Raw genomic sequence first — 57671 nt, 5'->3', positions numbered from 1 at the left:
TTGGTGCCCACCAATCGTCGCTCCGGTGACAGATCCGCATCCGCCACAACGAAATCGCGATCCATGGCATAGTTACGAATCATTTGCAAAAGAAAGCTTTTACCACTGCCGTAACGGCCGGTGATGAGCTTGAACGCTGCGCCGCCCTCGGCGATATTGTCCATATCTCGCAAGATCGCGTCTACTTCAGGCTTACGACCAACAGCAATTTGCTCCAGTCCTATGCGCGGGACAACACCCGCTGTTAATGAATTTACAAGTGCGGTGGTCAACCGCTTCGGTATTTTAAGTTCTGTCACTGCGTATCACCTCTTCACATGTTCGAACACATCTATATAATCAGGAACAATCCGGTCCCCATCAATCAGAAGATCACCGATCGTGTCCATAGCCACATCATTAATTTCATCCAGCAGAAGCGTAGGCATCGTTCCATATTGCTCAGCTAGACGCATCAGATCCGTATCCGGGTTTGCGCCAAGAAGGGCATGGATTGCTTGCACCTGCTGAGCAGACAGCTCTTTGGCAAAATGCAGCCACTCTTCATCCAGATCAGCCTCAACAGACTCGTCCCACTGCAACCTAATGGATTCTGCTGACGCTCCTGCTGCAATCTCTTCTGCAGATGGGTCCGGCTCCAATGAACCTTCAGTTGGAGTTATCTCGTCCGATGCTCCCAGTGCATCTAATCGATTACTCCCAACATTTGCATCGTTAACCTCTTCATCCTTCACTTCAGAAGAGTGATCATCCTCAATCGTAAGTGCCATTCGCACGTACTCACTTTCCTGCTGTAACGACGCCAGTTTCTCTGTATCAATACGGATCACCGGTTGTTCCACAGACTCCGCCTGCTCGGTCGCATATGCTTTGTCCAGGTAACGCTCAATCAGATTCGCAAGTTCAGGCTCTAGGGTCTGTCCACGCAATCGGCCTCTGAATCCGAGCAGTTCACGAAGTTTATTTTCAGTACATCGATAGATCCGGGTCACCATCTGCACAAAATTAGCCTGTTCACCTATGGGCATATATCTGTACGATACCGATCTTCCATAGATCGAATCATCATAGACTGCTTTGCGAAACAGGATGCGCTCCACCTTACGTTCATCTTTGGGTTCAAACTCAGGCAACAGTCCAACTTGTCGCGTACGTTCCAGGTACGAATGAACCAATGCCATGACTCTTGGAATGTACTGCTCCATCACTTCTTTGCCGCCATCTCTATAGAACTTACTAAGTGTAATATCGTAATCATAGTATCTTAGCAGCATATTCAGCGAAATATCCGATAACTTCCCTTGTAAAATACGCTGTAGCTCCATATCCAGCATCTCCGCTGGCAGATATCCGCCCGAAAGGTCCATGACTTCGGATAATGACGTCTCCATCTGATGGATCAGTACATAATCAACCATCCATTCTTTCATATATATATTTAGTTGAGGAAGTCGTTCACGGTAGTTCACCCATAACTGTTTTAATTGATCATACCCATCCAGAGGATTCTGCCAGCCAATGCCGTTAATTAGCTCGTAGATATGAATGAATAGATAGGACAGATCGGTATCCGGGTATCTCCCCTCGCGTACTTCCTTCCTCCAATACATATACCACTTACGCTGGGCTTCATTCATCACGCCATACGTTGGCCAGTAACTCATGAAGGGTACCCACGGGGATATGTCTCCCTCCATCTCTGCCCATTGCCTTGCTTCCTCTACAAAACGTTTCTCTGAGGACAATATGCCTCCACGATGCTGCATCCCATCATATGCACTCTGCACAATGGTTGAACGATCAGGAATCGAAACAGCCGCTGTCTCCGGTTCTTCACTCAGATCTATCTCCATAAATTCCAATTGTCTTGAATCGTCTTTCATAGAACGTTATCTCACCCTCCTCCAAGACGGAATACGAACAAGTGTATCCATAGGGATCATTATATCACTTGTCCTGTGTCTGCGGTGACGAAATTAAGACATTCTTGGACACAAAAAAAGAAGGCATTTCTGCCCTCTTTTCTTCATGGTCAAAATGAACGTTGTATAGGCAAAAATCACACAACGATTGCCCGATTCTTCCCTTCACTTTTCGCTTTGCGCCAGCGTGATTAGTTCAACTTATATAGATTCTTTCTAAAATATGAAAAAAAGTCCGCCCTACGTATTAATCCACTGATCAAGCAGTCGGAAAGTCTCTGATGCACTGTGCACCATGTTATCATGATCTTCCGGAGTTGTGATGGACTGCTGCAGCAAACCCATGAATTCGCTCCATCTTGTTCTTGTCTCAGTACCATAGGCATTGAAATATTCCAATCCACGATCAGCTTCAATCGGCAGGAACTGCGACAATCGTTTGGTCATGATCTGTCCACCGTTCGTAGATCCTTCAATCACATACAGATATCCAAACAAACGGGCAGGTGTTGAAATATCCGGCAATTCTTCACAGAGCGGAAGTTGGCGGATCTCCTCTTCACTCGCACCAAGATTGTGCAGATCTTTCTCCAGTAATCCAGCCTTGCCTCTAATCTCAATATCCAGTCCCGTACTTCCCCAGAAAGGCCGCTGTACAGCCTGATCCTCCAGCGGTTTCAGAAATCCATAGAATTTCTCTAAATATGTTCTATATTCTTCTATCGTCACCGTTTGATTCATAATGGCTTTCGCATAAGGGTTCTGTTCGACTTGTCTGTGATAATGAGCGGTCTCGCTCTTCAGACGTTCCATAATATTCGTTGCTGTCATCGTAGTTATCCCCTTTCACAATCTGTTCTGATATTGCAAATTCATGCTTATCCTCAATTCAATCTCGTTGTATCTCTAAAACAGAAACTACTTGCGCTCCAATCAGATCCACTTAACGCAGACAAAGACTCTATGTAAGTATACTTATTCTGGTTAGAGAACACTATATGAATCCAACATCAGTACGTACTCCATACCTTCCTTCGTTGTTATCTTAACTGACCTGAGGTTTCTATGCCACAACAACTTACTCCCCAACATGGTACACTAGCTTTATATCCTGTCATTGGAGGAATACGCCATATGGACTTTACTGTTCAAGACATTGTACTTCATCTTACAGATAACATTGAACTGCCGGAAAACACGGTGGATCAGCTCATTACAGGCTCCCTTGCTCAAAGGGTCACAGGTATTATCATTGCTTTTATGCCGACGCAACATGTCATTGAACAAGCCATTAAGCATGGTGCCAACCTGATCATTGCGCACGAGTCTCCCTTTTATAACCATCATAGTCATACGGATTGGCTCGCAAGCGATCCTGTTTATGTACACAAAAGGAAAATGATCGACGAAGCGAGTATTTCCATCTATCGATGTCATGATATCATCCATCGATTTCAACCCGATGGCATTACGGAAGGATTGATTAAGGCACTGCGATGGTCCCCTTATGTGGAGCAACGACTACCGGAAGCAGATATCCTTTCTTTGCCGGAAGGTCAGACTGTCCAGGCTGTTGCACAACATGTAAAAAGCTCCCTGGGGATCGATTATGTACGTGTTGCTGGCGATGTGAAAACGGTCTGTCAACGCGTAGGGGTATTGGTTGGTTTTCGCGGCAATGGTCATGTGACAATTCCCCTGATTAAGCACAACCAATTGGATCTCATCATCGCTGGAGAAGGGTTCGAATGGGAGACTCCAGAGTATATTCGTGATGCTGTGCAACAAGGACAGTCCAAAGCACTGATCATGATGGGGCATGCCGAAAGCGAGGCTTCAGGGATGAAGCTTTTGTCAGACAGGTTGGCAGCACACTTTCCCGAATTGACTGTTCGTTTTGCTGGTGAGAAACCTGTTTACACTGTGATCTAATGTTTTTTTTGTACGGAAGGACTTAGCTGACTGGTTCTAATCTCATTGCCAACCGTCCCCCGGGGCTTTACATTCTTTCAACGCCCGGGATCAAATCTAACGAGTTATAGTCACCCTATTCCTCAATTCCCCCTGTTTTACCGCCCCTTTTCTTCATGCCCCATCTGGATTTTCAGGGTTCTTTATTGTACTCTAAATGCTGTGACTTCAGATCTCAGGACATTTGTCCTTGGCGTTCGGGGTGAATTTATCATTAAATAGAAGTCGAAGTGATTTTGATAAGGAGAGTACATATGAGAGGAATTATTTTTGCATTACTGGGCGGTGCGTGTATCACGTTGCAAGGGGTTGCCAATACTCGGATTAGCACCGACATGGGTACATGGCAGGCTGCTACGATTACACAACTGACGGGATTCATACTAGCGGCGCTAATCCTGATGTTCGTTCGTGATACCAATCTTCAAGGACTCAAACAAGTAAAACCCATGTACATGGCTGGAGGCGCTTTTGGGGCTGTCATTATTTTCAGCGAAGTAACGGCCATTCAGCAAATCGGGGTTACATTCACGATCTCTGCTCTGTTGATCGCTCAGCTGTTCCTGACCTTCCTGGTTGATAGTAACGGATGGTTTGGCGTTGTGAAACAGAAGATGAAACTGCCACAATTTCTGGGCATTGCCTTAATGGTGACTGGCGTCATTATTATGAAACTATAGTTTATGAGAATAATTGGAACATATCGTCGGGGGTGAATAACAGCGTGCAAGAGATTCATGATGAGCAGCAATTAACTCAATACCTGAAGCAATATCAACTCGAAACGGTATTTCACGAGCCCTTGCGTCGCCATATGACGATATGCCACTTCGAGAAGTGTGAACTGATCTGCCGTGAAGGTGAAGCTTCCGAATACCTATACGTCCTGGTGGAAGGTAAAATCAAGATTTTCACAACCTCCGCACAGGACAAAACGCTGGTACTTTGTTTCAAAACACCGCTTGAAGTCGTTGGCGACGTGGAGTACGTCCGAGAGAGCAACATTGTCAATACGGTTCAGGTCGTATCGCCTGTTGTGATGCTTCGCATTCATTATCAATGGCTCGCTGAGCTCGCCAGCGATTACGCACCTTTACTGAAATTTTTGCTCAAGATCATCTCACATAAGTTCTATATCGACTCGAACTTTTCCAATTTCAACCTGATGTATCCCGTTGAGGTTCGTCTAGCCAGCTACCTGCTCTCCATCTCGACAGAAGAAGCTGGCAACGTGGTTCATGAAGAGCTGGACGCGTTCAATCTGACCGACATCGCGAATCTGATCGGCACCAGCTATCGACATCTCAATCGGGTGATCCAGAAGCTCTGTGCAGACGAATTGATTGAACGACATCAGGGATTGATTATGATTAAGGACCGTGCAGGTCTACGCGAAATAGCAGGTCACAATATTTATGAATAAGGAGTTCGACAACCATGTTAATCACAGGTATTTCGCTTGCACTGCTGGCAGGTGCACTTGTCAGTCTGCAGACGATTTTTAATAGCAAAGTCAATGAACGCACTGGTTCATGGTCCACCACAACAATGGTGCTTTTCACCGGATTCATTGCTTCATTCCTCATCTCCCTGCTAGTGGAGGGTAAAAATACATTCAGCTTCCAGCATATGGAGCCCTGGTACTGGCTCAGTGGAGCTATAGGTGTTGGTGTAGTCTTCTGTCTGGTGCAAGGGATGAAGTTGCTTGGCCCTACGTATGCGATCTCCATTGTGCTCACTTCTCAGCTGAGCTTCGCCCTGCTCTTTGATTCCATGGGGTGGCTCGGTCTGGAGCAAATTCCGTTTTCGTGGAATCAACTGCTCGGTGTACTTGTCATTGTGGGCGGAATTGTGTTATTCAAGTTCGGTGGGCATAAATCGGAAAAATCGGATCAGTCCCCTGGAACATTGCAGTCCGACTCGTAAAAGAACAAAAAAAGAGTGTCCATCCAATCAGCGGGATTGGATGGACACTCTTTTTAATCATTATAATGCGGTAAGAGTCATTCTCTTATACGAACTCTACGTTATGGTACACTTGCTGAACATCTTCAAGATCCTCAAGCGCATCGATCAGCTTCTCGAACTGAGCTTGTGCATCCTCTGGAAGTTCAATATGGTTTTGAGCCAACATCGTCAGCTCGGCTACTGTGAATTCAGTAACACCCGCAGCTTTGAATGCTTCCTGTACAGCGTGGAATTGATCCGGTTCTGCATATACAATCACAGCTTCGTCTTCGTCCACGATATCACGTACATCTACATCTGCTTCAAGCAGAAGTTCAAGCACTTCTTCGGAATTCTTGCCTTCTACACCGATAACAGCTGTTGGATCAAACATGTAAGCAACAGAACCACTGACACCCATGTTGCCCGCATTTTTGTTAAACGCAGAGCGCACTTCTGGCGCTGTACGATTCACGTTGTTGGTGAGTGCATCAACGATGACCATCGCACCATTCGGTCCGAAGCCTTCATAACGCAGCTCTTCATAATTCTCATCCCCGCTGCCTTTTGCTTTTTCCATCGCACGGTCAATGATGGCTTTGGGTACATTGTACGTCTTGGCACGTTCCAGCACGACTTTCAGTGCACGGTTCGCTTCCGGGTCCGGTTCGCCCTTCTTGGCAGCTACATAGATCTCAACACCGAATTTGGCGTAGACCCGGCTCGTGTTTGCATCTTTTGAAGCTTTCTTTTCCTTAATATTATTCCACTTACGACCCATATCGTTTCCGCTCACTTTCAACATGTAATCTGCTTTCTACTATGTCATTATATCTTGTTGAACGTACTTCAACAAGTTAATACACACGAAAAAATGGGAATACCTGCGGCGATTATCCATCTCCGTATGAAGTGTAGTCACCGTTTATCCTCTGATTTATCTCTCTGCAGCAACTATGGGTACCTCTATTCCAGCCTGTATAGAACACAAGAAGCACCCCATAAGGAATGCTTCTGTCCTAAAATAAGTCTTAACATTAATTCTTAACACCCGATCATTCAGGCATGAAATTGACGACCATCCAGCACTTCAGGAACATAACCCGCACGAATGACAAAGTCTCCGAAATGCTCTCCTTCAATGCGCTCTTTGGCATATTGATTAACCATTGGTGTCAACGTCTCCAGAATTTCGGTTTCGCCGATGTTTTCTTTGTACAGCTTATTCAAGCGATGTCCGGTGAAGCTGCCACCGAGATACAGATTGTATTTCCCCGGCGCTTTACCGATAAACGAAATCTCCGCCAGCATCGGTCTTGCGCATCCGTTCGGGCAGCCGGTCATACGAATGACAATCTCCTCGTCTCTCAGCCCAGCTTCGTCCAGTACAGGCTCCAGTTTATCGATCAGGGACGGCAAGTAACGTTCGGACTCAGCCATCGCGAGACCGCATGTCGGAAGCGCAACACAAGCCATCGAACTTCTGCGCAGCGCAGAGTAATGCGCACCATCGGTCAGATTGTATTGTTGAATCAGCGCTTCGATCTTTTTCTTCTTCTGGCTGCTGATATTACCGATGATCAGATTCTGGTTCGCCGTCAGACGGAAATCACCCGTGTGCACTTTGGCAATTTCACGCAGACCCGTCATGAGCGGATAGCCATCTACATCTTTTACCCGGCCATTCTGAATGAACAGCGTGTAGTGCCATCTGCCATTATTACCTTTTACCCAACCATATCGATCTCCGTTCGTCTCAAAATGATAAGGACGTGCTGCATCCAGTTTCCAACCCAAACGGGTAGTCAACTCTTCAATGAACCACTCCACACCACGGTCATCCAGCGTATATTTGAAACGAGCATGTTTACGAACGGCACGATCTCCATGATCGCGCTGAATCATGACTGTTTTCTCCGCAACATCAATCATTTGCTCCGGCGTACAGAACCCAATGACTTTGGACACCTGAGGATAGGTCTTTGAGTCACCATGAGACATGCCCATGCCACCGCCAACCGAAACGTTGAAGCCTTGCAGCTTACCGTTCTCCACAATAGCAATAAAGCCGAGATCCTGTGAAAAGACGTCCACATCATTGGATGGTGGTACAGCAATGCCGATTTTGAACTTACGTGGCAAATACACTTTGCCATAGATCGGTTCAACCTCTTCGTCAGAATCCTGGGAATCAATCACTTTCTCTCCGTCCAGCCACAGCTCATGATAAGCCCGCGTGCGAGGATCCAGATGATTACTCACCTGACAAGCCCACTCATACACTTCAGCATGCACATCGGATTGATTCGGATTCGGGTTACACATCACGTTACGGTTCACATCACCGCATGCAGCGAGTGTGCTTAGCAACGAATCGTTCACTTCACGGATCGTGTTCTTAAGATCCCACTTGAGTACGCCATGCAGCTGAAAAGACTGCCGTGTGGTCAGACGAATCGTCTCATTCGCATATTTATGTGCCACACGGTCCATCATCAACCATTGCTCTGGAGTCACAATACCACCGGAAGCACGTACACGTAGCATGAATTGATAGGCAGGCTCCAGCTTGGATTTGTGACGCTCATTACGCAGATCACGATCGTCCTGCATGTAACTGCCGTGATGCTTCATCAGTCGGTTATCGTCCTCTGGAATCGCACCCGTGATGCGATCAGCCAACGTTTCGGTCAGACTTCCGCGCAAGTAATCACTCTTGATCTTTATATCTTCCACATCACTATTCGTGCGCTGCGGGTTAAGTAAGTTATTATAAGCCATACTGCTTTCTCCTCTCGTCTCTGCGGGATGATGCAATCCGGCTGGGCCGGTAATTAATAGACGTCCCGCTGATAACGTTTATCCTGTTGCAACCGTGTCAGATATTCCGATGCCTGTTCAGGCGATAAGCCGCCTTCTTGTTCAAGAATCGTGGTAAGTGCAGCATGCACATCATGTGCCATTTTTTTCTCGTCACCACAGATATATACGCTTGCCCCTTCCTGGAGCCATTGGTACAACTCTTTGCTGTGCTCCAGCATGCGATGTTGTACATATACTTTCTGTTCCGTATCACGGGAGAAGGCTACATCCATCTTCGTGAGTACACCATCTTTGAGCCAACGCTGCCATTCGGTCTGGTACAGGAAGTCGGTGGAGAAATGCTGATCCCCGTAGAACAGCCATGTCTTGCCTTCTGCTCCTGTTTCTTCACGCTCACCAAGGAAAGATCTGAATGGCGCAACGCCTGTACCTGGGCCAACCATGATGATCGGCGTGTCCGGGTTCTCAGGCAGTTTGAAATTCGGGTTATGCTGTATATATACAGGCAAGGTGTCGCCAGCTTCGATTCGTTCAGCCAGATGTACCGAGCATACACCGTAACGCTCTCTGCCGCGCGCTTCATAACGTACCGTACGAACGGTCAGATGAACTTCATCCGGGAAAGACTTCGAACTACTCGCTATGGAGTACAGGCGTGCCGGAATTTTGCGAAGAGCAGCTACGAATTCTCCGGCAGGAATGCCTTTCAGATTATAATCCTGAACCAGATCCAGCAGATCACAGCTATTCATGACCTTGCGGAATTCGGAATCATCTGCGAGTAACGCTGTCAGGCCACTCCCAGGGTTCAGTTTCGCCAGTTGTTCCACAACCGGTTTCGTTACGGCTGTAATCTCAAAATAACGCAGCAATGCTTCGTGCACAGAAGCCTGATCCCCGTTTTTATTCACGGTAACACGCTCGTCGGCATTCCATCCCATGGCTGCAATGACTTCATCCACGAGGCGTGGGTGATTCTCAGGGAATACACCAAGGCTGTCACCTGGCTCATAATCCAGGTTGGAGCCTTCCAAAGACAACTCAATGTGGCGTGTTTCACGGTCTGATCCTCTGCCATTCAGATTGAGATTTTCCAGTACCTCTGCCTTGAATGGATTCGTGCGATCATATTCGGAGTCCCCGCCGCTCACCACAGCGGTAACAGCTTCAGTGGTTACTGTACCTGCAGCAGCCGATGTGCTGCTTAATGAGGCCAGTACTTCATTCATCCATTCCGCCGCTGCTTCATCAAAGTCTACATCACAGTCCACGCGTGGTACAAGGGCTGTAGCACCCAGCTCCTGCAAACGCTTGTCGAAGTCTTTACCCGTTTGACAAAAGAACTCATAAGAGGTGTCCCCTAGGGCCAAAACTGAGTAACGAAGTCCTTCAAGCTTCGGAGCCCGTTTACTGTTCAGGAATTCATGCAGCGGAATCGCATTATCGGGTGGTTCACCCTCGCCGTGGGTACTGACGATGATGAGGAGATTTTCAATTTTCTTAAGTCCGTTCGGTTTGAAATCTCCCATCGATGATAATGTGACCTGAAGGCCTTGCTCTTCAAGCTTCTTGGCCAGCTTCTTCGACAGGCCACTTGAATTGCCGGTTTGTGAACCAAAGAGTACGGTGACTTCCCGGGAAACTGGAGGAGCACTTACAGGCGCAATACCTGTAGTTGGTGCAGCCTGTACCAGGTTTGCCGGAGCCGCCATTGTAGCGCTTGCCTGGATTGCTGCAATATATCCACTCAACCAAGTCCGTTGTCCATCGGTCAATGTAGGAATAAGACGATTAAGCAGTTCAACTTGTTCTTGATTAAAAGGGCTGTTTGTCACTTGAAGTTCCACTATTTTCCACCTCGCGCATTGCTTCGATTTTAATTCCGACTAAAATGATCACATTAATTTAATTTCCTCTCTCTAAAACCTAACACACCGGGTGTTTAGGGTCAATTTCAATGATTTTATGACATTTATCAGTTTCGCTGATAAAGGAACAATATGTGCGAATCCATCTCTGTTAAGGTAACGCAAGAAGGCTTACTCCGACCTGCGTTTCAGGTCAAAGTAAGCCTTCTTTTTCACACTCCACAATTCTTGTATATCGTCAGTTATTCCATACCAGTTTGCTCATCATCGCATATAACATCGTAGCCGCTTCAGCTCGATTTGCTTCGGCAAGAGGTTTCACCTCGCCGTTATACCCCCGGGCAATAGCCAGATTTACAAGCAATGCCACGCTCTCCCGGGCGTAAGGACCAATCGTAGAAGCGTCGCGGAAAAGGGTAAGACTATCCGATGCAGCCGACTCAGCGTCAACCAGTCCAGCCGCTGCAAGGGCCCTCACAGTCAACGTCATCATTTCCTGACGAGTAATTGTTGACTCTGGCAAGAAGCGTCCGTCACCGGTACCACTGGTGATGCCTAGTGAACGAGCAGCTGTAACCGCTTCGTAGTATGAAGACGTTTCGCTCACATCAGAGAACGCATTACCAGATGCAGCATTCAAGCCCAGTGCAGTCATCAGCCACTGTACGTATTGGCCGCGGGTCATCTCTTCTTTTGGATGCAACTGGCTGGAATCACCGCTTGCCTTGGCATCAATCACACCTCGGACAGCCAGCGCCTCCATCGCTTTCTTGGCCCACTGCACTTCTGTAAGGTCAGTGAAGGTCTGTCCGACAGACACAACAGCATAATTTCCTGCAAGTGACGTCACGGAAAATACAATCTCCCCGCTGTTTGGATCGTAATGACTTTGCGGCAATGGAGTTGCCACACCGTTCGCGCCAATGACAAACGCTATAATTCGATCCTGTTGCGTATCGTCTGATGATTGGTAAGGCAGACGCAGCATCAACTCGCTTCCCGATGGCCATGGATGACCATCCAGTTGGAGTTCCAGCTGGACTCCATGCTGGGTACCAAGCTGATCTGCGACTGTTTTTGGCAGCTCCGTTCTAACCAATCGGACTGATGCGATCTCGTCACCCACCATATCCTTCGGTATCAGCTGTGCAGGAAGCTTCAACGTCCCCAGTTCCGTAACGATGTTAAGCATGTGTGATTCGTCTTGATCCAACAACGCAGAGACAGGCAGGGACAGTTCATATGCGGTTGCTCCTGAGACCGGCTTCAGCCGAAGTTCGACCAAGCGCTGACCCGCATCCATTGAAGGGGCAACTTTAAAAGCATCTTTAATCGTTGAAACATCCACTTTGGACTGCACTACACCCTTCTGGTCAGTCTGCCCCTGCAGCTCCAGAACGGAGCGGTCTTTCTGCGGTTCAGGTTGTGGCACAGGATTTTCTGTATTGACACTGCCACTCCCTGATTGACCGCCATTGTTGGCAGAACCAGAACCATTTCCTTGATTACCACCGGAATTGCCGCCTGGACTACCGCCCGAACCAGGGTCCGTGCCTCCGGGGGAAGGAACAGATGCGAGCACCTTCACCGTCAACGGCACAGTCAGAGCTTTACTGTCATCAGAAGTTCGAGTAATTTCCAACTCCAGTGTTACTGTTATTTCCTTGGATGGCGGGACAATCGTTCCATCGGTTTGAATGACGGACGGTACCGAACTGGAAGCAATCGTCACCGTGAAACCTTGCGGCACTACCGGTAACTTCAGTTTCTTCGCACCTGCGGAAGGCTGTTCCAGTGCCGTAATGCCTGTAGCTATATCGGCAGCGGTCTGCTGAACCGTATGCACCTGATAAGCGGAAGATAAACCGCTCACGGATTGCCCCGACGCATCAAAAGCTTCCACTTTGTAAAAGTAATCTGTGCCGGGGGTCAGTTCATTATCGGTGTACTCCCGACCATTGCCGCTATAGACCACCTTATACTCACCTTGATCACGATCTGAGCCGTAGAGCTTATAGCTTGCTGCACCAAGACGAGCATCCCAGTGAAGCGTCACACTCGTTGAATCCACCGCATCAGCATTGAGACCAGCACTCTCATTGACAGGTGGCGTGGCATCTGGCTTAACGATCATAATCCAACTAATCATCGGGTCCTGTGATGCCGTGTTGCGTACGGTCAGCTCCAGCTTATTGTCCGACACACTAATGCCTTGATGTGCTCTCACACTGGCAGGTGTAAAAGTGACTGCACCAGTGTTGGTGCCATTGATAAGGAAATTCGCTCTGCGCGATGCATTTGTCCACGGATCGTTGAATCCGGCGTACACATCGTATGTCCCGTTCGGCACATCAAATGTATAGGTTAAGTCCGTGCCTTTAGGAGAATTGCTGACATTGCCACCGTTCAGATAACGTACGGTCGAGAATATATCCCCGCCATTCGAACCGGATGCCAGTGCATCTGCGCTGACATAACCCCAATTGCGTCCCTCGGCCGGAGCGTACATCTGATCCGCCGTTCCGGGGTTGGCAAGCGTTCCTTTCATATAGGCGCCCATGAGACTATAATCAGCCGTTTCGTAACCTCCGCTGTTCACGAAATAAAGTGTATTCTCCGGAATAACGTTTACACGAACCGCCTGCTTTTTGTTGTTATATTCCGGTGTAGTGACCTGTAACGTGAGCGGTCCTGGTTTAGCAAAATCTTCTGCTGTCATGGCCCGGTTATCAATTGTCCATACTGCTGGCGTTGACACCAGTTCACCACCGTCGCGCACATTCAATGTTGTTGGCAGGGATGGTACTTTGCCTAGCGCCACGGCTTCTGGCAACGGATCAGCGATATCCACCTTACCCATCGAATTCAGCAGATCAGGTGTCCAACTGTTATACCACTTGATGGCAATGTCGGAGCCTATTCCAAACTCAATTGGCAAGAAAACGTATTTTGCAGCGTCATTCGAGAAATTGCCACCGTTCCACGTATCGCCCACGTAAATAAACTTGCCTTTTTCCGGATCGACCGGAATAACCGATGTGGTCTGCGTACCGAATGCCTTGCCTGGATCGGGATCGCTCGGTAACGTGCGCACAAACGGATTGGTCTGCGTTGACCACGGGCCAAAAATGCTGTCCGCCACCGTCACTTTGTTTTCGTTAGGGGCCCAGCCGGAAGCTCCAGAGGTCAAAATATAATATTTCCCCTGATACTTGAACATCGCCGGCGCTTCGCGCTGTCCTCCCGGGAACACCCGCACGTAATCGACGCCGTATTGTGCCTGATAGGTGGAATCCCGTACCGGGTTTCCTTTGTCATCCGTTCGTCCTTCCTTATGCCACCCTGTTACGTCACTGTAGTCTTCTGTCAGTTTGGAGATATACAGCGTCAGGTTTTCCTCACTGGAGTAGATCAGATATCCGGTACCATCGTCGTCCTTGAACAACGTCATATCCCGTGCCATCCCCCGGTCGCTTGGGAAGAAATCTTTTTCTCCTTCGGGCGCTCTGTCCATCCGGTAACTCTTCTGATACACGAAAGGCCCTGTCGGAGAGTCACTGATCGCGTAACCGGCCCGCGCTTTACCGTAGTTCGCATTATCGTTATAGGGGTCCTTGTCGCCGTCCATGTGGGCCCACATCACGTATTTTTTCGTTTTGTCGTTGTAGATGACCTTCGGCCGTTCAATGATCCGCCCTCTGCGGATATCTGCCCAGATATCCACGCGATCCTCACGCCCCGCATACAATTCGGAGATCAACGGATCATTATCAAAATCATCCATCGATTGAAGCGTCGTTAAAGCCATGCCTCCGTCCGTCCAGTTCAACAGATCCTTGGATGAGTACACACGCACACCAACAGCTGGCCATCCGCCCTTATGATACTCGCCATACCAGTAATAAGTCTCTGTCTGTTCATCATAGAAAAAGCCTGCCCCATGCGCATCAATCGGCTTGCCCTCCAGATCCGGCCACAATTGTCCCGGTGTAATGCTTGTGCGGATTGTGGCAACACCCAACGGCGCAGATGCTGGGGAATCAACTCCATCCACCATAGCTTGGATCATGTAGAAATATCCCGTGCCCATTGTCAGACTACTATCGGTAAACGTGCTTTCATTGCCACTGTACACCTGCTGATACGTACCCGTTGCACTGGTTGCACGGGACACGGTATACGTTACATCAGATCCAGGCAGGACATTCCACCCCAGAGAGATTGAAGTATCCGTCACAGCTGTGGCAGTAAACGCTGCAGGAGAGTCAATGGCGTACGTCGTGACTTCTACAACAGTGACTGCTGATTCTCCAGCTGCATTCAAGGCCGTTACGTGATAGCTATAGCTGTTGCCCGGCTCAAGTGCCTGATCCGTGAATGTGAGCCCTTTACCTTCGTAAACCTGCTCGTATTGGTCGCTGCCAACCTCGGCACGAACCACGCGATAACCAGTCGCCTTATCCACAGCGGGCCAAGACAGCTGAACGCTGGTCGCGTTAAGTGCTATAGCCTTCAATTCAGCCGGAGCCTGCGGTGCAGCTGCTGTCGTTCGGACTTCAATCGGCGCAGACCACAAGGACTCAGTTAGACCCCCGTATTCATAAGCCAGCTTGTAATAATACACCGTATCCGCGCTTAATCCTTCATCTGTATAAGTCAGAGACCCGGTGTTGTTAACCAGGGCATAACCGCCTTCGGAGCTAGTCGAACGATAGAGGCGATAGCTTGTTGCACCTGAGATTTCAGACCATTGCAGGGAAACCGAAGATCCCGTCTGCTCTGCAATGATGATCCCAATATCGTTCTCTGGAGGCTGCTCGGCGATGGTCACGTCATCTACATGTACCGATTGCCATTTATTTCGAATGCCAACGCTACCTGACCCGTATGTAGTATCGACCAGATCGAATACCAACCGATCGGAGCCACTTTCGGCGATATACCCGCGAATCGTTGTACCCGATAGCACTATTTTGAGTGTGTACCACGAATCTTTGGCAAACGCATAGTCCACCGTTTTCAAAGGTGTATCTGTCCCGTTAACCCGTTTGGAGAAAACGAGTTTATTGTTAGGAACTTGCATCTGAAAATAGTAAAAGTTGCTCTTATCCTGAAACCGCGGCAATATTCCCGGATACCCCTGACCTTCTCCCGTGTAAAAGCGCATGGACACGGTCATATCCGTCATGGGGTCTTCAGTGGAGATGATGCCTTCGTTGGTATCGCTCTGGAAAAGCGTGGAGTTGGACGCATCTGTCGGGTCCGCGATCACTTCCCAATTGCCTAAGCTTACGTTCCACATAGGGGATGATGTGTAATCGCCATCTGAAAAATCGTCCTGCAGCAACGTAGCCGGGATTCTGTTCAGATCGGCATATGCCTTACTCGGCAGCATCAATGGTCCGTAGGATAGCGCAAGTGTCGCAGATAACATGAAAATCATGGGTTTCCTGAGTTTATCCAATGTTCATTCTCTCCTTTGGCTTGGAAGATGAAAGCATCGTTCTTGAAGGCGCGGTGTTGTTGTCCGGCCTGTCCTCAGCAGCCAGCGGTCAGTAACGAGCTTTTGTCCACCTCCTCATTTCAATGAAACCGGTTTCATTGAAGGGCAAAAAAAGACCCGTCTTCCCTTCTAAGTGCAATGATACCCATGCGGAATACCGTGTCTTCCTTGCCCCTATACAGTAAAACAGGTTTCTACTATGCAAATGTAATCGTTTTCCTGAATTATATTATTGGCTTATTAACGCTGTCAACCACGAATTCAACTTGGACATTTTTCGTTAGAACCATACAAAAAAGGCGCGAGTTCTGCCTGTTTTGCAAGCAAAATTCGCGCCTTTTCTCACCGTTCGAGCTTGTTCGCAAGCTCCCTCGAATTACCTTAAAATACTTTCGTTGTCCACGACTCACAGTTCCAAGTCTCCGTAACCACATCACGGTAGAATTCGGGTTCGTGGGAAATCAGAAGAATACTGCCTTTGTAAGCCTTGAGCGCACGTTTCAACTCTTCCTTGGCATCTACGTCCAGATGGTTCGTCGGCTCATCGAGCACAAGCAGGTTGGTTTCATTATTGATCAGCTTACAGAGACGAACTTTGGCTTTCTCGCCACCACTTAGTACAGCTACCTTGCTCTCAATGTGTTTTGTAGTCAAACCACATTTTGCAAGTGCAGCACGCACCTCGAATTGGGTATACGAAGGGAACTCCTGCCAGATCTCCTCGATACAGGTATTGTAGTTCGCTTCCTTCATCTCCTGTTGGAAGTAACCGATCTCCAGATGTTCGCCGCGTTGAACGGTTCCTTCCAGAGCCTGAATTTCACCCAAAATACTGCGCATCAGAGTTGTTTTACCGATTCCGTTCGCACCAACGAGGGCAATCTTCTGTCCACGCTCCATACGCAGATCCAGTGGTCTGGACAACGGTTCGTTGTATCCAATCACAAGACCTTTGGTTTCGAAAATGAGCTTGCCGGATGTTCTTGCATCACGGAAGTTGAACTGCGGTTTCGGTTTCTCCTTGGCGATTTCGATGACATCCATCTTGTCGAGTTTCTTCTGTCTGGACATCGCCATATTGCGTGTAGCAACACTTGCTTTGTTACGCGCTACAAAATCCTTGAGGTCAGCAATCTCTTGTTGTTGGCGTTTGTACGCCGACTCAAGCTGCTGTTTTCTCATCTCATGCACTTCCTGGAAATGATCATAATCGCCCACATAGCGGGTTAGATTCTGGTTCTCCATGTGATAGATCAAGTTGATTACACTGTTCAGGAACGGAATATCGTGAGAAATGAGGATAAATGCATTCTCATATTCCTGCAAATAGCGTTTCAGCCATTCGATATGCAATTCATCCAGATAGTTCGTAGGCTCATCGAGCAGCAAAATATCGGGTTTTTCCAGCAGCAGCTTGGCAAGCAGTACTTTGGTACGCTGTCCACCACTCAGGTCATTGACGTCTTTATCCAGACCGATATCTGTCAGACCCAGACCACGTGCGGTTTCATCCACTTTGGCATCGATCATGTAGAAATCCTGGTTCGTCAGCGTGTCCTGAATCGTACCCACGTCTTCAAGCAGTTGTTCAAGTTCCTCCGGCGTTACATCGCCCATTTTGCCATACATATCATTCATTTCCTGTTCCATGTCAAACAAATACTGGAACGCGCCGCGAAGTACGTCACGGATCGATTGGCCTTTATTCAATACAGCATGCTGGTCCAGATAACCAACACGCATCCGTTTGGACCATTCCACCTTGCCTTCATCCGGCTGAAGTTTTCCTGTAATAATGTTCATGAAGGTGGATTTACCTTCACCATTGGCCCCGATCAGACCAATATGTTCGCCCTTCAACAGGCGGAATGAAACGTCGTTAAAGATAGCACGGTCACCAAAACCGTGACTTAATTTTTCTACATTTAATATGCTCATTCATGACACCTTTTCTATATAGACTTAATTCTTTGTATATTATAAGCGTTATATCCTGCACAACTCAACGCCATATTAAAAATTATTCCACCTTTTTGGCTGAAATTTGCCTTATATGAAAGTATGGGGTAAAATTTTGCCTTAACGAATGACTACTATATAGAACGGAGCTCCCACAGGAGCATCAGGTGAAGATTATGATCGAAGTAAAACAATCCAAGTTGGGTGATGGCGGTGAATTTAATCGCGGAGTATTTGCTACCGTTGATATTGCCAAGGGAACGCTGATCCATCAGGCACCCGTTGTGCCTTACCCGAATGAAGACCATGAGCATGTCGAGAAAACGATTCTGGAAGATTACGTGTTCGAATATGGGGCGAATCACACCGCGATTCTGCTCGGCTACGGCAGTCTGATCAACCACTCCTATGAACCTAACGCAACGTATGATATCAACTTTGAAAACCATACTTTTGACTTCTATGCGTATACAGACATCAAGGCTGGCGATGAAATCGTGATTAATTACAACGGTGAAGAAGATAACATGGACCCGTTATGGTTCCTGGATGATTACGAGGAGCGTATGCGTGAGTTGAATGAGTCGACGGATGATGAGAGTGAGAAAGAGAATGAACCCCAGTCTCTGGATACGGACTCAAGCAAGTAAACGTTAATCTCAATAACGTTCGCAAGGAACCTTCGCTGTAAACTCAAAAGAACTTGATGAATCCGGTCCAGGTTGTTCAAAATTCAATGTTCAATACACAAATAGGCAAATCCTCTACTCGTGGAAGACTTGCCTATTTGTGTTGTTTTACTTTCTAAGGTAGATACACTAGTTGTTAATCAGTTATTGGTGGATCTGTATGCAAGTCTTCATCAGGTGCCGTGGAACTCCACTTGGTAAAGGCTACCTCGAAACCTGCCCGCTTGGGTGAACACAGAAATGGACCCGCGTGCTTGTTGTTTGGATGGGCAAATCGTGCAACTCGTATTGTTCGCCAAGGATGCTCATCTGTCCGAGCACGAATGACGACTGCTTCGTTACTGTAAGAGGCTCTAATCGTTACGATTCGTCCACCCCATTCTGGTACAGGCGAGAGTGACCAATCCGAATACGTATTGGTCACGACGGCTCCAACATGAACTACGCCATCATTGACCTCAACACCAGCCTTGATCCATTGATCGTCTCCATGCCATAACATTAATCCAGCCTGATCATATAATTCGGTGAATGAGCTTAGATCAAACGATACTTCAATCGCTTCACTTCCATCCCATGGAGCAAGCATAGCGTGTCCATTCCGATGACAGAATCCATAGAATGTGTTCTCCCAGAAGTCACTGCCTTCCTGAGCTTCCACAACGAAACGATCCCTGTCCATCCGTGCAGTAACGGGTTCCGTAGTCCACTTGCCTGTATGAAATCCGATAAACTCCGATGACATCGTTATTCTCATCCTTCCTTTAGTCCCAAAGGGGGGCTCATCATCACTTCTATATTAGAGAACTCAGGTCCGAAGCAGCCGTAGGATACGCAAAATTCATGCTGTTTAACTGGTCTGTAGTCAGATTGAACTGAATCGCCATCGCAAAAAGGTTAATCAATTCTTCTGTTTTGCTTCCGAGCACATGCGCACCTAGAATGCGGCCCGTTGGTTTGTCGATCACCACTTTGGCCATAGCCATTTTTTCATGAGTTCGCTTGTAAGTATACCATTTCGACATATCATTTACCTGCACATCATAGCCTTCTTTCTTGGCTTGTTCCGTGCTCATCCCTACAGCTCCAAGTGCAGGGACAGTAAACACAATGGAAGGCATTACTTTATAATTCGGTTTGTGTTGATTGCCCTGCAACAAATTGAACGATACGGCCCGCGATTCCTGACCTGCTAATGGAGTCAAAGGCAACCCTTTTGTGTCGGTCACATCGCCAGCAGCATACACTCTTGGATTACTTTCACTTTGTAAATACTCGTTCACTGCAATCCCCTTTTTGCTGTACCTGACGTTACCTTTCTCCAATTCAAGTCCATCCACATTGGGAATGCGCCCTGCTCCATGAACGACAAGTCCGCACTGCCACTGGTGGTCTGCACCATTGCGTGTGCCATGAACGACGTAAGCATCCCCCACTTGTCGTATGGACTTCACCTCCGCGTTCAGATGAACGTGGATGCCGATCTCTTTCGATTTTTGTAACAGAGATTCCACCAGCTCTGCATCAAATGATTTTAGCGGTTCTTCACTCCGATGCAGGATATGGACTTCCGTCCCGGCTCTGGCCGCAATATGCGCAAACTCAAATGCCATATATCCACCCCCTACCAGAACTAATCGATCCGGCAGCTGTTCCAGATCCAGAAAATCATCACTATATATGAGATGCTCAGAACCCTCAATCTGAAGTGGCGCAGGCCTTGCACCGGTAGCAATCAGGATGTGTTTGCCATGAAGGATTTCTTCTCCGACTTGAATGTGTTCTTCATCGACAAATGAAGCTTTTCCATGGAACGTGTCCATTCCGGCCTGCTTGAATCGATCCTCACTTGCTCTAGGAATACTCTCGGTAAAAGTCCGCTTAAATGCCATCAGATCAGACCAGTTTATTCTTGCCTGTCCTTGAATTCCTTTCCCTTGCATCCGTTCATTCCAGTCAATCAGCTCAGCCGCTCCAGTCAGTACTTTCTTGGGATCACAGCCTCTCAATGCACAGGTTCCTCCGAACTCACGCTCATCAATCACAGCGATTTTCCATCCAGCTTCAGCGCAACGGGTGATTACAGAGCTTGCTCCGCTTCCTGTTCCAATTGCAATCAGGTCATAGGTTTCTTGAGTCATCATGGTTCCTCCTCATCCTCTTGGTACATCTATTGCAGGGATGCCGAAGTTACAGCAATCCAGCCTGTTTAAGGAACTCTGCTGCAACCTGTTCAGGATTCTCTCCCACTACGTTCACGTCATAGTTCATCTGACGCATCTCATCATCCGTAATTTTGCCAGTAAGCTGATTCAGCACCTCAACCAGTTGTGGATACTGATCTGCCGTCTCTTTACGAAGCATCGGCGCGCCTTGATAAGGCGGGAACAATTCCTGATCATCCTCCAGCACAACGAGTTCATACTGTCTCAACTCACTATCTGTGGAGTAAGCATCAACGAGATTGATATCTCCGCGCTGAAGAGCACCATAGCGAAGCTTGGGTTCCATTGTCGCCACGTTCGGGAATTGTATGCCATATTTCTTCTGTATGCCAAGATATCCGTCTTCCCGATCAGAGAATTCCAGCGTAAATCCTGCTTTGATCTGTTGCTCTACCGGTTTTAGATCCGAAATGGCCTTGAGTCTGTATTGATCTGCGATGCTCTGTGGAACCGCCAATGTATACGTATTGTTGTAATCCATAGGGTTCAGCAGCACCATGTTGAACTGGCTTAACATTCCGTCTCTGGCTTGTTCGTAGACCTCTGTCCGATCCGTACTCACAGCCGTTTCCTTCATGAATTCGGAGATAGCTGTCCCTGTAAATTCAGGATAGATATCGATATCGCCCGACTTGAGGGCATTGAACAGGAATGGCGTTTTGCCCAATCCAGGCTTCAATTCAACCGTTAAGTCTGTGTCTTTTTCGATTAGCAATTTGTACATATTAATGAGGATTTCGGGTTCAGCCCCCAGTTTCCCGGAAATCACGAGATCCTTCTGTCCTCCCCGCGCAAAAAAGGGAATGGTGATCACAAGTATCGCGATCAGAGCCAGCGAACCCAAGGTAACCAATGTTTTCTTGAATGACAAGCGCTGGAACTGGCGAAGCAGTACATCAAACAAAATGGCCAACAATGCGGCTGGAATAGCACCAAGGATGATCAATGCTGTATCGTTCCGATCAATGCCCAGCAAGATTAAGCCACCCAAGCCTCCTGCGCCGATCAAGGCAGCAAGTGTTGCCGTTCCTACGATGAGGACCATCGCGGTCCGAATTCCGGCCATAATGACAGGCATCGCGAGTGGCAGTTCCACTTTGATCAGACGTTGTCGACTGTTCATGCCCATCGCATTCGCCGCTTCGACCATGGAAGAATCGACTTCGGTGATGCCAGTGTACGTATTGCGAAGTACCGGAAGCAGCGCATACACCACCAATGCAATGATTGCAGGAAGTGTGCCAATACCGAATAACGGAATAAGCAATCCGAGAAGTGCCAAGGACGGTATCGTCTGCAATACAGCCGTAACTCCAATAATCGGTTCAGCGACTCTTGGCTTGCGTGTCAAGTAGATACCAAGCGGTATAGCGATAAGGACTGCAAAGAACAACGCGATAAATGAGATCTGAATATGTTCAAGAAGAGCAGACAATAACTGACCTTTACGCTCGCTGAACACCTCCGTGAATCTACTCATGTCCATCACCTCGCTCTTGTAACTGATCGGACCAATATCTCATCAGATCAGCTCGACTGATCTCGCCAATAATCTGGCGGTTACTTTCAACCAGCAGATGGTCATGGGAAGCCATGATATCAACCAACTCCGTTAACGAAATGGATACAGGAACGGCCGTTTTGGCTGATTTTGGCACATGACCAGGTGAGAGTGGTGACATGATTGATTCGAGATCGAATCCAGATTGTGAACTCATATCGGCATTAGTATCTCCGACAAACTCACGTACGAAGTCATTGGCTGGCTGCTGGATTAACTCTTCCGGAGTACCTACCTGCAATACTTCTCCATCCTTCATAATGCAGATGCGATCCCCCAGCTTCATCGCTTCCTGGATATCATGGGTGACAAATACAATCGTTTTCTTCATCTGACGCTGGATATCCAGAATATCGTCCTGCAATTTCTCGCGGCTCATCGGATCGAGTGCACTGAACGGTTCATCCATCAATACAATCTCGGGAATCGGCAGCGAGCGCACGCAACACACCAATTCGCTGCTGCTGTCCACCGGATAGTTCGGCAGGCTTGCGGTCACTATACGTATCTCCTTGCAATCCAACCATGTCCAGCAGATTATGGACGCGCTCCTTGATTTGATCTGACTTCCATTTCCGAAGTTCTGGGACAACCGCAATATTTTCGGCAATGGTCATATGCGGGAATAATGCAATCTGTTGAAGCACATATCCAATATTCCAGCGCAATTCATGAATGTTGTACTCATCGATTAGACGATCATTAATGCGCACCGTTCCATCTGTACGTTCAATCAGGCGATTGATCATTTTGAGCATGGTGGTTTTGCCACATCCACTTGGACCAATCATGACGAACAATTCTCCCTTGTTAATGTTGAGGTTAACCTGACGCAAAGCTGTAGTTCCATCAGGGTATTGTTTAGATACATTTTCGAACTGAATCATTCAGACTCTTCTCCTTTATCAAACATTCATTCTCATCTATTTCCCCAAAAGCACCCCCATATAATCATTCTATTGAACAGCTGCAATGCGATTGTTACCCAATCGTACAAGAACGGATATCTCCAATGGTTGATAAATCAGCAAAAAAAGACGGGCCTTTAGGCACCGCCTTCTTGTTACTCAACAGAATTTCTTCCAATATTTCTACTATTCTTTTATAATACGATTTTATTGTATAAAGCGATTAAATAATCGGCTGATACTAATGGGGCTATTCCCCGTCAATCTCAGCACGGTATCCGTTACTTGATCTTCTCGGCCTTCTTCACGGATGAAAATATCCAACCCAGCCAGAGTTTTTGCATAGTCTTCGGGCATCCCGGCTTGAATCATGCTGTTCCTCAATTCATCATCGGACAAAGATTCATGTTGAATAGACTGGTCCAGCATACGACTAATGATGTCGGCAACCTGCCCGTAAGACAATGTTTCCGGTCCCGTAGTGATATGGGCTGTATTATGAGGGACCATATCTGTCAGGGCTCGGAAGGCAACAGCTGCAATATCATCTGCGCTGACAAAACCGATTTTACCCTCACCCGCAGCACTGTAGATTTTACCGAATTGCTTCATCGTCTCCCGATGTGGTCCCTCCGTAAAGTTCTCCATAAAGTAGGACGGTTGTAGTACAGCCCACTCCGGAGCATGCGCTTTTAGATACTGATGTACTTTGCCAAATATAGGACCATCTTCATCAACTGAAGCACTGCCAAGCAAGACAAATCGCTTAACGCCGCTCCACAATGCTTCCTTAATGAACGGAATCATGACGTCTTCTGGGGTCATGTCCATGACTGGCACGACAAGGTACACCTGGTTCACATTTTTCAGCGCCGGAGCATAAGTCTCAGAATCATACCAATCAAAATAGACATAGTTATCACCAGAACCAGAAAAAGATGCTTTAGTTCTTCCTGCCAAACGCACCGGATATTGTTGCTTTTGAAGAATGGCAGCAACACGACTTCCTGTCTTCCCATTAGCGCCTGTAATAAGTGTCAACGGTTTATCATTGATCATGTTTACTTCCTCCCAAGTCCGATTCGATTACGATCATCGGATTCCAATAGTCTTTATAATGTGTAATTTTGCCATTCTTGTGGCTCACTACAGAGATGTAAGTTTGGTTATATGGCTTGCCTGTAACGAATGAAAGCCCTTTACAAGTAAATTCGGCCACAAACTGTTGTTTCGTGGAATCAGCAATAATCACCGGTTCAGAAAACTGCTGGATTTCAACCATCCCCAGTAGATTATGTAGATGATTCGCAATTGCGGCTTTGCCTTCCAGTTTCTGAGGATATCCTGCTGGTGCATAAGGGAATTCAAAGATAGCTTCAGTTGTATATAGTTCCAACCACTGTTCCAATTCTCCCTCCAGTAGCAATTGAGTAAATCCATGCATAATCTGATGTGGCACACTATTGCCCGCTTCCAGCTGCTGGGATTGTGTCATCTCTTTATTCCTCCTTTCGTTTGTTTGATATTCTTTTTCCAGACCAATCAGTCTATAATATTCAAAAAATAAACGCCCTAAGCGTTCATTTTCAAAAAAACCAATAAGCATTCATGATCAATCATGTGAAACATTAGTCCATAGCCCTTAAAGTCATCTGTACAAACTCTCGCAGTACTTCTGCACTTGCACCGCTCTTCGCCGTAAAGGTCAATGAGAGTCGAGAATAATTCAGAAAACGGGCAAGGCCGGGCAATTCTTCCTCTGCATGCTGCTGCAATTCGCCATTCCTCTGACCTCGTAGCAGTGCAGTATGAAAAACATCTTCCATTTGTTGGTTAGTCGTTTGAATAAAGGCTGCGATTTCATGATTTTGTGGTGCCTGTTCAACCGCACTATTAATGATGAAACATTCATTACGGCGTTCGTCGTCTGTCAACACGTTAACCGCTTCGTTGAACAATTGTGTCACGCCTTGCCTCACACTTGTGCATTCGTTTAATAGCCTGATCCCCGCCTCTGTCTTCTGCTGGATATAGAATTTAAGCGCAGAGACAAACAAATCATGTTTGGTTCCGTAGGTGTCATACAAGCTTTGCCGCGCAATGCCAAGTTCACTCAGCAGTAAGCTCAATGATGTGCCTTCATAACCGTAGGCTCCGAATACAGACGTTGCTTTTCTTAGAACAGTCTCCGTGTCAAACTCCTTGGCTCTTCCCAATTTCAGATCTCACCTCCCTGTTCATTAAGTAAAGAATACCTTTTCCGGACTGATCAGTCAAGAAAATAAATGCTTTGATTTTTGCCAAAGTGGTATAATGGGAATAGAAGCTGAATGATTTCTTTTACCATATACAACCATGACAACAATAAAGGAGTGTACCCATATGTATATTCAAATTACAGATCTGGCTGCAAAACGTTTGACGGAAAGCCTGAATGACCAGCCTGGATATTTCAAAGTAATCTATGACCTGGAAGGTTGCGGATGTAACGGAGTTATCGCTATTATCATAGTAGACGAACTTGCAGCTCTCGACGCGCAGATAGAAACCAATCTGGTCCCGTTTTATGTTGATCCGAAGCAGCAGCTGAACCTTGAACAACACATGAAGCTCGATACGGAAGAGAATTATCCTTCTTTCAAATTAAGCAGTGATTCTGGTGTACTCAGCGCCAATGTTCGCGTTCGCGATACCCGTGCTGTTGCTGCCGGAAGCTCCGGTGGATCTGACGCCTGCATGTTGTGACACAGTCTCCAGCATACTTGAAGTAATCTAGTATTATCTCTCTTCACATCAAAAGCCGTTGTATCTAATGCAACGGCTTTTTTTCTTTTCTTTATATGCCTCTACGAGAGTTGCAAAAAAAAAGACTCTATATAAATTTAACAAACATTTACACGAGACGGAGAGGACAGAAAGAACCTGAAGAAGCGAAGCGTTCGCCTAAAAGCTTTCTGAAAGAAAGCTGCATCGGAAGCATATGCTATCCCCGGATTTTCCCCTCATAAGGGGAATTCGTAAAATCTGGGGATAACAGCGATCGGAAGGTTATTCTGTCATCGTAGTGTCCAGGGTAAATATCTTTGGTTCAACTTATATAGCAAACTTGTTTACAACTCGGAAACAATTGGAGAACCTATGGATATAATCCTCTAGTATACTCGGTATATAGATTCATATAATCCGAGGAGGAACACACATCATGAAATCTTTTACTTCTAAATCCATCATATCCACAATTCTCATAGGTTCTGTTGTAGCAAGTTCTGCTTTTACTACGCTTCCTATTACTTCAAGCCTGAATCCTATCGCATCTGCGGCAAGCTCCAGCTTCACTCAATTTCTGCATGATAATGCACCTGGTCGTACAATCAAAACGATAAAAAATGTGGCAACCGTGACCAATGTGTCCAGTACAGTTGTGCTGGTCAATAAAAAGAGAAATCTGCCTTCGACTTATACACCTCAAGATTTGGTTGTACCTAATATTCCTTTTAGTTTCTCAGATTCCAGTCCGAAGAAACAGATGCGTAAAGTGGCTGCAACAGCTATTGAAAAATTATTCGCCGCTGCCAAAAAAGACGGCATTGATATCAAAGCCGTGTCTGGTTATCGCTCTTATGCGACCCAGAAATCTATTTTTGATCGTAATGCCAGCATCAAAGGTGAAGCTGTTGCCAACAAAACAAGTGCTCGTCCAGGACAAAGTGAACATCAGACTGGTCTTGCAATGGATATCTCCAGCGCTTCGGCCGGTTATGATCTAGAGCAAAGCTTCGGCAACACCAAAGAAGGCAAATGGCTGAAAGCCAATGCCCACAAATACGGATTCATCATCCGTTACGGCAAAGATCAGGAGAAATTAACAGGTTACTCTTATGAGCCATGGCATGTACGTTATGTAGGTGTATATATTGCTGGTGAGATCACCAACCAGAAACTTACGTTGGAGCAGTATTTGGAACGTGCCAAATAAGGTAGGTTCCGTCCCCAAAGCTTAGCGAGTTATCGGATCAGATAAAAGAAGCATGGCTGAAGCAGAAGATGGGGCCGAAACTGGCCCTCTTCTGCTCCAATCTTTCTTTTCACTCCTCATCATGTACCTGCGATTCTCCTAAAGACCAGTGGCAATCTCTTCAGGCTTTCCGTTCCAGCCCAAGAGCCTACTCCAGCGAGCAGTGCATTATGGCACAAATACAGTGCGACATTGTACACGATGGAGCCCAGAATAATCTCCATAACAACAAAACGTTTTAACGTCGAAGATTGGATCACATATACCCGAAATTCATGCGGGTTATGTCCTCCCTTATATTTTGTGATGAAAGCTTTCATGAATCACCTCTAGTGTTTTATTTTAGCGTATGGCAACCAAACCTTGTCTTATTCAAAAATAATACTTACATAAAGTAACTAGGTGTGTTATAGTCAGTTTATAAATTATACATAAGCGAGGGAAACTACCATGAGTGAGTTGGAGAATCTGGTCAAAAACCGTAGATCGGCCATTATTTTTGAAGAAGGAATTGAAATATCGGATTCTGAACTGCAAGAGATGTTTGCCCTGAACAAATTCGCACCTTCTGCCTTCAACTTGCAGCATACACACTATCTTGTGATTAAAGATGAGGAACAGACAGAGAAAGTCTATGAAGCTTCCCAGCAATACAAAGTAAAAACAGCTTCTGCAGTCATTATCGTATTGGGCGATGTCAACGCACACCATCACATCCGCACCATTAACGAAGGGTTGCTGAACCTGGGGGCACTTACTCCTTTCCAATATGAGCAGGAATCCCAAAGTGTCACCGAATTTTACGAATCTCGGGGCAGATTCTTCCAACGTGAGGATGCCATTCGCAATGCCAGCCTGTCCGCCATGCAATTGATGCTGATTGCTCAGGATCGCGGTTGGGACACCTGTCCAATGATCGGCTTTGACGCCGAAGAACTACAACGAAGCTTGGATATCCCTAACCATTACGTACCGGTTATGATGATCACCATCGGCAAAAAGTCGGAAGCCAAACAGCGCCCACGCGGTTACCGTAAACCGATTAACGAATATGTTAGCTTCAACAAAATGCACGCTGAATAATATATAATATGACAGAATATATAAATGACACAGCAAAAAAGCCACGATCTCGTGGCTTTAATACGTTTCATAGATCAACGTATCCAACATGTGAAATTCCTCGTCGAACTCCGCGTATATGTATAGTCGGCCAGCAGGTGTATCCCCGCATCATAATCCAATCGAAGGTATCGATTTTCCTGAAATTCTGCATCAGCCAAAACCAATTCATTAATATCCTCGTCCAGATGAGCCTCGGCAATGGTTCTGAGCGCCTGTTCACCAAGCATGTTCCACCGTTACAAGTTTGGAATTATGAGAAAGATCCAACACAACTTGCCTGACTATTCTATGAGTTTCGTCGCCGGGATTCAACAATGACCTAAGCAATTTTTTTTATACCATGTTAGCATCCAATATGTAAGAGAAATCGTACAGAGAGGAAGATTCTCATGGAAATGTATATCGAAAACCTCCCGTCATACCGGCTGGCTTATGTTCGACAAATCGGTCCTTACGGTCCAGCTAATGCCCAAGCGATGAATACGTTGAAACAATGGGCAGACAAAAACCAACTGCTTAATGAATCAGCAATTTTACTCGGTATTCCCCAGGATGACCCGGCAAGCACACCCCCTCAGAACTGTAGATATGATGCCTCTATTGTTATTACTGAATCTGAACGTCTGGAAGATGATTCTATTGAGTTTGGCGAGCTATCAGGCGGAGATTATCTCATCTGTAAAGTGAAGCACACGGCAGAAGATATTCAGCATGCATGGAATGTGATCATTCCTCATTTGCAAACAAGTGGTTACAGGATGGATAACAAGCCGGTAATGGAAAGGTATCGATGGGATCTGCTCAATCAGCATTATTGCGAGATATGTGTGCCTGTAACACCCGTGTAATCCACGTTACGAGGAAACAAAAAAGTGACTTCATGTTGAAGTCACTTTTTTGTTAACGACTGCTACTACTAGCTAGTTAAGACTTGTTAAGAAATTAAAATGCCCAGTTGCCTTTACGGAATACCGGCTCGATTGTACCGTCTTGTAACTCACCATCGATATCCAGCTCTGCGGAACCGATCATGAAATCGACGTGAGTCAAACTCACATTGCACTCATGCTTCAACAATTCTTCGTTCGACATGGTTGTGCCATCTTTCATATTGAAAGGATACGCACTTCCCACGGCCAAATGACAGGACGCATTCTCATCAATCCCCGTATTGTAGAATATGCGATTCAGGTTGGAGATCGGGGAGTCATGCGGTACGAGAGCCACTTCACCCAGATAACGTGCACCTTCATCCGTAGCAAACAGGTTCTTCAGATGCTCTTCACCGGATGCTGCCGTAAACGCTACAACCTGACCATCCTTGAATGTGATTCTCATCTGGTCTACCAGTTGCCCGTTCAGATTCAGAGGCATGGTGCTGCTAACATAACCATTCACTCCGCTGCGCTTAGGCATGGTGAATACTTCTTCAGTCGGCATATTGGCAACCGTGTATACGCCTTGTTTATTTTCGCCACCACCGCCACCCCAGATGTGGTTATGGACTAGTTCAATTTTCAGGTCTGTACCTGGCGCACGGTAATGCAAGCTCTTGTAGTTCTTCTTGTTCAGGAGATCACTCATGTTATTTAAGGCATCCAGATGCTCTCTCCAATTTTGTACGGCATCTCCGCCATCAACACGGTTCATTTTGAAGATCGTTTCCCACATCACGTTGATTCGGTCTTCTTCCGGGATATCTGCAAACACTTTGTTCGCCCAAGCCTTGGTCGGTGCCTTGATCAGACACCAGCTAATTTCATGGTTACGTGTATATTTTGCGTACCCTTTCCGTGCCTGAGCAGCCGCTTTGGTAGCCCGGGACACGCTGTCGGAGTCAATTCCGTTATACAGTTCTGGATCTGGAACTTTGATCGTCAGGGTGGCGCCGCCTGCTTCTGCAAATTTCTCCATCATATCCGCTTTCCACGCTGGATAGTAGTCGAAGCTGTCATTGGAACCATGCTGGAAACGACTGCGGGTAATGTTGTCATCATCGAAGTCCACCTGTACATAGTTTGCACCAGCCGCATAGGCTTTTTGTACAATCAGACGTGTGAATTCTAGCGTTTCGATAGGGGCAGTTACGAGCAAATCCTGTCCTTTTTGAATATTCACGCCGACTTTAACAACCAGTTCTGCGTATTGTTCCAACGATTTTTCAAAAGTTTGTTCAAATTGACTCATGGTTGTGTTCACTCCTGTTTCAAATTTTATTATGACTCGGAATCTGCTGAGTGGCCGTTACAGCGAAGGATCGTTCTTTAGATCGTCGTTGTCTCCAAATTTTCTTCATCGTATTTTTCAAAGGTTATAATTTGGATACAAATACGACCGCTATCGCTTCTGCAGAATCGATTCCTTCTCTTTCACTACGCAGGCTTAATATCTAAAATTTCATTTATACAAAACGATTTAACTATTACGTTTTTCTTGTTCACGTAACTCGATCCGGCGGATTTTACCGGAGTTAGTCTTCGGCAGATCCGTCACAAATTCGATCTTACGTGGATATTTATAAGGTGCTGTGATTTCTTTGACGTGGTGCTGCAATTCACGCTTCAGTTCTGGTGAAGCCAGCGAATCATCTCGCAGGACGACAAATGCTTTCACCACATTGCCACGGATCTCATCCGGACTTGCAACCACCGCACATTCCTTCACGCTGACGTGTTTCATGAGTGCTTCTTCCACTTCGAATGGTCCAATCGTGTAACCCGAACTGATGATGATGTCGTCACTGCGCCCTTCAAACCAGAAGTAGCCTTCTTCGTCTTTACGTGCACGGTCCCCTGTTACAAAATAATCGCCACGCTGATTCGCTTCCTTCCGTCCCTCATCCTGATAATAGGCACGGAACAAAGCTGGCATCTCTTTGTGTACCGCGATATCTCCTACTTCACCCGCAGGCACAGGTTGTCCGTCTTCGTCAATGATTTCAATCAATCCAGGTGTAATCGACTGACCCATGGAACCAATGCGTACAGGCGCATCTTTGAGACTGCCGATTAACAACGTGCTCTCAGTCTGTCCATATCCGTCTCGAATGGTCAGGTCGAAGTGACGCTGGAAGATTTCAATGACTTCCTGATTGAGTGGTTCCCCCGCCGACACGGCACTGCGCAGATGAGACAGGTCATAGTGTCCGAGATCATCGGCTTTGGCCATCAACCGATATTCCGTTGGTGTACAGCAAAGGACATTAATCTGATGTTCCTGCATCAGTTCCAGATAACGCTTGGGCTGGAATGATCCATTGTAGACCAGTCCGGTCGCGCCTCTTCCGAGTACCGACAAGAACGGGCTCCATATCCATTTTTGCCATCCGGGTGCAGCCGTTGCCCATACCGTGTCTGATGGCTGAATATCCAACCATAATGAAGAAGCGATCCGCAGATGGGCATATCCCCAACCGTGGCTATGTACAACTCCTTTGGGATTACCAGTAGTGCCTGAGGTATAAGCGAGAATTGCTGTATCATCACGGTGAGTCTCCACCGCCGCCATCTCGTCGGGTTGATTCTGCATTAACTGATGCACATTGACCCAACCTTCGGCAGGTACGCTATCTTCACCGTTCGGTGATGCCACGATGCGATGTGCCAGTGACGGCAGATCCGCGTCCATCTTTTCCACTTCCGAGGTCGTCTCTGACCATACAATAACGGCCCGCGCCTCAGAGTGACGCAGACGATATTCCAGATCTTTTGCCCGTAACATCTCGGAGGAAGGAATAACGGCAATCCCCAGTTTCAGACAAGCAATATAAATGACATAGGCAATAATCCGGCGTGGTACCATGACCAACACTCGATCGCCCTTCTCCAGTCCAAGTTCACGCAAGCCACCAGCAAGACGATTCGCCTGCTTGAATAAATCACCATACGTAATCTCTTCCAATTCTCGTTGATCGCTGAGCCATCTAAGTGCAATCCGGTCTGATGGATGATTCTCCATCTCGGATGTCAGGTTATAGCTTTCAGGCGAAATCCACTGTTCAAAGTTCAAATGGAGCCTCTCCTTCATAGTTCAAATGTAAAGCTTCTATATATTATACCCTAAATCCTAGGACCAGGTGCTATGAACTAGGCTCATTCTGAAAAAAATAAACATAGGTCAATTAACGATAACTCCCATTATAATAGATCTGTTCTTATAAAGAAAATGACATAACTAAAAGTGGCACCTACCTGGTCGTCAGGAAGGTGCCACTTTTATAAGAGAATCTAACTATAATTTTACCCAGCTATACTGTGTATGTTACCAAGGATAATTACCCATTCCGTCCAGAATGCTCTCAATTTCATTAAGCTCTTCCGTTGTCAGATCCGGTGCCTGGAGCGCAGCCACGTTTTCTTCAATCTGGGACACACGGCTTGCACCAATCAGTGCGGAGGTAACACGATTACCGCGTAAAATCCAGTTCAGAGCCAGTTGGGAGATCGTCTGTCCTCTTCGCTCGGCAACCGCCTGAAGCGCATCGAACTTGGCAATCCGCTCGTCTGTATATGCTTCTTTTTTCAATTGGCCTGTTGGATTGGCTCGTTCTGCCTTGATCTTATCGACATACTTATTCGTCAGCTGACCGCGGCCGAGTGGACAGAATGCAATTGAACCTACGCCTTGCTCATCCAGTACGTCTTGCAAACCGTCTTCAATCCAACGATTCAGCATTGAGTAGTTTGGCTGATGAACCAGACATGGCGTACCCAGACGACGGAGAATGGTTACCGCTTCTTGCGTCTGTTCTGCATTATAATTGGATAAGCCCACATACAGTGCCTTACCTTGCCGCACGATATGATCCAGTGCCGTCATCGTTTCTTCCAATGGCGTATCCGGATCTGGACGGTGATGATAGAAAATGTCTACATAATCCAGCCCCATCCGACCAAGACTTTGATCCAGACTAGCAATCAGGTTTTTGCGGGAGCCCCACTCGCCGTAAGGTCCACTCCACATATGATAACCTGCCTTTGACGAGATAAGCAGTTCATCCCGATAAGGACGCAGATGTTTTTTGTAAATCAAGCCAAAGTTCTCTTCAGCTGATCCTGGAGGTGGACCATAGTTATTCGCCAGATCGAAATGGTTAATTCCGAGATCGAAGGCACGCAAAATCATCTCTTCCTGAATATCCAATGTACGGTTGCCACCAAAGTTCTGCCATAAACCCAGCGCAATTTGCGGCAGTCTGATTCCAGATTTGCCGGAACGCACATATTTCATCTCATCGTATCGTTGTTCACTCGCAGTATAGGGCATCGTTATTCTCACTTTCCTGTAAGGTTTGTTGAATTCCTTTTAATCTTAGACATTTTTCTGCCAAAACGATATGGCATTTCACTATAACCATATGGAAAAATGATTGCTATCTATCTATACTATTGTTAAATTCTTAATCTTTTCAGATATGTAGTATGTTAAAATGCAAGATGAGACGAAATCGTCAGGAGTGAATAACCTTGATTACGTATATGTTTAAGAACAATCATTTTCAGGAGCTTCAGCTCCTTCATTATGGAACCGAAGCCTGTACACCAGGTCATCACTTTGGCCCCGCCATGAGAGACTATTACAAAATTCATTATATTTTGAATGGCAAAGGCATCTTCGAAGTTGGTGGCAAAACGCATACTCTGCACAAAGGACAAGGATTTCTGATCGTTCCGCATTCCGTTGTGCATTATGAAGCAGACCAGGATGACCCATGGGAATACAGTTGGGTTGCTTTTCAAGGTAGCAATAGCCCATCCTTTTTACAGCAAGCCTGTCTGTCAGAGCATCACCCGATCTTTGATCTGGGCAATGAAGATGACGAGATGCGATCCTGCCTGCATCGAATGGTCCATTCGCGCAATACCCACAAAGGCTGGGAGATTAGCATGACTGGTTTGCTGTATCAATTCTTCTCCATTTTAATTGATCAGGCTAATTCAGAGCATCTTCAACCCATGCCGGATTATTCGAAGGAAACGTACGTAACCCAGGTAATGGACTTCATTGAAATGAACTATGCCAATGCCATTACCGTTCAATCGGTTGCATCCCATGTCGGTCTGCAGCGCAGTTACCTGTGCTCTCTCTTCAAGGATCAGATGGGAAGCAGTATTCAGTCGTATCTGGTCCATTACCGGATGCGCAGGGCAGCCCAATTGACCCTTGATCCGAATCTGACCATTGGTGATATTGCCCGCTCGGTGGGCTATACAGATCAATTGCTTTTCTCCAAAATGTTCAAAAAAGTGATGGGCGAAGCTCCCACTTACTACCGCAAACATAAAACAGCACCCTCCCAGTTAAGTTGCTAATTGGGAAGGTGCTGTTTTTGCTAATCGTTTATCCTTACAATCGTTATTCCTTACATTCGTTTACACCGTCTCTTGCATGGATACGCCGACGACTTGTACTTTAATTTCATTCACCATAACACCAGCTAATTGCTCTACAGCCTGTTGAACGTTATGTTGAAGTTCACGGCAGACCTCGTGCATCTTGTTGCCATATTGAATGTTGATGCGCAGCTGGATGGTTGCCTGATCGTCTTTGACATGCACATCAATCCCTTTTTGCAGACTCTTGCCGCTGATACTCTTGGCAATCCCTTCAGTCAGTCCAACGGACATGGAGGATACACCATTCGTGTTCTGTGCAGCCATCCCCACAATCTTGGACAGCACATCGTTCGAGATGTGAATGGTACCCAATTGAACAGATTGAGGTGCGATATATTCAGGTTCATTGTATTGTTTTTCGATAATTTCAGACATGTGCTCCACTCCTTCGAATAATTTAAATTCTATGCATTCTGCCATTTGTCCTTGAAGAACATGTTATAGATTCGAACCAAAAGAATTTTAACGATCATATAGACCGGGATAATAATCAGTATGGCAATAATGCCACCCAGGTCCCCCGCACCCAACACGAGAATGATGGTCGTGAGCGGGTGAATATCCAGCTTTTTGCCGAATACATAAGGTGCTACCAGGTTGTCCTGAATCTGCTGAGCGACGAGAATAATAATCAGAGACCAGATGGCAACCGATGGCGATACCACGAGACCCATGATCACAATAGGCACGGACGACACAATCGCTCCGATAAATGGAACAAAGTTCATGATGACCGCGATCACCGTTAACAATAATGCGTACGGCAGTCCAATGATGAGGAAACCAATATACATCAATACACCCAGCGCCAGATTGACCAAGACTCTTCCCACAATAAAACCACTCAGTGCCTGATCAATCTCAAGCACGACTTCACGGCTGTCATTTTGGAAACGTTTTGGAGCGATATGTGCCAGTTTACGGCCAAATTTCTCACCTTGTTTCAGCATATAGAACAGAATAATAGGTAGTGTAAACAAGATGATCGCAAAACTGGAAACCAGTGAGAGAAATCCACTTACATAGTTCGTCACAAAGTTAAATCCTTTGTTGATATACTCCGTGATTTGAGAGAATGGTGTCGAGCCCTCAGGGAACAAGGCTTGAATGGCACCATTTTGCTCCAGCTCTCTCAGCTGTTCACTTAATGAATTGATTATATTCGGCGCGTTATCGACCAGATTGATCAGTTGCTCACGTAACGATGGCCATAAGCCAATGATGAAGAACACTCCCAGAATAGCAATAACCAGATAGATTAGCAAAATACTTAGCGTGCGATTCAGTTTCTTTTTCTCCATGTAATTCACAAGCGGTCTTAGCAGATAATAAAAGAACACGGATAACATCATCGGCACGGTAATGACCGTGATCATGGTGACGAGCGGCTGAAAGATGAAGCTCACACGTGATAATAAATAGATATTAACCAATATCAGGGCCAGTGCAATACTGAACCGGACAAACGTATTTACTTTGAACAAAATATTCCCCTCCACATGACATTTCTTCTCTTATTTAATTCGGGATCTGAATGGTAAACACGGTGGTCTCCCGCCCACGCCGGGAAAGGATCAGCCGTCCGCCCATTTTCTCCGTATTACGACGTGCGATGGACAATCCAAGACCGGTGCCTCCGGTCGCCGTCCGTGCCTCATCCCCTCGTACAAACGGATCAAAGATGGTTGACCACAGTTCTTGGGGTATTCCCACCCCGGTATCTGCCACTTCAATCACCACATGGGTATCCAGCGGAATGAGTTCCACACGCAGTTCTGTCCCGAGTGGATTGTAAGATAGGGCATTGGTAATCAGATTCTGAATGACTCTGGATAGCAGCTCCGGATCATACCTCGCGTAGATCTCCTGATCCGGAACAAGGACATGAAGGACAAACTGTTTCTGCTCAATCTCCCCATAGGTATCTGCCATAATCTCTCGCACGAATTCTCCTATTTCTCTGCTCTCAATCTGCATGCGGAAATCGGGTGAATCCACCTTAAGCAGCTCCAGCATATTTTGTATCATGCGTGCGACTTGAACGGACTTGTTATAGATGTATCCCAGGTACCTTTGTTGCCTGTCCTTGTCCTCCCCACGTCCTTCCACCAAAGCCTGTGCATATCCCTGTATGGATGTTATAGGTGTCTTCAGATCATGGGACAGATCTACGATCAGCCGCTGTTTGCTCTCCTCGGCGTAACGTTTCTCCGCAGAGGTGTTCTCAATGACATCCGCCATGTAGTTAAAGGTCTCACCAATCTGGACAAATTCTCTCTCGGCCGAGATTGACATCCGTGTACTATAATTTCCCTGGATCATCTGCGTAAGACCCGAGGACAGAATACTGAGCGGCTTTTTGATTCTCCGTGCGACCCAATAGCTATATACGAAGATTAATGACAACACTAAACCGATACCAATCATAATGTAAAAAGATAACGGGTGCTTCAGATTGGTTATCAACTGGTTATCATTAATTCTTACGCTGACCAGATCACGTGGGATCTTCAGCAACACATACGCTGCCGCTCTTTCTGTCGAAAACGGAGTAATGGAGTAATAGTACGGCTGGTCGCTTCGATTTTCCAATCCAGCATACAGATCGGCTTCACTGTATTGGGTGAACGCATCTTGCTTGTCTCCCACATGATGAATGACGTTGCGATTCGCATCCAGAATCTCAATCCATCCTCCACTGTCCTTGAGACGTTGGATCTCTGTGTCTTCGTCTTGCGACACCGAACCTCCACCGGAGTAAAATTCGTTCTCCAGCTCTGCCACATATACATGGGCTTCGACATTCAGATCCGGATCAACTACTTGATCCGATATGCGGAAATCCACGACATCCAGAGATACCATAAGGTACACGATCAGTACCAGTAACAGCAAAAAGAAGTTGAACAGCAGGAAGTCCAGTGTCAGGGAAGTCTGCAACAGTCGCTTTTCTCTAGCTTTCCATGGGCGCTTCAATTTTGTATCCAAGTCCCCTTATCGTTTTGAGATATTCCGGTTGTCTGGAGTCACGCTCGATCTTCTCCCGAATGTTGCTGATATGTACCATGATGGTGCTGTCCTCGTGCGCATAATAGTCGCCCCAGACCGCTTCGTATATTTTTTTACGGGTGAACACTCGGCCAGGTTGATCGAGCAACAATTCCATAATTTTATACTCCGTAGAAGTTAATGTTACAGGATTTCCTGAACGAAAAAGGATACATTGGGATCGATCCAGCGTCAGATCGCCTAATACCAGATTCTGTTCTTTCGCTGCAGGGATTTCTGTTGCATCAAAATGATTAACTCTTCTGAGCAACGCCTCTACCCTGGCGACAATCTCAAGCGGGTTAAATGGCTTCGCTATATAATCATCTGCACCGAGTCCGAGTCCAAGGATTTTATCGTGATCCTGACTTTTGGCAGATAAGAACAGAACAGGCATGTGATGTGTGGCCCTGATCTGTTTGATTAACTGCAATCCATCCATTACAGGCATCATGATGTCCAGTATGACCAGATCGATCTGTGTTGAACGTATGGTTTGCAGCGCTTCGGCTCCATTCACCGCAGTCTTAATGGTATAGTCCTTCTCCAGATAGAGCTGAAGCAGTTCCACAATCTCAGGTTCGTCATCTGCAATTAATACGGTGTATCTCATGTTATTCCTCTCATTTCCTATACTCTATGCCTATCTCTACATTATTACTATATACTACGTCTCTTAATTCAACCTAAATCATTTCTAAAGATAATCTAAATAAATAGAAATAGAGCCCTGGCGCAGGCCAAGGCTTGAACTGTATCAGGACTGTTTTCCTTCTTCATTCAGGCTTTTCATTCTTCATCCGGGTCATTCGTATCACACTATTTATTACCCGCACGAAGCCACGGTTCAACTTTGCCCAATAATCGTTCCTTGTCGTACTGCATATATTGACTCGCCCGGTTACGCACAGGATCACCCGCGTAGAAACGTTCATATAGATCATGCCTTGCTCCGAGTGGACTTCCTGTCAGCTCCCATGCCAGTTGAAAGAGTCGAATCTTCTCAGGGGCTTGTAACGTCACACCCCCAAGATATTTTCCCATCATGGAGCCCATCGTTTCATTCATCTCAAACGTACCTGAAGGAATCTGAATCAGACCACCCGCAGCAATCGTCTTCAAAATCTCCACCGCGCGGGGGTAATAGCGATTGCCCAGATTACGTGCGGTTTCAATATATTTGAATTCCGGCAGCCAGTTGCCAAATGTGTCCGGTTTGGACTTCGCTTCCGCAGCAATAATCAGTCCCTCGATGGTTTGCATCTGACTGATCATCTCTCCGAGTTGTTCCTGCACATTCAGGAAAGAGTCCACCCCAATCTCCTTGGCAATGGCCGTGGTGACGGCTGTGACGAACTCGAGTTTTGAGTGCAATCGAATGATGCTCTGGTGATAGGCCAGACTGGACGAAGCTGTATTGCAGCGAATCTGCCATACGGCTTCGGGGTTATTGTGCAGTAATACACGTTCCCATGGCACTAATACATCGTCAAAAAATAAAACGGCATCCATCTCATCATACTGCGCACTGAGTGGATGAGAGTGATCCGAATCTTTGGCGGCAAAAGATTCCCGACACATCATGTGCAAGCCCGGACTGTCCGCGGCTACAATCAGCATATGGGCCAACTCTGGTCGATGGCCCGGAATTCGTTGAACGGGATAAGCGATGATATCATCCGCATAAGGCGCTGCTGTTGCCACCATCTTGGCCCCGCGGACCACGACGCCCTCCGCATTACTTTTGACAATCCGCAGCATAGCATCCTCATCTTCACCAACAGGCAAGGAACGATTAATCTGCGGGTCTCGCTGGACAATTGTCAGGAATGCATCTTTTCGTTTGGCTTGTTCAAAATAAGCGGATATTTTACCTGCAAATGCCGGGTCATGTGCTGTCATCTCATGTCGTGTTGCGTACCAACCTGTCAGGCGGGATCGGGCATAATCAGACAATCGGCTCATCACCCCATACGTCCGATCGGCCCATAGCCGAAAAGCAGCCGCCCTGCTGTTCACGTCAAGAACTGAACGAGGCACAAGAAAGGAGCGATGCACGTAACTCCCCGTCTGTTCGTCCCAGTAGGCCACGATTTCTCTTGTCTTCGGATCATCCACCAGGTTGAACAATCCTTCTATGGTTTGAAGTGTTCCCTGAAAGGCCTGATGTCGGGTTACCTGGATACGCTCTCCGTCCAGCCATACATTCCGCTCATCATTCAAACGTTGAATGTAAGCTTGTCCACGAGACATCGTGATACTCATGATATGTCCTCCCTCTCAGGCACCGGCCTGACATTTCTGTAACTCCATCCTTCTAACTGCTTAAGAAACTATGTAATGATACATTATGTATCTAACGAAATAGTACTGTGCCTTGGCTAGAAAAGTCAACAGACACCGAACTAGAAGTCCGGTGTCTGTTGGATCATCCGTTTTTTAGACTAACTTGGAATACATATGACGCAGATACCGCCAGCGCACGAGTGCAAAATACAAGATCTGCATGGAAGCAAACACCATGAAGATACGCAGGCTGTATCCAAAGACCGAGAAATCAACCAGTTGCTGCAACGCTACAAAGGCAACCGAACTGTGGATGACCGCAACCAGAATCGGCAGGAAGAACATAAGCAATAGCTGCCTTGTTACGATCTTGCGGAGTTCGGGACGACTCAGTCCCATTTTGCCAATCATGCGATACTGCGCTTCATCCCGTTCTAGATCTGCGTAGAGTCTGAAATACGTGAAACTTGCTGCAAAGGTGAAGAAAACAATGCCAATCAGGCCGCTCAAGATCAGAATGATCCCGTTCGTTTGTTTGGAATTAAGCCAGTCCACCACAAGCGCGCTGATCTCGAAATAACCTCGATCGGATTGATCCTTTTGAATGGATTCGATTAGTTCAGGAGCGAAGCTGCGTGTACTCATCCAATCTTTTACCACAAATTGAGTCGTACGGTTGGAATAGAAATCTTCAGGCATCCCCACTTCCTGGTTATACGCTGGTCTCAACTTATCAAACAATTCGTCGGTTACGACGTAGAGATTAATTTCATTTTGAAAAGGAATCACAATATCGGTACCAGGTGTCACTAGCCGAATCTGTTCCGACCGATTATCAATCTCCAGATTGACCTCCGTCCCTGAGAATCCTTGTTCGGCCTGATCACGGTACTTCTTACGAACCGCCAAATTGCTTGGTGTCATAAATGACTCATCGACCTGTTTCAATGTACGTTCTTCATACCCAAGTGCCTTCGCCAGACGGTTATAATCACTTAGCTTGATAATATTTCCATTGTTATTTTCATATATAGGAGCATAACTGCCCTTCACGTAGGGAACTTCATGATCAATCAACGTTTCTTCAATCTGCCGAATATGTCGCTCTGACTCGGGAGTATCCCACGAATTCATGTACGTGAATGCATACGGATTCGACATGGACGACAACCCCGGGTCAGCAATCGCGAGCATGGTGCCAATTCCCGTAAATGAAGAAGCCGAGATGATACTTACCATGAAAAACATGATCGCGTTATCTTTCATTCGATAGGTAAGTTCAGATAGGAAGAGCAGATTGGTTTTACGGAAAAACAACCTTGGATTTCTTTTGAGTGCCCGAATGATGTATACACTGAGCTGCGTGAACAGAAAGTACGTACCTGCAATAACGACCACGACACTTGCGAGTAATAACGGAAACGAGAAGCTTATCCATACAAAAGTGAATACTCCTGCATAGCCCCCGCCAATTAACAATACTGATAACAAGGCGAGCAGACGTGATGCTTTGGGTTCCGGTTTTGGTTTTTCCTCTGATTTCACAAGGTCAATGAGAGTTCCTTTGCGGATGAGCAAGGATGATGACATCGCGATAACAACAAACAGGAGCAGAAATGCACCAGCCGTCAGGGCAATGCCTTTTAGTGGAAAATAGAATCGAAGGCTATTCTCGACAGCCAGCATGGAGCCACAGATCAGCAGGATCAATTTGCCGAAAATAATTCCGAGTCCGATACCGGTAACAATGGAAGCTAATCCGATACACATGTTCTCCATAAACAGAAGCCTGTTCATCTGTTTACGTGTCATGCCAATGATCAGGAAAATACCAAATTCTTTCTTGCGCGTCTTCAGAAATGAACCAACGGAATAAAGCAGGAACAGGAATGAAAAGATGAATATAATGATCTCTGCAATCATAAACCCCTGATTCGCAAGCAACGTAACCGTACCACTTGATCCCTTTAACCCCGCTTTCAGATCAGGATGGAACAGGAGCAATGCGTAAGTAAAAAAGATCATAACGGAAAATGTACTGCTCAGAAAATGAGCCAGATATATTCGTTTGTTGCGAACAACGTTATTAATGGCGAACTGGCGAAAATTCATGTCCTGACCCTCCCATTAGGGATAATACATTAATAATCTTCTGGTAAAAGGCTGCACGATTATCGCCGTAGTGAATTTCATTGTACAGTTTGCCATCCTTGATAAAGACAACCCGACTGCAATAACTTGCGGCTACTGCATCATGGGTGACCAATAGCATCGTAGCCTGATCCTCCTGATTGCGGGTTTCGAGAATCTCCATCACATCTCTTGCCGCCTTCGAATCCAGGTTGCCTGTTGGCTCATCAGCCAGAATCAGCTTCGGAGAATGGATAAGCGCTCTGGCAATGGCAGTACGCTGTGCCTGTCCTCCTGATATCTCATATGTCCGTTTGTTCAGAATACTTTCGATCCCGAGCTTGCTTGCCAGTAGTTCCACACGTGTGTTCATCTCTGCTAGCGAAACACCGTCAAGAGTCAGTGGCAGCACAATGTTTTCCTTGACTGTCAGTGTATTTAACAGATTGAACGATTGAAAAACAAATCCAAGCTCTTTGCGCCGGAACAGCGCGAGTTCGTCCTGATTCAATTCAAACGGATTCTTCCCTGCAATTCGCAGTTCGCCTGATGTTGGATGATCAATGGTTGAGATCATGTTCAGCAGTGTTGTTTTGCCACTACCCGATGGTCCCATGATGCCAACAAACTCACCTTCCTGAATACTGAGGTCAATACCTGATAACGCTTCATAAGATACGATGCCTTTGTAGATTTTACTGATCTGTTTCACAGAACAAATCTCCATGGTTACAACTCCTTAGTGATGTATGAATTCAAAATCAAGTTACATTCATGCTGTGTGCATGCGTATAGCGCGTGGCCTTTCCTGTGATCTTCTGACTACAGTCTATCGAAGTTTCGGCCATTCTCCTATGGTTTAACCTTTCATCAACATGACAATGTTGTAAGGTTGCATCATGGAAATCAAAAAGACGCCTTCGCCCCGACCAGGCAATAGACGTCTATACTCACACTTACACTGTAATTCATACTCCACTGACACTTCTTCAACAAAAATACACAACTCACGTCCCAATCTTATCTTCAACCTGCCTCTCAGGAGTTGAATGTAATTCGGACGGTCGTTCCTTCACCGTACACGGATTCAAGATCGATCCGATGATTCATTCGCGTCAGCACTTCTTTTGCAATATACAGCCCCATGCCTGTGGACTCCTTGAAATGCCGCCCGTTCTCCCCGGTGAAGAAAGGCTGGAATACCCGATTCAGATCAGACTTCGGAATCCCGATACCTTGATCCTGCACTTCCAGCATGATGGAGCGTTCCGCTTCATACGCACGCATATGGATCTTTTGCCCGCTGCCCGCGGAGTACTTGATTGCATTGGACAGTAACTGCACCAGGACGAAACGAAGCCACTTGGCATCGGATTGCACAACCAGGGAAGGTTCTATATGCATCTCTGGATAGACGTGATTGCGGATGAAGAATCGCTTCAGCTCATGGATCGCCTCTTCTCCAGCGGTCTTCAGTATCACAGGTTCAACACTAAAATCCTGTTCGAAGGTATCTAAGCGAGCCACATACAGCACAGTCTCCAAACCTCGTCTCATCTGGTCCGCTTCCTCCCGAATGCTTATGAGCCGAGGATCGTCATCCTCCTGATCTTCCACGGTCAACTCAATGACGGATAACGGTGTTTTCATCTGATGTACCCACTGATTCATGAACGTCAGATATTCTTGCTGCCGCTGTTCCAGCCGATGCAGATGAGCATGATACTGTCCGTATTGTGAATCCAGCAGCTTCTCCAGCGCCAGTGATAAAGGACTTGTTTCGTTCAATGGTACAAACTCCTTCAGCGAATCCATCGATCGTGACATCCGGGCATAAAAAGAACGATGTGAATAATAACGATACACCAAATATCCAACGTACAAAAATAATCCCAATGCTACGGCATAACCAGCCGTGATCCAATCGTTGTAACCGTCATACCAGAACACCGCAACAACGGTGAACAAGATGGCAATAACCCAGCAAGTTAAAGCAAGATGTTCTCTTATAAACAATCTCATGATGGAGAAGAGGCTTTCCAGTTATTGTTCAGTCGATAACCCGAACCTCTGACCGTTTCCAGTGCATCCGTAATGCCAAGCTCGGCTAATCGCTTACGTACCCGAGTAACGTTAACGCTAAGTGTGTTGTCATCCACAAAAGAGTCATCCCACAGCTTCTCCAAGATTGTCTCTCTGCTCACCAGCTTGGGACTGCGGCGCAGTAACGTTTCCAGCAGAATGGTTTCCTTCTTCGTCAGCTGCACTTTGCGATCACCGAGCTGAATCTCCAGTCTTTCCAAGTACACGACCAAGCCGTCCAGTTCCACCTTGCGTTCTTCGTCACGTGCAGCGTAATCCCCATATACCCTACGCAGCTGACTACGAATTTTGGCTATAACAATCTCATGCTCAAATGGCTTCGTGATATAATCATCCGCCCCATTCTCCAGAGCCATGACCTGATCCATCTTTCCACTCCGCGCGGAGATAAACAGAATCGGGCATGTAGACAGAGTACGAATCTGGCGACACCAATAGAAACCATCGTAGCTGGGCAAGTTGATATCCAGCAGCACCACATGCGGCTGTACCTGCTCAAACTGCTGTACAATCATCTCAAAATCCTCGACCAATACGGCCCTGTCTCCATAACGCTCAATATGAGATTTTAATAATCCCGCAATCTTGGGATCGTCCTCTATAATCATAATGGTATACATTGTTGGATCTCACCTCTGCCAAAATCATATCACAGGATTTATTATCGAGCATCGATTTGCTTACGCCAATCCACAATATCTGCGTTCAATTGCTTCAGGTCTCCGGAAGCTGTCTGATCATCCGACAACTTGTATTGTTGCTTCAATGCCAGGATACGACGTACACTTTCATCGATTCGAGACTCAGAGATCTCACCTGACTTCACCGCACTCATGAGTGTATCAAAAATCGTCTTGGCACTCTCATAACTGTGAGCGACCAACAGAATGTCACTTCCTGCTTTAACAGTTGCTAGAGCAGCTTCGTCCAGCTTGAAGTTCTTCGCGATTGCTCCCATACTCAGGTCATCTGTGATGACCACACCGTCATACTTGAATTTTCCGCGCAGATGTTCACCAATAATGACATCGGATAAGGAGGCCGGATGATCCGGATCCAGCTTCGGGAACAAAATGTGTGCAACCATGACGGCCTCCACTTGCTCTTTCACTGCGGCCTGGAATGGAATCCATTCAAGCTCGGCCAGTTCTTTTTCCGTTTTATTCACGACAGGCAGATCGAGATGGGAATCCACGGACGTATCACCATGACCCGGAAAATGTTTCACTACCGGAATAATGCCTTCACTTCGCAGACCTTTCATCTCAGCAATCCCCATACGCGACACCAGTTCTGCCGAGCTGCCGAATGAACGATCTCCAATGACCGGGTTCTTCGGGTTGCTGTTCACATCCAGCACGGGAGCAAAGTCCACATTAAAACCCACAAGCTGAACTTGTCTGGCCAGCAATTCCCCCATCGTTTCAGCAAGCGCGCTATCTTTCGTCCGCCCTACCTTCCCATTGGAAGGAATGGACTCTACCGTCTCGGGCATACGGCTGACTTTACCGCCCTCCTGATCTACGCTCATGAAGATCGGTACCGGGTTCGACTGATTCGCTTCCTTGATGGATTGTACTAACTTGGCTGTTCCCTCAAGTGTCGTTACATTATTGGCATAAAATATAATGCCCCCTACTTTTTGTTCTGTAATCATCTGCTTGGCCTGATCGTCCAGCGTTGTCCCTTGAACACCGGCCAGTATCATCTGTCCAATCTTCTCTTCTAACGTTAATGAACTGAGCTGCTCCTGCACCGGATCGACTTCTTCTGGTACTTCTTCCTGCGGTGGAGCGGTATTCTGCTCCGGCGATGAAGATGATTGCCCTGTATTAGAGCCGGTGTTCGAATCCGTTGCGGAGGAAGGTTTCTGAGCTTGGCCGCATGCGGATAAAAGCAGCACGATTCCCAGTAGAATACACAACATCTGCAGTGGTACTCTCCGTTTATTGTTCGAGTTGTCCCTATAGTCGTACAAGGATATTCATCCTCCTTATGTAATGTCGTCTCGGCAACCCATGGGTTCAGGCATAACCTTATCATAAGGTGATGGATTTTCAAAATGAATCATGCTCGATATTAAATCGTTGTGCAGATTTAGTTACAGCGAAAAAAATGGTTGCTTTGGGACCTGAGATGTGGAGCCTAATGGGGTTGTGACTAAGCGCGTGTGCGATGTATGGGGGCGATGTCAAGGAGTAACGGTGCACGAAATATTTTTTTCTGTTGTGAATTTTTCATATGTTGAAATTATTAGTATAGGTAGATCGAAAAGCCGCCCAAAGGCGGCTCATTTGTTCGTTTTTGTTTCATCTTTCGTTGTAAATTGTTGCCGTTCAGGGTTGGGTCATCTTTCGCCAAACGTTCTTAACCTTCTATTAACGGAGTGTTTGCAACACTTCAGTTGTAAACGAAATGATTTCGGATGAACGACCTTCACGAACTTTGGCAGGCCATTCCGGATCACTGAGCAGAACGCGGCCCAAAGCAATCAAGTCAAATTCATTATTCTCCAGCTTCTCATTCAATAGATCCAGATGGGCATCCCCTGTTCCCTGGTTCTCGGTTGCTCTATCCACAAATTCAGCTTCAAGACCTACCGATCCAACCGAAATAGCTGGTTTACCCGTTATTTTTTGCGTCCAACCCGCAAGGTTCAGCTCGGAACCTTCGAATTCCGGTAACCAGAACCGGCGTGTAGAGCAATGGAATATATCCACGCCAGCAGCACTGAGTGGCGCCAAGAATTGCTCCAATTGTTCTGGCGTTTCCACCAGACGTGCTTCATAATTCCCCATCTTCCATTGGGAGAACCGGAGCACAATTGGGAAATCAGGACCAACCGCCGCACGACAAGCTTCAATCACTTCAACTGCAAATTGGGTTCGCCGTACCAAATCACCACCATACTTGTCCGTCCGTCGATTCGTCTGTTCCCAGAAGAATTGGTCAATCAGATATCCATGGGCTCCGTGCAGCTCAATTCCATCAAATCCGATTCGCTGTGCATCTGCTGCCGCTTGGGCAAATGCCTGAACAAGACCTTGAATCTCATCTTCCGTTAATGATTCACGTGATGGTTCACCTGCCATGCTAACGCCTGACGGACTTACCGGCTCAGCTTCTGCATTAGGCAAGTCGCCGGAACGACGCGCTGTACCCACATGCCACAATTGTGGCATGATTTTGCCACCCGCTTCATGTACTGCTTTCACTACGTTAGCCCATCCTTGCAGAGAATCTTCACCATGGAACAATGGAATACTCTCCCCGCTAACCGAAGACGGATGATTAATGCCTGTACCTTCCGTAATGATAAGTCCAACTCCACCTGCTGCTCTGCGGCGATAATATTCCACAACTTCTGGTCCAGGTACGCCCTCCGGTGAGAATCCACGTGTCATGGGTGCCATAACGATTCGGTTAGACAATGTCAGCTTGTCCGAGGTGAAGGGTTTAAATAATGCTGAAGGTACGTTCATGGTATATTGCTCCTTTGCAATTGGAAGTATGAAACTCCGCATTTACACGAAATGCGACACGCTTTTGTATAAAGTAACAGGTGTAATCCAGTTGTCTGGTTAACGTTATTTCTCTATCTATTTTATAGCTTCTTAATTTTATTTTCAAATTTTTGAAGTTGGGCGTTCAAACTAATTTTATAGACAAAAAAGAGAGTTGTGGCAGTCTCTGTTGCACGCTGCCGAAGCAGTCTTCCCCGCACTCTACTACATCTTCAGATGTTTTCCCGGTCACCAATAATGTGGATGTGGCATAGTATATAATCCATAATCTTCCTTCCAAATTTAATTAGCATTCATCGGGATATCACTGCGGTTCACTCGAAGTAATTTTCCTGACGAAGTAGACAGCACATCAGGGTCTGTACCGAGACCGAAGTAGAAGTCACCTTCATTCTCTTCGAATGACTTGGCATACGTATCCTGATTAAAGCGCAGAATCTCATTCCATGTTGTCAGATCCGTTGATTGGTAGACCCGGTTGATGTACAGATTGGCACTTTGAAGTGTGTACGTGAGTACATACACCTTGCCGTCCCGTAGCAACACATCCGTAGGAAGAGCCTTGGCATCTGGAAGATTAACTCGCCTTGCCTGATTAATGTTAGTCATGACATTCAAGGATTTGGGCAGCAGCTGCCCATCATTGAACACGCCTCCCGCTATATAGAGCAACTTGTTATTGAAGTTAACATTTTTACCTATTTTGTTATAAGGAATCGTACCCTTTTGATAATTGAGTCCTGGCAGCATTTTACTACCATAGATGACAACATCCCGTTTCTCAAGCTTTTCGTTAATCTCCAGGATATTGGTTTTGTCATTCCATATTTTATTGGCTGGATACATCATGCCAGAGGCATACAATTTTCCATTGAGTTGGAACATCGTATAAGCCCGGAAGCCGAACGTATTAATGGTCGCATATTTCTGCCAAGTCTCACCTTCGTTATGAGAGATTAATATGGTTGGTTTGGAATCTGTACCCAGCGCGGCAAACATCTTGCCCTGATAAGATGCCAAATCGTATACGTGTACACCTAGCGGCAGATTGCGATATTTGGTCCACACCTCTCCATCCAGACGATAGAAGTTGCCCAATTCCCACTTTTCACTATCAGAATCATTGCCAGGAATATATAACTTGTCGTTTAGTACTCTGTAGATATCAATCTGTTCCTCATCCACATACATCTTCGTCGATGGCAAGATGCCCGGGTTGCTGTTAGTCACCGACTGGGTCTTGAATTTTGCATTCGCTGTATCATAATAAATGACTGGAATAGGGCCTGAATTCGGCGCTACGCCCAGATTGCTGCTATTCCCATGGCCCAAATATATTTTGCCGTTGTACAGTTGCATGTCCCAGACGTTATTAGCATATGGTGTTTTGGTAAAAGGTCTGCCTAGCAGTTCGATCTTCGATGTTACATCTGCTGAACTGATCGGTGCATTCGATACCTTGGCAAGCCCACGTTCAGTCGCAGGGGGTTGACTCGTTGACGTAGTGTTTTTCGGCTTGGAGTTACCCATAAGCATCCAGCTCATTCCTGCGACAATGGTCAAAATGACGGCTGTCCATTTCGTATGTCTCTGCATGTCCGCTTCCTCCTTCATTTTTCAAGACAATTTCCTTCACACCAAGATGATACATTTTGTATCTTTTCATACTATGTAAAACTACCTGTACATGCAACAAATTCCGCCCTATTTACACAAAAAAAGTAGACAATCACATCACTTGGTGTGTTGTCTACTCGTTCTCACTACCTGTGAATTCTATTCTGCTTTCACCAGAATCTTAACCTGATTTTTCTCTTTCAACAGTGCTTCAAATCCACGCTCTACCACTTCATCCAACGAAATTCGTTTGGTCACCAGCTTGTCTGCCGGGAAGAAACCTTTATCCATCAAACTGATAACCGCCGGGAATACATCGCGATAACCAATAATGCCATTGACCGTACGTTCTTTCATGACAATCGAGTTCGGGTGGATCGGCGCTTCCTGTTCAAAAATACTGACGATCATCAACTCGCCACCAATACGTGTCGAATCGATGGCTTGTTGCAGAACACGGGGAACACCGGTTACTTCATAGGCTACGTTAACGCCGCCTTGAGTACGTTGATGGATCTCTTCCACTACATTAAACTGCATTGGATCGATCACAATGGCACCGAGTTCTTCGGCTTTTGCTTTCCGCTCATCTGACAACTCCACCACATAAATATCCGACGCTCCCGAAGCTTTAAGCGCTTCAATGACTAGTAGTCCAATTGGGCCTGCGCCAAACACAGCTGCCGTATCGCCCACTTTCAGTTTGCTTTGGCGCACGGCGTGAAGCGCTACAGCTGAGGGTTCAACCAACGCACCTTGCTCATACGAGATTGAATCCGGTATGGCATGTACCATGTTTTCTTTAGCAGTTACATACTCGGAGAAACCTCCTCCGCCTCCAGCGAGTCCAAGGAAACCCATCTGATCGCACAGATTGTATCTGCCCTGTTTACAAGCTTCGCAGTGTCCACAGGCATAGATTGGTTCTACCACAACACGATCGCCCGCCTTGAAACGTGTAACGCCTTCCCCTACTTCTACCACCTGTCCTGAGAATTCATGCCCCATGACTATAGGCGCTTGTTCCCCTGTTAGCAGATGCGGCGCTTGAGCCGGAATGAAGATCGGACCTGCTGTGTACTCGTGCAAATCACTGCCGCAGATTCCGCACCATTCCACTTTTATTTTGACCTTACCTTCTTCAGGATGAGGTTCATTAATATTTTCGAGACGTAAATCTTTGACTCCATGCCAGCGTAATGCTTTCATTTGTTTCATCTCCCAGATCATAAGTTTTATACAATCGGAAACGTTTCCGTAAATTAAATATGTCACATTTGAGATACGCTGTCAAACATATTTCCCCATTAATATGTCTAAATCGTGATCATATCGAGCTCAATATAGAATACTAATGTTTAACTCAATAGGCCCCAACATGAATCTGCTCCTTACGCGAGATACTTCATTGCTCAAATGTTATAATCAAGTTATATATTTATCAGCGAATTCATACATATCCCAAAAATCCGGAATCGTTTCCGATTAAGTGAGGTAACCATACATTGAGTAAAGATCAGAAACTTACGATCAAGGACGTGGCCGAACGTGCTGGCGTGGGCATCGCTACCGTATCCCGGGCTATTAATAATACAGAAGGCATCAGCAGTAAAACACGGGATAAGGTGATGCAAGCCATTGAAGAACTGGGGTTTGTACCCAATACCTCCGCTCAGAGTCTGAAAATTCGGCAAACGCACCAGATCGCACTCGTTGTACCCGACATACGTAACGCCATCATTCCGGAAATCTCCTGGTCAGTGGAGCAAACCGCGAAGCAGCATGGATACCATGTTGTGCAGATCAATACGGCCGGCAATGCTCGAACTGAGCTGGAAACCATTCGTAATGTAAAAAAACTGCATGTGGATGGACTAATCTTTATGCCCCTGGCGTATCCCAAAACGTTACCCGGGCTGATTGATAAAGCCCCGCTCCCCATCTCCATGATTAATTACGGCAAGAAACTGGAACCGGGCATGAAGGCAGATATTGTCTCTCTGTCTCAACCTGAAGGCAAATTGGTGATGGAACATCTGTTCAAAATCGGCCGGACTCGAATCGCATATGCCGGAGCACCGAAGGACATTATTGAAGAACGCTTCCGTGCGTATGAGCAAGCCGTAGGACACGTGGACATCTCGCTCGTTTACTTCGGTGAGGACTTTTCCTTGAATACCGGTGCCAATGCTGCAGATTATTTCTACGGACTTACGCATATGCCAGATGCAGTCTATGCCATTAATGACATGGTCGCCATCGGTTTGGTTAATCGCTTCAAGGAGTTAGGGATTCGTGTACCCGAAGATGTGGCTGTGGTAGGCGTGGATAATAATCAATGGACCACTGTCTCGTCTCCACAGATTAGTTCTGTATCCATCATGGGGGAAGAAGTCGCCAGGCTCGCTACTGAGCTGTTGTTAAAACGAATTCGGGAAATGAACACGAGCGATTACGAACACATTCAATTTGAACCGCGCTTAATTGTTCGTGAATCAAGCGTTACCACGTTTCGTTCGTCTTCGCATGGACCGCACACGTAAACTTGGTGAGTGGGATGGAATACTTTACGGCTATGACTATCCCTTCCCTTCAGTTCTTCTGCTGCACGGATGCACAAAAAAGGTGTTGCTCAGGGATAATCATTTCCTGGCAACACCTTATTTATTGTTGAGTTCATATCAATTATAGGTGAGCCGTTATTCAGCACACGTTTATCTAAGGGAGCAGTTGCCTGATCGGTGTTCCCTTCAGAAACATCTCTATATTTTCTACGGTATGATTATAATAGATCTCATAATTGCCACGAGTCACATAACCCAGATGCGGTGTTGCCAGGACGTTGGGCAATGTTCGCATCACATGGTTAACCGGTAGCGGTTCCTGCTCATATACATCCAGACCTGCGCCAGCAATCACACCACTCTGCAATGCCTCCACCATAGCTTCCTGATCGACAATGCCCGCTCGCGACGTATTGATGAATAGCGCACTGGATTTCATATGTTGAAATTCAGCTTGTCCGATCAGATTCCGCGTACGATCACTTAATACCAGATGAATGGATACGATGTCGCTCTGTGCAAGGAGTTGCTCCTTGGTCTCAGACCAGATCACACCATGTTTTTCGGCTTTTTCTGGTGTCAGATTCTCGCTCCAGGCTATCACATTCATGCCGAATGTTTGTGCGATCTCAGCCATACGAGTACCTATTTTCCCCAAACCGAGCAATCCAAGTGTTCTACCATGCAGATCCATGCCTACAGTGCTCTGCCAGTTTCGATTGGAGCGAAGTGCATTATTTTCCGTAACCAGCTGTCTGGACAGTCCCAGTATAAGAGCCCAGGTAAGTTCTGTTGGCGGATTGGAGCTTCCCTCCGTTCCACACACAATGACCCCGTGCTGCTCTGCAGCCCTGAGGTCTATGGACGCATTGCGCATACCACTTGTAATCAGCAGTTTTAGCCGGGGGAGCTGAGAAATGACCCCCTCCGGAAACGGTGTACGTTCCCGCATGAGGACCACCATATCGAAATCCTGCAATTCCTGAATGACTTTCTCTTCCGAGCCCATATAGTTATTGAATGTCTGAATCTCTACCCGATCCATCAACGGACTCCAGTCCGCTGACGTCAGCGCGACGTTCTGATAATCATCCAAAACGGCACAGCGCAACTTCATATCCATTCCCGATCTCCTCCTATATCTGCTCCATTCTTATCTATATTGTAGCAACTTCGGCTTAATCTGCCCAATGCCATCAGACATAGATAGCGCAGGGAAGCGACTTCTAAAACCCTCCTATATTGAAATACTCTGCATCACTTTAAACAGGGTCATTCCCCTATTAATTCAGCAAAGACAACGTAACCTGAATGCTCTGCTCTACAAACAAGCGCTCTGGCCCCGATTTCATCAATACAGTTAATCCAATCATGGATACAACCAGAGACTGTGCGACCGCACTCGCGTTCATGTCAGTAGACAACTCCCCGCTCTGTTGCCCCCGTTCTATCGTTTCCTTGAAAAGAACACCCAGATACATCTGATGCTCTCGTGTAAGGACAGCGAATTTGGGATCATGCGGAGCCAGTTCAACCATCGTATTAATGCAAAAACAGCCATGACTGGGCTCGGTTACACTTCCCTCTGCTCCAATATGTTCAAACAGTCCACGAAAGGCTTCTCGCACAGAGCTGCCCTGTTGAAGTCTGGCTCTGATTTGAGCCGCATGCTGAGTGGTATACCGTCGCAGCGCTGTTTCGAATAATTCCTTTTTATCCCCAAAGGCTGCATACAGACTGGGACGTTGAATGCCCATTGCAGTCGTCAAATCACTCAAAGATGCAGCTTCGAACCCCTTATCCCAAAATGTGTGCATCGCTGCATCAAGTGCTTTATCCGTATCAAATTCCCGTTGTCTAACCATACAATCCACCTCTTTATGTATCGATCAGTATTTATTATATTGTAATCTCATCCCAAGTAAGAAGTCAAAGCTAAATTAACACAGAAGTAAGTATTTTCAGACACACAGTGTAATTCAATAATTTTTTAACTCTTCACCCACTTCTCTGTTGACAGAATTCCCAGAATTAAAGTATGGTTATGCGGAATCATATCATACCAATCGGTACAAAATAGAAAGGTGAAATCCATTTATGCAAACTTCTTCTTCAGATGCACAGTTATCCAACAAAGATCGTCCCGCCATGTCAAGTTTAGTCGCTCTACTCTTTGCCGTGTGCAGCGGACTCGCAGTGGCCAATATCTATTATGCTCAGCCTTTGCTGGACTCCATTGCCCAGGAATTCGGTATCTCTCCATCCTCCATAGGGATTGTCATCACAGTAACTCAAATATGTTATGCCCTGGGGCTGTTTCTTCTCGTTCCACTTGGTGACCTCTTGAACCGCCGCAAGCTGATCATCATTCAAATGCTCTTATCCGTGCTTGCGCTGGTTCTCGTAGGAACCGCACAATCCAGTTCCCTGTTGTTCATGGGGATGGCTGTTGTTGGTTTATTAGCCGTCATTACGCAAACATTGGTTGCCTTTGCTGCATACTTGGCAGCCCCTTCAGAACGTGGCCGCATTGTCGGACAGGTAACCAGCGGAATCGTCATCGGCATTTTACTTGCACGAACTGTTGCAGGTACGCTGAACGATTGGCTCGGCTGGAGATCGGTATATCTCTTCTCTGCCAGTCTTACCTTACTCGGCATTCTTGCCCTTTTTCTTGTTCTCCCAAGGCAGCAACCCCAACGAATGAAACAAAGTTACTTCCAATTACTCAGATCTGTCTTGCTACTGTACCGTGAGTTGCCTGTATTACGAGTACGCGGTGTTCTGGCTATGCTCATTTTTACAGCCTTCAGCATCTTGTGGACTTCCATGGTTCTGCCACTAAGTAGCCCTCCACTGTCCCTGTCTCATACGGTCATAGGTGCATTCGGTCTAGCAGGAGCGGCTGGAGCACTGGCCGCTGCCCGTGCAGGTAAGCTCGCTGATCGGGGACTTGGGCAAAAAACAACGGGTATCTCTCTTGTCATTCTACTCTTGTCCTGGCTGCCCATCGGTTATGTCCATCAATCTCTGTGGTTCCTGATTCTGGGCGTTATCCTTCTCGATCTCGCCGTTCAGGCAATACATGTTACCAACCAGACCCTGATCTACGAAGTTCGTCCTGAAGCACAGAGTCGCCTGACCGCAGCTTATATGATCTTTTATTCCATTGGCAGTGCGACCGGCTCGATTGCCTCTACACAGGTATATGCATGGGCGGGGTGGACAGCTGTTTGCTGGTTAGGTGCTGGTGTTAGCGCAGCAGCCCTTCTGTTCTGGATGATCGATCGTTATATGCATCGGAATTAGCCCAACTTATTCCAGACAACTATAAAAAGGGTTGCTTATTCAATCAATCTGAATGCTGTTCAAGCATCTCTTTGAGCTTACGATTGCGGCTCTCCAGAAATGCCTGCATGTATCTCTTCAATACAAGTCGTTCGGTTGCCCATCCCAGCAATCCAAGTGGAGCTTCGAAGCGAAGGGTATCTCTCATGAAAGTCATCTGATCTCCAATTACGCTGAAATGATGTTCATGTCGCATACTCTTGAAAGCCCCTTTCTCCATCTGATCCACAAAAAGGAAAGGTCGTTCAAACTGCACAATACGGGACTTCAGCTTCTGTCTTACACCAAAATGAGTAGCCTGAAATGTAACTGTATCCCCTGCTCCAATTCTTCCTGTTGTTACTCCTGCAACTGCTCGCTCTCTCGTATGTTTCCAGACGGTCTGAGTATGTACATCAATGTCCCGGGCAGCGTCGAAGCACCGTTCAATCGAGGCATGTATCGTAATCTCGGTTGTTACTTCAATCATGGCAATCGCTCCCATAGGAAAAATATGATCTTTGCAAAGTATACTCCTGCTTTTTTGCTTGAACAACACATCATGGATGATGCAACAAAAAACGGGTCCCCTGTCTTAGTGCAGGAGGCCCGTTCTCAATATAAGTAAGGAATACAGATAATATTTAGATCAAATAAGTAATTCATCAATGGCAAGTGTACGCTCTTTGGAGAGATCACGATATTCCTCAGACTCTACTTTGATGAGCGGTTTGAAAATATCAGATGTATTGTTCATGACAATAACACCTTTTTCTCCGTTGCTGAGTAAAACCTGTTTACCAATGAAATTAGGAAGCAAATGTTGCATTAATGCCTGAACCGGCTTTTCATTCAATTTACCAAATCCCATACCATAGATATCTCTAAGGTTGTTGATCAGGTTCGGATTGCTGCCTCCGTGATTCCCGGATCTCATGCCAATATAGATATCGGCTACAGATACAATCTGGGTGTAGGGATGAATCTCTTCTTTTTTCAATTGCATCGGATAACCGGAACCATCTTCCCGCTCGTGATGCTGCAGGGCAACCAATGCCGTCGCTTCATCCGTCATGGAATTTTTGATAATATCATGGCCATAGATCGTATGACGTTGCATTTCAAGCTGCTCATCAGCCGTCAACGGTTCTGTCTTGTTACGGATCCGGTGGGATACTTTGCACTTTCCGATGTCATGCAGATAGCCACCACGACTAATCTGATAACTTTCCTTCTGAGAATACCCAAGCCAGTTCGCGAGGTAGAAGGACAACAATCCTACCTGGATTGAATGTGTATAGTTATTCACGTCATCCCGCTCCAGCATCATCAGGAGATGAACCACATCTTTCTGCTCATCCAGTCCCTCAACCATCGGTTGCAGTGCGTCATCCACCATGGTGGCGTTGAACTTGCCAACGGTCAGAGCTTCAAGAAAAGCATTTTGATAATTATGTACTGTCTGAATAAATTGGGACTTCATCTCTTCTTCAGGCGGCTCTTCCTTGGTGCTTGTGGTTGACCCGGAAGCATGCTTTGCCGCTGCAGCAAAAAACTCGGCCTCAGTAATTTCCTCTTCGCGTGATTCAATATCTACATAATCTACACGGTGCTGCATGAGCAAGGAGATATCCTCACTTTTGATTACAGTCCCCTTCCCGAGAACGTGTAATCCTGCATCGCTGAATGTATCTGCAGTCAGACGGTCTCCGTCTTGCAGGTTCATAATATGGATTCTCAAATCGGTATTCCCCCTGAACAATTCATTATAGTAACAGCACCCAATGGATCGGGTCCACAAAAATACCTATACTTCTTTATATCGTTATAATTCTTCATTTCATACATAGTTCAAACGACCTTAATCGCGAAGGTAAATACGAACATATAAGACTTTATCCTCACTCCTGAATCCAAATTAGTCCCGGTTTTGAACATGTAGACACTTTTTGGTGTCTATTGACTGGATCAGAGTAAGCAAAAGAAGTCCAAACACTTCCGTTTGAACTTCTTACAACATCCCAAAATTAGATTTTAATTGATTCCAGACTTGCTCCTTTAACAAATAAACGTTCAATACTCTTCTCCACCGAAGCATCGGGGATCAGCGGCGGTGCCTGGTGCGGTTTGGTGCGCGCATCAATAATAATCTGATCACAGC

General features: G+C 46.4%; 48 protein-coding genes and 1 pseudogene (2 of these 49 cut by a window edge). 12 read left to right on the top strand and 37 right to left on the bottom strand.

From position 1 onward, the window contains the following. The 3 genes from M1D71_RS12290 to M1D71_RS12280 all read right to left on the bottom strand — a co-directional run. Positions 1-299 carry the 5' portion of an ATP-binding protein gene (locus M1D71_RS12290; RefSeq protein ID WP_458126666.1) on the bottom strand. 1042 nt of this gene lie to the left of the window's left edge, so only the first 299 of its 1341 coding nucleotides appear in the window; it begins with the start codon at positions 297-299; its stop codon lies beyond the left edge, outside the window. A gap of 6 nt (positions 300-305) precedes the next feature. Next, a complete protein-coding gene (locus M1D71_RS12285) occupies positions 306-1883 on the bottom strand; it encodes a TerB N-terminal domain-containing protein (protein ID WP_458126665.1) in 1578 nt (525 codons plus the stop codon). Between the two features lie 279 nt (positions 1884-2162). Further along, positions 2163-2753 carry a biliverdin-producing heme oxygenase gene (locus M1D71_RS12280; RefSeq protein ID WP_458126664.1) on the bottom strand — a complete coding sequence of 197 codons (591 nt, stop codon included), beginning with the start codon at positions 2751-2753 and terminating at the stop codon, positions 2163-2165. 303 nt (positions 2754-3056) lie between these two features. On the opposite strand from M1D71_RS12280, the gene M1D71_RS12275 reads away from it, so the two are divergent. The 4 genes from M1D71_RS12275 to M1D71_RS12260 all read left to right on the top strand — a co-directional run bounded on the left by M1D71_RS12275 (position 3057) and on the right by M1D71_RS12260 (position 5819). Further along, on the top strand, positions 3057-3854 hold the full coding sequence (locus tag M1D71_RS12275) for a Nif3-like dinuclear metal center hexameric protein (protein ID WP_458126663.1): 798 nt from the start codon (positions 3057-3059) through the stop codon (positions 3852-3854). A 293-nt stretch (positions 3855-4147) separates the two neighbouring features. Beyond that, a complete protein-coding gene (locus tag M1D71_RS12270; RefSeq protein ID WP_458126662.1) occupies positions 4148-4573 on the top strand; it encodes a DMT family transporter in 426 nt (141 codons plus the stop codon). 44 nt (positions 4574-4617) lie between these two features. Then, positions 4618-5316, top strand: coding sequence for a Crp/Fnr family transcriptional regulator (locus tag M1D71_RS12265; protein ID WP_458126661.1), 699 nt, complete (start codon positions 4618-4620; stop codon positions 5314-5316). A 14-nt stretch (positions 5317-5330) separates the two neighbouring features. Then, a complete protein-coding gene (locus tag M1D71_RS12260; protein WP_458126660.1) occupies positions 5331-5819 on the top strand; it encodes a DMT family transporter in 489 nt (162 codons plus the stop codon). Positions 5820-5904: 85 nt separating this feature from the next. Here M1D71_RS12260 and M1D71_RS12255 read toward each other — a convergent pair whose 3' ends face one another. From M1D71_RS12255 to M1D71_RS12235, 5 genes are all read right to left on the bottom strand, one after another. Continuing rightward, complete coding sequence (locus M1D71_RS12255) at positions 5905-6621, bottom strand: YebC/PmpR family DNA-binding transcriptional regulator (protein ID WP_026081105.1); 717 nt, start codon at positions 6619-6621, stop codon at positions 5905-5907. 278 nt (positions 6622-6899) lie between these two features. Beyond that, entirely contained in the window at positions 6900-8621 is a 1722-nt protein-coding gene (gene cysI, locus M1D71_RS12250) for an assimilatory sulfite reductase (NADPH) hemoprotein subunit (protein WP_458126659.1), read from the bottom strand. A 53-nt stretch (positions 8622-8674) separates the two neighbouring features. Beyond that, positions 8675-10510, bottom strand: coding sequence for an assimilatory sulfite reductase (NADPH) flavoprotein subunit (locus tag M1D71_RS12245; protein ID WP_458126658.1), 1836 nt, complete (start codon positions 10508-10510; stop codon positions 8675-8677). Between the two features lie 259 nt (positions 10511-10769). Beyond that, a complete protein-coding gene (locus tag M1D71_RS12240; protein ID WP_458126657.1) occupies positions 10770-15995 on the bottom strand; it encodes an S-layer homology domain-containing protein in 5226 nt (1741 codons plus the stop codon). A 420-nt stretch (positions 15996-16415) separates the two neighbouring features. Further along, positions 16416-17972: an ABC-F family ATP-binding cassette domain-containing protein gene (locus M1D71_RS12235; RefSeq protein ID WP_458126656.1), complete on the bottom strand. Its 1557-nt coding sequence runs from the start codon at positions 17970-17972 to the stop codon at positions 16416-16418. A 197-nt stretch (positions 17973-18169) separates the two neighbouring features. Between M1D71_RS12235 and M1D71_RS12230 the strand changes: the two genes are divergently transcribed. After that, positions 18170-18643, top strand: a complete 474-nt coding sequence (locus M1D71_RS12230; RefSeq protein ID WP_458127226.1) for an SET domain-containing protein — start codon at positions 18170-18172, stop codon at positions 18641-18643. Positions 18644-18818: 175 nt separating this feature from the next. Here M1D71_RS12230 and M1D71_RS12225 read toward each other — a convergent pair whose 3' ends face one another. From M1D71_RS12225 to M1D71_RS12195, 7 genes and pseudogenes are all read right to left on the bottom strand, one after another. Next, complete coding sequence (locus tag M1D71_RS12225) at positions 18819-19427, bottom strand: DUF1349 domain-containing protein (protein ID WP_458126655.1); 609 nt, start codon at positions 19425-19427, stop codon at positions 18819-18821. 49 nt (positions 19428-19476) lie between these two features. Further along, on the bottom strand, positions 19477-20823 hold the full coding sequence (locus tag M1D71_RS12220; RefSeq protein WP_458127225.1) for a dihydrolipoyl dehydrogenase family protein: 1347 nt from the start codon (positions 20821-20823) through the stop codon (positions 19477-19479). A gap of 49 nt (positions 20824-20872) precedes the next feature. After that, a complete protein-coding gene (opuFB, locus tag M1D71_RS12215; protein WP_458126654.1) occupies positions 20873-22387 on the bottom strand; it encodes an osmoprotectant update ABC transporter permease/substrate-binding subunit OpuFB in 1515 nt (504 codons plus the stop codon). After that, positions 22380-23355, bottom strand: a pseudogene (locus tag M1D71_RS12210) (ABC transporter ATP-binding protein). Before M1D71_RS12210 ends, opuFB begins: the two are co-directional and overlap by 8 nt. Before the next feature lie 228 nt (positions 23356-23583). Beyond that, positions 23584-24435: an NmrA family NAD(P)-binding protein gene (locus M1D71_RS12205; RefSeq protein WP_458126653.1), complete on the bottom strand. Its 852-nt coding sequence runs from the start codon at positions 24433-24435 to the stop codon at positions 23584-23586. Further along, positions 24425-24871 (bottom strand): nuclear transport factor 2 family protein, encoded by a 447-nt coding sequence (locus M1D71_RS12200; RefSeq protein ID WP_458126652.1) that lies wholly within the window; start codon positions 24869-24871, stop codon positions 24425-24427. The genes M1D71_RS12205 and M1D71_RS12200 overlap by 11 nt, the downstream gene beginning before the upstream one ends. A 133-nt stretch (positions 24872-25004) precedes the next feature. Further along, complete coding sequence (locus M1D71_RS12195) at positions 25005-25592, bottom strand: TetR/AcrR family transcriptional regulator (protein WP_458126651.1); 588 nt, start codon at positions 25590-25592, stop codon at positions 25005-25007. Positions 25593-25758: 166 nt separating this feature from the next. On the opposite strand from M1D71_RS12195, the gene M1D71_RS12190 reads away from it, so the two are divergent. Together M1D71_RS12190 and M1D71_RS12185 are read left to right on the top strand one after the other, a co-directional pair. After that, complete coding sequence (locus M1D71_RS12190) at positions 25759-26121, top strand: iron-sulfur cluster biosynthesis family protein (RefSeq protein ID WP_458126650.1); 363 nt, start codon at positions 25759-25761, stop codon at positions 26119-26121. A 457-nt stretch (positions 26122-26578) separates the two neighbouring features. Next, on the top strand, positions 26579-27352 hold the full coding sequence (locus tag M1D71_RS12185) for a M15 family metallopeptidase (protein ID WP_458126649.1): 774 nt from the start codon (positions 26579-26581) through the stop codon (positions 27350-27352). 119 nt (positions 27353-27471) lie between these two features. On the opposite strand, the gene M1D71_RS12180 is transcribed toward M1D71_RS12185, so the two are convergent. Then, positions 27472-27711 (bottom strand): hypothetical protein, encoded by a 240-nt coding sequence (locus M1D71_RS12180; RefSeq protein ID WP_336759842.1) that lies wholly within the window; start codon positions 27709-27711, stop codon positions 27472-27474. A 130-nt stretch (positions 27712-27841) separates the two neighbouring features. On the opposite strand from M1D71_RS12180, the gene M1D71_RS12175 reads away from it, so the two are divergent. Then, entirely contained in the window at positions 27842-28474 is a 633-nt protein-coding gene (locus M1D71_RS12175) for a nitroreductase family protein (protein ID WP_458126648.1), read from the top strand. Positions 28475-28905: 431 nt separating this feature from the next. Then, positions 28906-29364, top strand: coding sequence for an AraC family transcriptional regulator (locus M1D71_RS12170; RefSeq protein WP_458126647.1), 459 nt, complete (start codon positions 28906-28908; stop codon positions 29362-29364). Positions 29365-29458: 94 nt separating this feature from the next. Here the strand turns inward: M1D71_RS12170 and M1D71_RS12165 are convergent, their stop codons facing one another. From M1D71_RS12165 to M1D71_RS12155, 3 genes are all read right to left on the bottom strand, one after another. Then, complete coding sequence (locus M1D71_RS12165; protein WP_458126646.1) at positions 29459-30703, bottom strand: aminopeptidase; 1245 nt, start codon at positions 30701-30703, stop codon at positions 29459-29461. Positions 30704-30931: 228 nt separating this feature from the next. Then, positions 30932-32473, bottom strand: a complete 1542-nt coding sequence (locus M1D71_RS12160) for an acyl-CoA synthetase (RefSeq protein WP_458127224.1) — start codon at positions 32471-32473, stop codon at positions 30932-30934. A gap of 303 nt (positions 32474-32776) precedes the next feature. Next, positions 32777-33781, bottom strand: coding sequence for an aldo/keto reductase (locus M1D71_RS12155; RefSeq protein ID WP_458126645.1), 1005 nt, complete (start codon positions 33779-33781; stop codon positions 32777-32779). A gap of 200 nt (positions 33782-33981) precedes the next feature. Between M1D71_RS12155 and M1D71_RS12150 the strand changes: the two genes are divergently transcribed. Further along, positions 33982-34827 carry an AraC family ligand binding domain-containing protein gene (locus M1D71_RS12150; RefSeq protein WP_458126644.1) on the top strand — a complete coding sequence of 282 codons (846 nt, stop codon included), beginning with the start codon at positions 33982-33984 and terminating at the stop codon, positions 34825-34827. A gap of 60 nt (positions 34828-34887) precedes the next feature. Here M1D71_RS12150 and M1D71_RS12145 read toward each other — a convergent pair whose 3' ends face one another. The 13 genes from M1D71_RS12145 to M1D71_RS12085 form a co-directional block, all read right to left on the bottom strand. Then, positions 34888-35286 carry an Asp23/Gls24 family envelope stress response protein gene (locus M1D71_RS12145; protein ID WP_145317999.1) on the bottom strand — a complete coding sequence of 133 codons (399 nt, stop codon included), beginning with the start codon at positions 35284-35286 and terminating at the stop codon, positions 34888-34890. A gap of 29 nt (positions 35287-35315) precedes the next feature. After that, on the bottom strand, positions 35316-36395 hold the full coding sequence (locus M1D71_RS12140; protein ID WP_458126643.1) for an AI-2E family transporter: 1080 nt from the start codon (positions 36393-36395) through the stop codon (positions 35316-35318). A 34-nt stretch (positions 36396-36429) separates the two neighbouring features. Further along, entirely contained in the window at positions 36430-37887 is a 1458-nt protein-coding gene (locus tag M1D71_RS12135) for a sensor histidine kinase (RefSeq protein ID WP_458126642.1), read from the bottom strand. Next, on the bottom strand, positions 37865-38572 hold the full coding sequence (locus M1D71_RS12130) for a response regulator transcription factor (RefSeq protein ID WP_458126641.1): 708 nt from the start codon (positions 38570-38572) through the stop codon (positions 37865-37867). Before M1D71_RS12130 ends, M1D71_RS12135 begins: the two co-directional genes overlap by 23 nt. 206 nt (positions 38573-38778) lie before the next feature. Then, positions 38779-40224 (bottom strand): 4-hydroxyphenylacetate 3-hydroxylase family protein, encoded by a 1446-nt coding sequence (locus tag M1D71_RS12125; protein ID WP_458126640.1) that lies wholly within the window; start codon positions 40222-40224, stop codon positions 38779-38781. A gap of 174 nt (positions 40225-40398) precedes the next feature. Further along, positions 40399-42357, bottom strand: a complete 1959-nt coding sequence (locus M1D71_RS12120) for an FtsX-like permease family protein (RefSeq protein WP_458126639.1) — start codon at positions 42355-42357, stop codon at positions 40399-40401. After that, positions 42332-43102, bottom strand: coding sequence for an ABC transporter ATP-binding protein (locus tag M1D71_RS12115; RefSeq protein WP_458126638.1), 771 nt, complete (start codon positions 43100-43102; stop codon positions 42332-42334). The genes M1D71_RS12120 and M1D71_RS12115 overlap by 26 nt, the downstream gene beginning before the upstream one ends. 311 nt (positions 43103-43413) lie before the next feature. Next, positions 43414-44397 carry a sensor histidine kinase gene (locus M1D71_RS12110; RefSeq protein ID WP_458126637.1) on the bottom strand — a complete coding sequence of 328 codons (984 nt, stop codon included), beginning with the start codon at positions 44395-44397 and terminating at the stop codon, positions 43414-43416. After that, a complete protein-coding gene (locus M1D71_RS12105; protein ID WP_091031246.1) occupies positions 44394-45098 on the bottom strand; it encodes a response regulator transcription factor in 705 nt (234 codons plus the stop codon). The genes M1D71_RS12110 and M1D71_RS12105 overlap by 4 nt, the downstream gene beginning before the upstream one ends. Positions 45099-45139: 41 nt before the next feature. Then, entirely contained in the window at positions 45140-46456 is a 1317-nt protein-coding gene (nagZ, locus tag M1D71_RS12100; RefSeq protein ID WP_458126636.1) for a beta-N-acetylhexosaminidase, read from the bottom strand. Positions 46457-46856: 400 nt separating this feature from the next. Next, positions 46857-47960, bottom strand: a complete 1104-nt coding sequence (locus M1D71_RS12095) for an NADH:flavin oxidoreductase (protein WP_458126635.1) — start codon at positions 47958-47960, stop codon at positions 46857-46859. 324 nt (positions 47961-48284) lie between these two features. After that, complete coding sequence (locus M1D71_RS12090) at positions 48285-49598, bottom strand: hypothetical protein (RefSeq protein ID WP_458126634.1); 1314 nt, start codon at positions 49596-49598, stop codon at positions 48285-48287. Positions 49599-49778: 180 nt separating this feature from the next. Then, on the bottom strand, positions 49779-50828 hold the full coding sequence (locus M1D71_RS12085; protein ID WP_458126633.1) for a 2,3-butanediol dehydrogenase: 1050 nt from the start codon (positions 50826-50828) through the stop codon (positions 49779-49781). Between the two features lie 296 nt (positions 50829-51124). On the opposite strand from M1D71_RS12085, the gene M1D71_RS12080 reads away from it, so the two are divergent. Beyond that, positions 51125-52162 carry a LacI family DNA-binding transcriptional regulator gene (locus M1D71_RS12080; protein WP_458126632.1) on the top strand — a complete coding sequence of 346 codons (1038 nt, stop codon included), beginning with the start codon at positions 51125-51127 and terminating at the stop codon, positions 52160-52162. A 175-nt stretch (positions 52163-52337) separates the two neighbouring features. On the opposite strand, the gene M1D71_RS12075 is transcribed toward M1D71_RS12080, so the two are convergent. Both M1D71_RS12075 and M1D71_RS12070 read right to left on the bottom strand, forming a co-directional pair. After that, positions 52338-53306 (bottom strand): D-2-hydroxyacid dehydrogenase family protein, encoded by a 969-nt coding sequence (locus M1D71_RS12075; RefSeq protein ID WP_458126631.1) that lies wholly within the window; start codon positions 53304-53306, stop codon positions 52338-52340. 160 nt (positions 53307-53466) lie between these two features. Then, on the bottom strand, positions 53467-54048 hold the full coding sequence (locus M1D71_RS12070; RefSeq protein ID WP_458126630.1) for a TetR/AcrR family transcriptional regulator: 582 nt from the start codon (positions 54046-54048) through the stop codon (positions 53467-53469). A 232-nt stretch (positions 54049-54280) separates the two neighbouring features. On the opposite strand from M1D71_RS12070, the gene M1D71_RS12065 reads away from it, so the two are divergent. Then, the gene (locus M1D71_RS12065) at positions 54281-55492 is read left to right on the top strand and encodes an MFS transporter (RefSeq protein ID WP_458126629.1); all 1212 of its coding nucleotides are present in this window, start codon (positions 54281-54283) and stop codon (positions 55490-55492) included. Positions 55493-55535: 43 nt separating this feature from the next. Here M1D71_RS12065 and M1D71_RS12060 read toward each other — a convergent pair whose 3' ends face one another. The 3 genes from M1D71_RS12060 to M1D71_RS12050 form a co-directional block, all read right to left on the bottom strand. Then, positions 55536-56000 carry an SRPBCC family protein gene (locus tag M1D71_RS12060; RefSeq protein ID WP_458126628.1) on the bottom strand — a complete coding sequence of 155 codons (465 nt, stop codon included), beginning with the start codon at positions 55998-56000 and terminating at the stop codon, positions 55536-55538. A gap of 159 nt (positions 56001-56159) precedes the next feature. Beyond that, a complete protein-coding gene (locus M1D71_RS12055) occupies positions 56160-57251 on the bottom strand; it encodes an HD-GYP domain-containing protein (protein ID WP_458126627.1) in 1092 nt (363 codons plus the stop codon). 286 nt (positions 57252-57537) lie between these two features. Then, on the bottom strand, positions 57538-57671 hold the end of the coding sequence (locus M1D71_RS12050; protein ID WP_458126626.1) for a UbiD family decarboxylase. The gene runs 1702 nt beyond the window's last position; the window shows 134 of its 1836 coding nt (coding positions 1703-1836); the start codon falls outside the window, past its right edge; the stop codon is at positions 57538-57540.

Source organism: Paenibacillus sp. Z3-2 (assembly GCF_054161325.1).
This window is presented reverse-complemented; position numbering and strand designations above follow the sequence as displayed.

Excerpts from the sequence above, each read along its gene's own strand:
- M1D71_RS12120 (WP_458126639.1), bottom strand. The coding sequence starts at position 42,357 with ATGAATTTTCGCCAGTTCGCCATTAATAACGTTGTTCGCAACAAACGA.
- M1D71_RS12160 (WP_458127224.1), bottom strand. The coding sequence starts at position 32,473 with ATGGAGAATCATCCATCAGACCGGATTGCACTTAGATGGCTCAGCGAT.
- opuFB (WP_458126654.1), bottom strand. The coding sequence starts at position 22,387 with ATGAGTAGATTCACGGAGGTGTTCAGCGAGCGTAAAGGTCAGTTATTG.
- M1D71_RS12180 (WP_336759842.1), bottom strand. The coding sequence starts at position 27,711 with ATGAAAGCTTTCATCACAAAATATAAGGGAGGACATAACCCGCATGAA.
- M1D71_RS12170 (WP_458126647.1), top strand. The coding sequence starts at position 28,906 with ATGGAAATGTATATCGAAAACCTCCCGTCATACCGGCTGGCTTATGTT.
- M1D71_RS12205 (WP_458126653.1), bottom strand. The coding sequence starts at position 24,435 with ATGATCAATGATAAACCGTTGACACTTATTACAGGCGCTAATGGGAAG.
- M1D71_RS12165 (WP_458126646.1), bottom strand. The coding sequence starts at position 30,703 with ATGAGTCAATTTGAACAAACTTTTGAAAAATCGTTGGAACAATACGCA.
- M1D71_RS12115 (WP_458126638.1), bottom strand. The coding sequence starts at position 43,102 with ATGGAGATTTGTTCTGTGAAACAGATCAGTAAAATCTACAAAGGCATC.
- M1D71_RS12110 (WP_458126637.1), bottom strand. The coding sequence starts at position 44,397 with ATGAGATTGTTTATAAGAGAACATCTTGCTTTAACTTGCTGGGTTATT.
- M1D71_RS12175 (WP_458126648.1), top strand. The coding sequence starts at position 27,842 with ATGAGTGAGTTGGAGAATCTGGTCAAAAACCGTAGATCGGCCATTATT.
- M1D71_RS12070 (WP_458126630.1), bottom strand. The coding sequence starts at position 54,048 with ATGGTTAGACAACGGGAATTTGATACGGATAAAGCACTTGATGCAGCG.
- M1D71_RS12200 (WP_458126652.1), bottom strand. The coding sequence starts at position 24,871 with ATGACACAATCCCAGCAGCTGGAAGCGGGCAATAGTGTGCCACATCAG.
- M1D71_RS12155 (WP_458126645.1), bottom strand. The coding sequence starts at position 33,781 with ATGCCCTATACTGCGAGTGAACAACGATACGATGAGATGAAATATGTG.
- M1D71_RS12060 (WP_458126628.1), bottom strand. The coding sequence starts at position 56,000 with ATGATTGAAGTAACAACCGAGATTACGATACATGCCTCGATTGAACGG.
- M1D71_RS12105 (WP_091031246.1), bottom strand. The coding sequence starts at position 45,098 with ATGTATACCATTATGATTATAGAGGACGATCCCAAGATTGCGGGATTA.
- cysI (WP_458126659.1), bottom strand. The coding sequence starts at position 8,621 with ATGGCTTATAATAACTTACTTAACCCGCAGCGCACGAATAGTGATGTG.
- M1D71_RS12220 (WP_458127225.1), bottom strand. The coding sequence starts at position 20,823 with ATGACTCAAGAAACCTATGACCTGATTGCAATTGGAACAGGAAGCGGA.
- M1D71_RS12270 (WP_458126662.1), top strand. The coding sequence starts at position 4,148 with ATGAGAGGAATTATTTTTGCATTACTGGGCGGTGCGTGTATCACGTTG.
- M1D71_RS12145 (WP_145317999.1), bottom strand. The coding sequence starts at position 35,286 with ATGTCTGAAATTATCGAAAAACAATACAATGAACCTGAATATATCGCA.
- M1D71_RS12075 (WP_458126631.1), bottom strand. The coding sequence starts at position 53,306 with ATGGATATGAAGTTGCGCTGTGCCGTTTTGGATGATTATCAGAACGTC.
- M1D71_RS12190 (WP_458126650.1), top strand. The coding sequence starts at position 25,759 with ATGTATATTCAAATTACAGATCTGGCTGCAAAACGTTTGACGGAAAGC.
- M1D71_RS12095 (WP_458126635.1), bottom strand. The coding sequence starts at position 47,960 with ATGAACGTACCTTCAGCATTATTTAAACCCTTCACCTCGGACAAGCTG.
- M1D71_RS12225 (WP_458126655.1), bottom strand. The coding sequence starts at position 19,427 with ATGTCATCGGAGTTTATCGGATTTCATACAGGCAAGTGGACTACGGAA.
- M1D71_RS12275 (WP_458126663.1), top strand. The coding sequence starts at position 3,057 with ATGGACTTTACTGTTCAAGACATTGTACTTCATCTTACAGATAACATT.
- M1D71_RS12255 (WP_026081105.1), bottom strand. The coding sequence starts at position 6,621 with ATGGGTCGTAAGTGGAATAATATTAAGGAAAAGAAAGCTTCAAAAGAT.
- M1D71_RS12235 (WP_458126656.1), bottom strand. The coding sequence starts at position 17,972 with ATGAGCATATTAAATGTAGAAAAATTAAGTCACGGTTTTGGTGACCGT.
- M1D71_RS12230 (WP_458127226.1), top strand. The coding sequence starts at position 18,170 with ATGATCGAAGTAAAACAATCCAAGTTGGGTGATGGCGGTGAATTTAAT.
- M1D71_RS12185 (WP_458126649.1), top strand. The coding sequence starts at position 26,579 with ATGAAATCTTTTACTTCTAAATCCATCATATCCACAATTCTCATAGGT.
- M1D71_RS12065 (WP_458126629.1), top strand. The coding sequence starts at position 54,281 with ATGCAAACTTCTTCTTCAGATGCACAGTTATCCAACAAAGATCGTCCC.
- M1D71_RS12280 (WP_458126664.1), bottom strand. The coding sequence starts at position 2,753 with ATGACAGCAACGAATATTATGGAACGTCTGAAGAGCGAGACCGCTCAT.
- M1D71_RS12130 (WP_458126641.1), bottom strand. The coding sequence starts at position 38,572 with ATGAGATACACCGTATTAATTGCAGATGACGAACCTGAGATTGTGGAA.
- M1D71_RS12260 (WP_458126660.1), top strand. The coding sequence starts at position 5,331 with ATGTTAATCACAGGTATTTCGCTTGCACTGCTGGCAGGTGCACTTGTC.
- M1D71_RS12085 (WP_458126633.1), bottom strand. The coding sequence starts at position 50,828 with ATGAAAGCATTACGCTGGCATGGAGTCAAAGATTTACGTCTCGAAAAT.
- M1D71_RS12090 (WP_458126634.1), bottom strand. The coding sequence starts at position 49,598 with ATGCAGAGACATACGAAATGGACAGCCGTCATTTTGACCATTGTCGCA.
- M1D71_RS12125 (WP_458126640.1), bottom strand. The coding sequence starts at position 40,224 with ATGAGTATCACGATGTCTCGTGGACAAGCTTACATTCAACGTTTGAAT.
- M1D71_RS12285 (WP_458126665.1), bottom strand. The coding sequence starts at position 1,883 with ATGAAAGACGATTCAAGACAATTGGAATTTATGGAGATAGATCTGAGT.